Consider the following 56955-nt stretch of genomic DNA (forward strand, 5'->3'; position numbering starts at 1 on the left):
AGGGCTGCTTGCCGCCCTCCCGCGCGTCTCCGCGGTCAGGCTGCCCTCAGCTGCACTAGCCTGCTGCGACAGGCCAGCGGCGGGGTCCTTTCACCCCCGCTCGGGGTAGTGGCGCCTCGTGGCGCACCAGGGCGTACGTCCACGCGATGAAGGCGAGCGCGGTCGGCACCACGCCCAGGTAGATCATGTTGAGCGTCGCGGACAGTGGCGCCTCGGGCAGTTCCGTCGCGAGTTGCCCGGCGAAGGGCAGGCAGGCCACGGCGCCGATCAGGCAGCTGTACGCGGTGATCTGGAGCGGGGTCCCGAAGGAGAGCGCGGGCTTCTGCGCGACCACACCGGTCGCGTAGGCCACGGCGGCCAGCAGGCACAGCGCGACGCCGAGGACCGAGGTGGATCCGTCGCCGCCGGACGACATGGAGAGGCCGACGACCACCGCGCCGACGAAGGAGACGGCCATGCCGGCCAGCAGGCGCGGTGGCAGCGCCTCGCCCAGGAGGCGGGCGGCGAGCAGGGCCATCAGGATGGGGCCGGTGTTCACCAGCAGGGAGGCCGTACCCGCGTCGACGAGCCGTTCGCCCCAGTTCAGCGCGATGGTGTAGCCGCAGAACCACACGAGTCCGGACACCAGGATGCCGCGCCGGGCTCCGCGCGGGGGCAGCCCTTGTCGCCGGATCAGGAGCAGGGTGACGAGCACCAGGGAGGCGGCCAGCAGCCTGCCGAGGGCCAGGGCCCCGGGTGAGTAGGCGGCGCCGGCGCTGCGGATGGACACGAAGGCAGAGGCCCAGGCGAACACCGTGAAGGAGACGGCGCCGACGGTGAGGACTGCGGGCGAGAGCACACTCGGACGGGACTTCATGGCTGCACCCTAGCGAGCAATCATTTCGGCGTCCACCGAAATGTTTTGCTCCATTTCCCGACGGCTCTCCCGCTTCCCGCGCTCGATCGTCAGGCCCAGGCGTCCGGGGTGATCCCCAGCAGCTCCCCGAGCACCCGCTCCCCCTCCTCGGTCACCAGGAGGCCCCGACCGCCGCCGGCGGGCCTCACCACCCAGCCCTCGTCCAGCGCCCGCGCACACAGTCGCGCCCCGGCGAGACCGCCCAGGTGGCGCCGCCGCTCGGTCCAGTCCAGGCAGGAACTCGCCGGCGGTCGGCGCCCTTCCCGGGCGAGGTCCACGCCGGCCCGCCCGCACCACTCGCGCCCCGCCTCGGTCAGCTCGAACGCCCCCTCGGTCCGCAGCAGCCCCCGCTCCCCCATGGCGTCGGTGACCGCCATCCCGAGGCGCCCGGCGAAGTGGTCGTAGCAGGTCCGGGCCCGGGCCAGCGGGTCGGGCGCGGACACGACGGGCACGGCGTGCGCGGCGTCCCGATCGGGGATGGCGTGGGAGGCGAGTTCGTCCACCAGGCGGGCCGTCGCCGCGTCGGCGATCCGCACGTACTGGTGGCGCCCTTGGCGCTCCGTGACGCAGATCCCCGCGTCGAGCAGCCGGGACAGGTGGCCGCTGATCGTGGACGGCGCGACCGAGGTGATCCGGGCCAGTTCGCCGGCGGTCCAGGCGCGCCCTTCGAGGAGGGCCATGCAGATGGCGGCCCGGGTCTCGTCGGCCAGCGCCGCGGCGAGGGAGGCGAGGCGAGCCGCGGGGTCGGGGGCGTCGGCGGGCCTTCCGGCCGGTACGTCGTTCATGGTTCCAGCATGCCGTAAGACTTCGCTGAACACCGAATGGTTGTCGCCCTCACACGTGGGCCGCACGAGGGGGCGGCACGAGGGGCCGGCGTCCGCCGCCTCTACCGCCCCTTCTGCGCCACACACCAGGCTTCGACGGGAGGATTCTTGATCGCGCACTAGACTGGCCGGTTGTTTGGTGCTGGGCCGGAACAACCCGGGCAAACCTGGGCTCCGCCGGCGACCCGGGACACTCCGGGACCGAGACGTGAGGGCCGATGGCAGCCACACCTGAACGCGGTGAACTGACTCTGCTCGACGACGAGGGCGGACAGGTCGACCAAGGCGCCGCCGGCGCGGACCGAGCCGACCACGGAACCGAGGGTTCCGACGGGCCCGCGGAGTCCCCGCGGGCCGGCTCCGAACAGTCCGGCGGCCCCGGACAGTCCGGCGGCTCCGCGCAGTCCGGCGGCCCCGGGCGGTCCGACGAGTCCGGGAAGGGTGCCCTCTTCTCCGCCGGGCCCGCAGCCGCGCCGCGCACCCTCGTCGACGTCTTCGACGCCACCGTGCGCGCGCACCCCGACGAGCTCGCCCTGGACGACGGCTCCGCCCGCCTCACCTACCGGGCGCTGGCCTCGGAGGTCGAGCGTCGCAGGCGGGCCCTCGCGGCCACCGGGGTGGGGCGCGGCGACCGGGTCGGCGTACGTGTGCCGTCCGGGACCAACGAGCTGTACGTGTCCGTTCTCGCCGTGCTCGCCGCCGGCGCCGCCTATGTGCCGGTCGACGCCGAGGACCCGGACGAGCGGGCCGAGCTGGTCTTCGCCGAGGCCGGGGTGCGGGCTGTACTGGGCGCCGGGGAACGCGTCGAGGTCACCGGGTTCCCGGAGTCGCCCGCGGGAGGCTCGCGGGAGCCCGCCGCGCGTCCCGGACCGGAGCACGACGCCTGGATCATCTTCACCTCCGGTTCCACCGGCAAGCCCAAGGGCGTCGCCGTCAGCCACCGCAGCGCCGCCGCGTTCGTCGACGCGGAGGCCGCGCTCTTCCTCGCCGAGGAGCCGATCGGGCCCGGCGACCGGGTCATGGCCGGGCTGTCCGTGGCCTTCGACGCGTCCTGCGAGGAGATGTGGCTGGCCTGGCGCCACGGCGCCTGCCTGGTGCCCGTCCCCCGCTCCCAGGTGCGCAGCGGCGCCGACCTCGGCCCGTGGCTGTTGGAACAGGACATCACCGTGGTGTCCACGGTCCCCACCCTGGCCGCGCTGTGGGAGCCCGACACCCTCGCCGACGTCCGGTTGCTGATCTTCGGCGGGGAGGCGTGCCCGCCCGAGCTGACCCAGCGCCTGGTCACCGAGGGCCGAGAGGTGTGGAACACGTACGGCCCCACCGAGGCCACCGTCGTGGCCTGCGCCTCGCTCCTGACCGGTGAGGAGCCGATCCGGATCGGCCTCCCGCTGAACGGTTGGGAACTGGCCGTGGTCGACGAGTCCGGCGAGCCGGTGCCGATGGGCGGCAGTGGACAGCTCGTCATCGGCGGTGTCGGACTGTCCCGCTACCTGGACCCGGCGAAGGACGCCGAGAAGTATGCCCCGCTGGAGTCCCTCGGCTGGCGGCGCGCCTACCGCAGCGGCGACCTCGTCCGTGCGGAACCGGAGGGGCTGGTCTTCCTCGGGCGCGGCGACGAACAGATCAAGCTGGGCGGCCGCCGGATCGAGCTGGGCGAGGTGGACGCCGCGCTCCAGGCCCTGCCCGGTGTCGCCGGCGCGGCCTGCGCGGTCCGCACGGCGCGCGGTGGCAACCAGCTCCTGGTCGGCTATCTGGTCACCCAGGAGGGCTGGGACCACGCGGCGGCCGTCGAGCGGCTGCGCGCCGAGTTGCCCGCGGCCCTCGTACCGCTGCTCGCGCCCGTCGCGGACCTGCCGACGCGCACCTCCGGCAAGGTGGACCGGGACGCGCTGCCCTGGCCGCTCCCCGACACGGAGACGGGCGGGCCCGTCGAGCAGTTGTACGGCACCGAGGCCTGGCTCGCCGAGCAGTGGGGCGAGACACTGGGGGTGACCGTCGCCGGGGCCGGCGACGACTTCTTCGCGATCGGCGGCAACAGCCTGGCCGCCGCCCGGCTCACCACGCGCCTGCGCACCCGCTATCCGCGCGCGGCCGTCCTCGACATCTACCAGCAGCCCACCCTGCGCAAGCTGGCCCGCCGGTTGGAGAAGTCGGTACGGGACGAGGAGGCCTCCCGGGTCGTCGCCCCGGTTCCGCTGCGCTCCCAGGTGGCGCAGTCGCTCCTGCTGCTCCCGCTGTTCACTCTGGTCGGTCTGCGCTGGACGGTGGCGCTCCTGGCCCTGGGCAACGTGCTGCACCTGTTCGGCTCCTATCCGTGGGCGCCCACCGCCTCGTGGTGGCTGGTCGCCGCCGGCGCGGCGCTGTTGTTCAGCCCGCCGGGCCGGCTGGCGATCGCGGCCGGCGGCGCTCGCCTGCTGTTGCGCGGGGTGAAGGCGGGGCGTCATCCGCGCGGGGGAAGCGTGCACCTGAGGCTGTGGACGGCCGAGCGGCTCGCCGAGTGCGCGGGCGCGACCTCGCTCACCGGTTCCTGGCTGGAGCGTTACGCGCGGGCCCTCGGCGCCAAGATCGGGCCCGAGGTGGACCTGCACTCGCTGCCGCCGGTGACGGGCATGCTCAAGCTCGGCCGCGGCTGCGCCGTGGAGTCCGAGGTGGACCTGAGCGGGCACTGGGTGGACGGGGACCGGCTGGTGATCGGCCCGGTGAAGGTCGGCGCGGGTGCGGTGGTCGGCACCCGCAGCCTGCTCTTCCCCGGTGCGCGGGTCGGCAAGCGGGCCGAGGTGGCCCCGGGTTCCGCCGTGGCCGGGCAGGTGCCGACCGGGCAGCGCTGGGCCGGGGCTCCCGCCGTCAAGCTCGGCAAGGCCAAGCGCAACTGGCCCCGGGAACGCCCGCCGCGCGCGCTGCGGTGGCGGGCCGCCTACGGGGCGGCCGGCTTCGGCCTCACGATCCTGCCGGTGCTCGCCGCCCTGCCCGCCCTGCTCGTGGTGGGCCGGTTCGTGCCGGCCGATGCCGGGCTCGGCGACGCGCTGCGGGGCGCCCTGCTCGCCGTGGTGCCTGGCGCCCTCGCGTTCGGAGCGGCGTACGCGCTGCTGCTGCTGGTGTCCGTACGGCTGCTCAGCCTGGGTCTGCGGACGGGCACGCATCCGACGCACGGCAGGATCGGCTGGCAGGCGTGGACGGTCACCCAGCTGATGGACCTGTCCCGGGAGACCCTGTTCCCGCTGTACGCGGGGCTGATCACTCCGGTGTGGCTGAGGCTGCTGGGCATGCGGATCGGCCGGGGCGCGGAGGTCTCCACGGTGCTCGCGCTGCCGAGTCTCACCACCGTCGGCGAGGGTGCCTTCCTCGCCGACGACACCCTGACCGCCCCGTACGAACTGGGCGGCGGCTGGATGCGGATCGGGCACTCCGAGATCGGCCGGCGGGCGTTCCTCGGCAATTCCGGCATGACCGCGCCGGGCCGCACGGTGCCGGACGGCGGGCTGGTCGGGGTGTTGTCGGCGACTCCGAAGAAGGCCAAGAAGGGCAGCTCGTACCTGGGTCTGCCGCCGGTCAGGCTGCCCCGGTCGACCGCGGCCGCCGACCAGAGCCTGACCTACGATCCGCCCGCGCGGCTGCTGTGGGCGCGGGGCCTGGTGGAGCTGTGCCGGCTCGTCCCGGTGTTCTGCTCGGCGGCCCTGGCCGTGCTGACGGTGGCGGCGCTCTGCGCACTGGGTACCGGGGACGGTCCGGGGATCGCGGGCGCGGCGCTGCTGTCCGGGCTGGTCCTGCTCGCGGCCGGTGCGGCCGCGTGCGCGGTCACCGTGGCGGCGAAGTGGCTGCTGGTGGGGCGGCACCGGGCGGGAGAGCACCCGTTGTGGAGCGGCTTCGTGTGGCGCAACGAGCTGGCCGACACCTTCGTCGAGGTGCTGGCCGTGCCGTGGTTGGCCGGATCCGTGCCCGGTACGCCGGTGCTGGCCCTGTGGTTGCGCGCGCTCGGGGCCCGGATCGGCCGGGGCGTGTGGTGCGAGAGCTACTGGTTGCCCGAGACGGACCTGGTGGTGCTCGGCGACGCGGTCAGTGTGAACCGCGGCTGCGTGTTGCAGACGCACCTCTTCCACGACCGGATCTTGAGGACGGATACTGTGGTCCTCCGTGAGGGCTCCACCCTGGGGCCGGGCGGCATCGTCCTGCCCGGGAGTACGGTCGGTGCCCACAGCACACTGGGTCCCGCCTCTCTCCTGATGGCCGGGGAATCCGTCCCCGCCGACACCCGTTGGCTGGGCAACCCGATCGAGGCGTGGCGGGCCTGAGAGGGCCCGAGCACAGCGCAGGGAGCGGAATGAGCGGCCAGAGAACAGCGGCATCGGACCCGTACTTTCCGGCCAATGGCGACCCTCGTTACCGTGTGCACCGCTACGAACTCGCTCTGGAGTACCGTCCCGGCCCCAACCGGCTGGCGGGGACGGCCCGACTCAGCGCGATCGCCGGGCGGGCACCCCTCGCCGAGTTCCACCTGAACCTGGCGGATTTCCGGATAGGCCGGGTGCTGGTGAACGGCCGGGCGCCGCATTTCGCCCACCGCGGCGGAAAGCTGCGGGTCCGGCCCGCCAAGCCGCTCGCCGCCGGAGCAGCCTTCACGGTGGAGGTGCACTGGGCGGGCAATCCCAAGCCGGTCCGCAGCCCCTGGGGCGGCATCGGCTGGGAGGAGCTGACGGACGGCGCCCTGGTGGCCAGCCAGCCGGTCGGCGCCCCCTCCTGGTACCCGTGCAACGACAGGCCTGCGGACAAGGCCTCGTACCAGATCTCGGTCAACACCCCGTCCGCCTACACGGTGGTGGCCGGCGGCCGGTTGCTCACCCGCACGACGAAGGCCAGCACCACCACCTGGGTGTACGAACAGTCCGCGCCGACCTCCAGCTATCTGGTGGGCCTGGCCATCGGCGCGTACCAGACGGTGCTGCTCGGCGACCCCGGTCTCGGCTGGGTGCCGCAGACCGCCCACGTGCCGGCCCACCTGCTGCCGCGCTTCTCCCGCGACTTCGCCCGGCAGCACGCCATGATGCGGTTGTTCGAGGACCTGTTCGGCCCCTACCCGTTCGGCGAGTACGCGGTCGTGGTGGTCGACGAGGAACTGGACGTGCCGGTGGAGGCGCAGGGGTTGTCGCTCTTCGGCGCCAACCACGTGGACGGTGCTCGCGGTTCGGAGCGGCTCGTCGCCCACGAGCTCGCGCACCAGTGGTTCGGCAACAGCGTGACCATCGCCGACTGGCGCCACATCTGGCTGAACGAGGGCTTCGCGAAGTACGCGGAATGGCTCTGGTCGGAGCACTCCGGCGGCCGCACCGCGCACGCGCTGGCCCTCGGCGCGCACCGACTGCTGTCGTCGCAGCCGCAGGACCTCACGCCGGCGGATCCCGGTCGCAAGCTGATGTTCGACGACCGGCTGTACCAGCGCGGGGGTCTCGCCGTGCACGCGGTCCGCTGCGCCCTGGGCGACGGCGCGTTCTTCCGGATGTTGCGCGACTGGGCCGCGGCGCACCGCCACGGCGTGGTGACCACCGCGGGCTTCATCGGTCATGTGGCCCGCTACGCGGCCGAACCCGTCGACGATCTGTTCGCGACCTGGTTGTACGACCCGGCGCTCCCGCCATTGCCCTCGCCTCCGCTGCGGCCGCCGGTACCGGCGCGACCCGGCTATCCGCCGGCGAACGGCGAGCCCGCCCGCAAGGGTCGCGGCTCCGCCTGACGAGCGCGCCGATCGAACGCTCCCCGCCTGGCGTACGCGGGCGCGGATCGGGGTAGTCCTGCTGCCGAAGCCGGCGGCGCCGCGCTTCGGGGCCGTCCCGACCGGGCCGGTTCCCCGTGTGGACGAAGGATGTTCAGCATGGCCAGTGGCACCGTGAAGTGGTTCAACTCGGAGAAGGGCTTCGGTTTCATCGCCCAGGAGGGTGGCGGTCCGGACGTGTTCGCCCACTACTCCAACATCTCGGGCTCGGGCTACCGGGAGCTCACCGAGGGGCAGGCCGTCACGTTCGACGTGACCCAGGGGCAGAAGGGGCCGCAGGCCGAGAACATCGTGGTCGCCTGACACACGGAACGCACGGAACCCGGGGCGGGGCCTCACCGGTCGTCGTACCCTCCGGCGCTCCGCCCCGGAGCCGCTCGGCACGGGGAGTTCTCCCGGCGCCCGCGCCGGCCGGTCACCCTGCGGTGGGCGGTCGGGGCGGGCGCCGCGTCATGTGCTCAGACGATGTCCTCGGCGATCTCCGCCTGTTCCCGGGCGTTCCCGTACGCGGACGGGGTGCCGTAGGAGCGTCGGGCGACGTACCACCACACGCTGGCGAGCACCAACACCACGGCCAGGGCGATCACCGCGTAGTTCATCGAGTCGATGGTGACCGGGGACTTCTGCGGGAGGCAGAACAGCACGGTGACGACGGCCACCCAGACGACGGCGATCCAGCCGATCGGCTTGCTCCAGCGGCCGAGGTTCCACGGGCCGGGTTCGAACCGGTTGCCGGCGCGGAGCCGCAGGTAGATCGGGATGGCGTAGGCCGGGGTGATGCCGATGACGTTGATGGCGGTCACGGCGCCGTACGCGGTGGCGGAGTAGAGGGACGGCAGGGCGAGCACGCCCGCGACGACGACGGACAGCCACACCGCGGGGACGGGCGTCTGGGTACGGCTGCTGACCTTGCGCCACAGCGCGGAGCCGGGCAGGGCGTTGTCCCGGCTGAACGCGAAGACCATCCGGCTCGCGGCGGCGACCTCGGCGTTGCCGCAGAAGAGCTGCGCGACGATGACGACGAGCAGCAGGGCGGTCGCGCCGCCGGTTCCGAGGGCGTCGAGGAAGATCTGGGCGGGCGGGACGCCGGTGGCGCTGTTCTGGACGGCCGCGTAGTCCTGGATGGCGAAGGTGAGGCCCGCGAGCAGGGCGAATCCGGCGATCCAGGAGACCCAGATGGCCCGGACGATGCCCTTGGCGGCGGAGACCGAGGCGTTCGAGGTCTCCTCGGAGAGGTGCGCGGAGGCGTCGTAGCCGGAGAAGGTGTACTGGGCGAGCAGCAGGCCGACCGCAGCCACGTAGAACGGGTTGGCCCAGCCGGTGTCGTTGACGAACTCGGTGAACACGAACGAGACCGACTGGTGGTGGTCGGGGATGAAGGCCAGGGCGCCGACGATCACGGCGACGCCGGCCAGGTGCCACCAGACGCTGACGGAGTTGAGCACGCTGACGAGGCGGACGCCGAAGAGGTTGAGCGTGGCGTGCAGCAGCAGGATGCACAGGAAGATCAGGAACGTCGAGCCGGCGGTGGGCACGAAGCCGAACTGGAGGTTGAGGAAGGCTCCGGTGAACAGGGCGGCGCCGTAGTCGATCCCGGCGATGGCGCCGAGCAGCCCCAGCAGGTTCAGCCAGCCCGTGTACCAGCCCCAGCGGCGTCCGCCGAGCCGGTCGGCCATGTAGTACAGCGCGCCCGACGTGGGATAGGCGCTGGTCACCTCGGCCAGGGCGAGGCCCACGCAGAGCACGAAGAGGCCGACACCGATCCAGCCCCACAGCATCACGGCCGGGCCGCCGGTGCCCAGGCCGAAGCCGTACAGGGTCATGCAGCCGGAGAGGACGGATATGACGGAGAAGCTGATGGCGAAGTTGCCGAAGCCGCCCATGCGGCGGGCGAGCACGGGCTGGTAGCCCAGTTCCCTGAGTCGTTCCTCCTCGTCCTGTCGGGGTGGGGCTGCCTTGCGGTCCTGGCGGGATTCCCATGCGGTTCGGGACATGGCGGTACCTCCGGGGGTGGTGGAGCAGGGGGACGGTGGGGCGGCGCGGGGGTGGTGTCGCGGGAGCGGTCCGCGGGGTGGTTCAGTCCCGGCCGGCCAGGCTGCGGGCCTTGGCTTGGAGGAACACCTCCTCGGCGGCTTCCGGGTCGGCCGGATCGCGGGTCCGGTCCGCCCACGGCAGGGTGGTCCAGTACCGGCCGATCGCGTCGAAGACCCGGGAGGCCTCGTCGAACCGGAGGGCTCCCCACAGGGCGTGGGCCAGATGGTTCAGATCGAGCGGGGACGCGTACGTCGGATCGGTGTGGCGGAACCAGACGTCCAGGGCGTGTCCGGCGTCGCGGACGGCGTCCTCTGCGACCCAGTGCAGGTCGAGGGCCTTGTCCTGGCCGCCTTCGCGCCGGTAGCGCTCGACCCGCACGTAGAGCGGCAGCACGTGGACGGCGGACCCGGGCGGAGCGGAACCGGCCGCCCAGTGGACGAGGTTGGAGGCGTCGGAGAGGGGTCGCGCCGTGCGCGCGTACACGAACTGGAGCATCCGGTGGTACGCCTCGCGGTTGTACGGGTCCCGCCGGTCCGCCTCCGCGAGGATGCCCCAGGGCCCGGTGGGCAGCATCGGGCCGGGGGGTGGGAGCCGGTGCTCGTCCATCTGGTGGTGCTCGTCGAGGAGGGCGAGCGCGAGCAGGCAGATCCAGGGCACGGGGTCGGCGGGGCTGAGGGCGGCGGTGGCATTGCAGGCCTGCCACGCCTCCTCCCACAGCTCGTGGGTGCGCGGGTGTCCGGCGCGGTGGGCGCGGACGGCACGTTCGACGGCGACCCGGGTGTGCATCACGGTCGCCGCGAGGCTTCGCGGTTGTTCGGTCCGCCAGGCCTGCACGACGTCGGTTCCGGCGGCGACGGCGGCGAGGACCTGGGTGCGTTGGGTCCACAGCCCCCAGCCGTCCGTCCGTTCGAGTAACCGCTCCATCGAAACCCAGCGGCCGGTGCGCAGGTCCTGTACGGCGAGGCGCAGTTCGTTGTCGTGGCCGGCGGGGTGGTAGACGGGCCGGAAGTCGCCGCCCGCCATCACCTCGTCCCGGTCGACGGGAGGCGGGGTCGTGGGGGACGTGCGGTGGTCGTGTTCATCAGTCCTCGGGTCGCGTGGAGGGTGGGTTCAGTCGGCGTTCGACCGCCACACCGCAGCCGTACCGGCGCCGGGGGTGTGCGAACCGCGTGCGAACCGTGCGCCTGATCCCCGCCGTTGACCCACGGTCGGCATCCTTCCCGTTGATCGGCGATCACTATAGAACGAGTGAGCGCATCCGCATCCGAAAACGTGATCGATCGCAAGTATCAAGTCATGGCCGGCATATGACTTTGCGTCAGCCACGTGAGTGACCTCGCCGGCGGATCTTGACGGGGTGACGTCCGCTGGTGAAGTCTTCCGAACGACGATCAAGCGACCGGAGATCAGACGTGTGGACCCCAGGAGCGGAGCGGTGATGACGGGCCCGGTGCTCGCGGTCGACCAAGGCACATCGGGAACCAAGGCACTCGTCGTCTGCCCGGCACGCGGCGTCATCGGCTCGGGTTCCGTACCGGTGCGCCCCCGTTACCTGCCGGGCGGCCGGGTGGAGGTCTCCCCCTCGGAGCTGCTGGACTCGGTGGTCGAGGCCGGGCGCGCCGCGCTGGCCGCGGCCGGTGAGCCCGTGGTGGCGGTGGGGCTGGCCAACCAGGGCGAGACCGTCCTCGCCTGGGATCCGGCGAGCGGCGAACCGCTGACCGACGCGATCGTCTGGCAGGACCGGCGCTCCGCATCCCTCTGCATCGAACTCGCCCCGCACGCTGAGTGGTTGCGAGAGACGACGGGACTGCCGCTCGACCCGTATTTTGCCGCGCCCAAGATGGCCTGGATACGCCGTCATCTGACCCGCGAGGGTGTGGTGACGACGAGCGACGTGTGGCTGGTCCACCGTCTCACCGGTGCGTTCGTCACCGACGCGGCGACCGCGGGCCGCACCCAACTGCTCGACCTGGAGACCGTCCGCTGGTCGGACGCGGCGCTCGGCGCCTTCGACCTCACGGCGGAACGGCTGCCGGAGATCGTCGACGCGAACACCCTCGTCGGCACCACCACCGCCTTCGGGCCCGAGGTCCCGTTGACGGGACTCCTCGTGGACCAGCAGGCGGCGCTGCTGGCCCAGCGCGTCACCGAACCCGGAACCGCCAAGTGCACCTACGGAACGGGAGCGTTCCTCCTCGCGCAGACCGGACCGCGGCCCCGTCTCAGCGCCTCCGGACTGGTCGGCTGCGTCGCCTGGCGGATCTCCGGACGCACCGACTACTGCCTGGACGGACAGGTGTACACGGCCGCGTCCGCCGTGCGCTGGCTGACCGATCTCGGGGTGATATCGGGCGCCGGGGACATCGACACCGTGGGCGCCGGCGTCGCGGACTCCGGTGGTGTCACCTTCGTGCCCGCGCTCGCCGGACTCGCCGCCCCGTGGTGGCGGGGCGACCTGCGGGGATCGGTCACCGGCCTCGGCCTCGACACCACGGCCGGGCACCTGGTGCACGCCCTGTGCGACGGCATCGCCGCCCAGGTGGCGGAACTCGCGGACGCCGTCGCCGCCGATCTGGGCGAGCCCCTCACATCGCTGCGCGTGGACGGCGGGCTGACCCGTTCCGCGCTGCTCATGCAGGCCCAGGCCGATCTGCTCCGGATCCCCGTCGAGGTCTCGGCGCTGCCCGACGTCACGGCGCTCGGCGCCGGCGCGGTCGCCCGGCTCGGTCTCGATCCGTCACTCACCCTCCACGAGGCCGTCCCGGAGTGGAAACCGGCCGCCGTCTACGAGCCGAGGGCCGACGCCGGGCAGGCCGCGGAACGCCGCGCGCGGTTTCGGACGGCGGTGTCGGCGCTGCTCGCAGACGGGTCGGCATGAGCGTCACCACCTGGGGCGCCCTGCCGGGCGGGGCGTACGACGTGACGGTCGTCGGCGCGGGCGTGGTGGGTGCGGCCATCGCCCGAGAACTGTCCCGACTCCCCTTGCGCGTCGCCCTGGTCGAGGCGTCCGACGACGTCGGTGACGGCACGTCCAAAGCCAACACCGCGATCCTGCACACCGGTTTCGACGCGGTGCCCGGCTCCCTCGAAGCCCGGCTGGTCCGGGAGGGACGGCGACTGCTCACCACGTACGCCGCCGAGAGCGGCATCCCGGTCGAACCGCTCGGGGCGCTCCTCGTCGCCTGGGACGAGGAACAGCGGGCCGCGCTGCCTGGCCTCGCCGACAAGGCCGTGCGCAACGGCTACCGCGCGGCCCGGATCATCCCGGCCGAGGAGGTACGGGCCCGCGAACCCCGTCTGGGACGGGGCGTGACGGGGGCGCTCGACGTGCCGGGCGAGTCCGTCATCTGCCCCTGGACGACCACGCTCGCGTACGCGACGCAGGCCGTCCGCGCCGGCGTCGACCTGCACCTCGGCTGCCGTGTCCGGTCCGTGGCTCCGGGGGATCCGCACACCCTGGCCACGACCCGCGGCCCGCTGCGCACCCGTCACCTGGTCAACGCCGCGGGCCTGTACGCGGACGACATCGACCGGCTCCTGGGCCACGCGGACTTCACCGTGACGCCCCGGCGGGGCCAGCTGATCGTGTTCGACGAACTGGCCCGCGACCTGGTCCGGCACATCCTGCTGCCGGTGCCGTCCGCGCTCGGCAAGGGGGTGCTGGTGTCCCCGACGGTGTACGGGAACGTGATGCTCGGGCCGACCGCCGAGGACCTGGACGACAAGACGGCCACCGGATCGACCGCCGAGGGACTCGCGCTGCTGCGCGACAAGGGCCGGCGGATCCTGCCGGCGCTCCTGGAGGAGGAGGTCACCGCCGTGTACGCCGGCCTGCGGACCGCCACCGAACACGACGACTACGCCATCAGGGCCCACCCCGCACAGCGGTACGTCACCGTGGGCGGGATCCGCTCGACGGGCCTGACCGCCTCGATGGCGATCGCCGCCCACGTGGTGGAACTGCTCGCCGACGGCGGCCTGCCCGTGACCGGCGCGCGCGAGCCGCGGCCGGTACGGATGCCGAACCTGGGCGAGGCGTACCCCCGACCGTACCGTGACGCGCGGCTGATCGAGGCGGACCCGGAGTACGGCAGGATCGTCTGCCACTGCGAGCGCGTGACCCGCGGGGAGATCCGCGACGCGTTCGCGTCGACGATCCCGCCCGCCTCACCGGACGGACTGCGCAGGCGCACCCGCGCCCGGGGCGGCCGCTGTCAGGGCTTCCACTGCGGAGCCGCCGTCCGCGCCCTGTTCGAGGAGGCCGGGCGGTGAACCGTACGGTGGAGGTCCTGATCGTCGGGGCCGGTCCCGCCGGGCTGGCCCTGGCCGCCCGCCTCGCCGGCTCCGGCGCCGGGCGGGTCGAGGTGCTGGAGCGCGAGCAGGAGGCCGGCGGGGCGCCCCGCCACTGCCGTCACGGTCTCGGATGGGACGCCGCGCGGCCGCTCCGTTCGCTGCTCCACGGGCCCTCGTACGCACGGGAGTGCACGGACGCGGCCGTGGACGCGGGGGCCGCGGTCCGTACCGGGGTCAGCGCCACCGGCTGGGCGGGACCCCTGACGCTGGAGACCACGAGTCCGGCGGGTCTGGAGCGGATCACGGCCCGGGCCGTGATCCTCGCGACGGGCGCCCGGGAGCGCCCCCGCAGCGCCCGACTGGTCCCGGGGTCCCGTCCGGCGGGTGTCTTCACCACCGGCGAATTGCAGCAGTGGGTCCACCTCCACGGCGGGTCGGTCGGCCGGCGGGCCGTGGTGGTGGGCGCCGAGCCGGTGGCCCGGCACGCGGTCCGGACCCTGCGGCGCGCGGGTGCGGACGTGGTGGCGATGGTCACCGAACGCCCGCGCGCCGGCGCCCTCCCGGGGGTACCGCTGCTCACGGCCACGACCGTGGCCGAACTGCGCGGCAGGGAACGGCTGTCGGGCGTGGCGGTCCGCCACCGGGACGGCAGGTCGGGGGTCCTCGCCTGCGACACGGTGGTGTTCACCGGCGACTGGATCCCCGACCACGAACTGGCCCGCCGCGGCGGCGTCATCCTGGACCCGGGCACCCGCGGCCCCTGCGTGGACGGGTCCTTCCGTACACGGACACCGGGCGTCTTCGCCGTCGGCAACGCGCTGCGCGGCGTCGAGCGCGCCGCCACGGCGGCCTCGGAGGGCGCCGCCGCAGCACCGGCGGTCCTGGCACGTCTGGCGGGGGCGCCCTGGCCGGACCCGGGTCCGGCCCTGGTCGTGCGGGCCCCGCTGGTGTGGGTGACGCCGAACCGCCTCACGGGCACCACCGGGCGTCCGTTGCTGCTGCGCTCCGGGGAGCCCCTGACCTGCCCGGTGGTGACGGTCGAGCAGGACGGGCGCCGGCTGTGGCGCCGCCGGATCCCCCGCGCGGTGTCCCCGTCCCACTCGCTGCGGCTGCCGGCAGGGTGGACGGCCCGGGTGGACCCGTCGGGCGGACCCGTGGTGGTGTCGGTCGCCTGACGCGTCGGGTGCGATGTCGGCCGCGCGCGGGGAACCTGCCCGGACGCGGACCCGGGGCGGCGCGGTCGCGTGGTGGCCGCGGTCGCGTGGTGGCCGCGGTCGCTTGGTGGCCGCGGTCGCTTGGTGGCCGGTTAACGCCGTCGCGGCGAACCCGCCTGGCATGATCGACCCTCACGTTACTTCCCAGTAGCGCAACCTCCCCCCAACCAGAAGGCCTTACGTACGTGCGCATGCTCGCCAGACGCCTCCTCCTCCCCGGCCTCACCACGCTGGCACTCGCCGCGACCGGTTGTGCCTCGACCACGCACACCGGCGCCGGCGCCGACACCGCGACCCCCGCCCCCCTCACGTCCGAAGCCGACGGCTCGCGCCAACTCGACGTCGCCGCGGCCCCGGTGGACTCCCCCACCCCGACGGCCGTCGCCCGGGCGGACACCGGCGGCGGGAAGGGCGCCCCGAAGGCGTCGACGCTGAAGGTCGCCTCCTACGACCGGAGCACCGGACGGGCCGTCATATCCCGGCCTCCGCAGCCCGTCAAGCCGTCACCGGGCAGCTCGCCGGGCAGCTCGCCGGCACCCGACAAGCCCGTCGCCGTGGGCGACGTCATCGCCAGCGCACCCGCGCCGGGGGCCCCCGACGGGCTCCTCGCGAAGGTCACCGAGGTCGGGGCGAAGACCCCTCTGGGCACCGAGGTCAAGACGGCCTCCACGACGTTGTCCTCCGTCCTCGACGACGACAAGGCCGACGGCAAGGTTCCCGTCGACCCGGCGTCGGTCACGGTCGAACCCCTGATGAAGGGCGTCACGTTCTCCTGGGCCAAGAGCCAGGGGGTCCGGTTCGGCCCCGAGGGCGCGAAGCTGCCCCTGGGCAACCTGCGGCTCGATGTGAACGCCCCCGTCGAGACCGCCCCCGGCGCCCCCGTCTCCGCCGGCGCCTCGGTCTCCGGGTTCGTCCAACTCGCCCCCTCGGTGGAGTTCTCGTACGACGGCTCGGGCGGCTCGGGCCCCCGCTCCGCCTTCCTCGGCATGAGCGGCGACTGGTCCTCCCAGTGGAGTCTCAAGGGTCACGCCGCCGCGAGCACGGGAACCCCCAAGCGCATCCCGTTCGCCAAGCTGCACGGCGCCCCAATCATCCAGGTGGGCCCGGTGCCGGTGGTCGTCACCCTGGACCTGACCTGCTACATCCAGGTGGAGGCGGACGGGCGCGTCACCCTCGACGTCCGGCAGGACGTCAAGGGCGACTTCCGTGTCGGTGGCAGCTACGCGCTGGGCAAGGGCTGGAGCCCGGTCAGCGCCTCGCACGTCCGGAGCACACCGGTCAAGGCCGAGGTCACCGCGAACGGGCGCGTCAAGAGCGCGCTCGGCGCCGAGGCCGCCGTCGGCCTGTACGGAGCCGTGGGCGTGTCCGCGGACTTCGCCCCCTACCTGCGCGGTGAGGCCGACGCCAAGGTGACCGCCTCCACCGACGGGAAGGCCTCCGCGAGCGGTGCGTGGGCCCTCTACGGCGGGTTCGACCTCAGCGGTCAACTCCAGCTGAAGTTGTCCCTGTTCGGCACACCCGCCTTCGAACGCCGCATCCCGCTGGGCGCCCTGAACCGCGAGTGGCCCCTCACGAGCGGCAAGACCGGCCACTGACGCGGCCCCCGAGGTCGCGGCGCCCGGGTACCTCGGGTCCCCGGGCGCTCCGTCACGACGCGGCGCGGATGCGGGCCGCTCGCCCCTGGGGGGCGTGCGTTCGGTGGTGCGCGGGAGCGCGTGCGCCGGTTCGCCGAGCCTGATTGCGCGCCGGCTCTTGCACAGCGCGGCATGCCGAGGTCAGTCTGATGTCGAGACCCCACGACAACCCCGGCGAAGCAGGAGTTGCATGTTCTCTCTCACGGTCGGCCCGCAGGCGCAAGGAACACTGGTGGACACCCTCAGTCAACTGGTCGACGCCGCCGGACTCGTCATCACGCTCCGAAGTCCCGAGAACCGCGAAGACACGATCGGCGCCATAGTCGAGGTGGCTCCGCGCCTCTCCGAGGACCACGACATCAAGGGCAACGGCCTGATCGTCAGCCGCGTCGGCATGTACCGCGTCGTCTGGGGGGTGGTCCACTGCCCCGGCGGGAGCCTCGCCGTGCTGACACCGCTGCCGGAGGAGGGCAGGCAGGAGTACGACGGCTGGGCCAGGCACTTCCGCATCGAGACCCTCGACCCCATCGGCACGCTCTCCGAACGCGGTTACGGGGTGAACGGCGGCGGCAACGGCACCGTCCTCGACGGCGAGTTCGCCCGGGCCTTCTCGCACGCGAGCGTCTGACCCCGAGCCCCCTCGATCCGGGCCGCCGTGATCCGCGTCCGCGCGATACGGGCGTTCGCGATCCGGCGGCCCGGCCCGTCGTCCTCGTCCGCACCCTCAGCCCTCAGCCCTCAGCCCTTCGGAGTGACCTTGTCCAGTCCGTGGACGCCCGACGACGCGCCCTACGATGCCGAGACCGGCGCCGACGAAGAAGTGAACCCCGATGGCCACCGCGCCACCGACATGCCGTCCCTCGGCGATCCCGCTCGCATCGCGCTGCCGGACCCCTTCGCCGAGGCGGACGCCGAGCTGCTGCGCGAGCCGGGCCCCGCGGCCGATCCCGAGCCCGCCGCCGACAGCGACTGACCCGAAGGAAGCCGAGGCGAGCACCCGCCGATGCCACCGACGTTCACCGCCCTCGCCGTGCTGCTGGCGGCCGCCGCTCCCGGATACGCGTTCGTCCGTATCGTCGAGGTCAAAGTCCCCCGGCGACGCCGCAGTTCGGCGATGGAGGTCGTCGACCTGGTCTGCGTCGGGGCCGCCGGCAGCGTCGTCGCCGTCCTCGCGGTACTCGTACTGGCCCGCCACTGGACGGCGTTGTTGCCGCTGGACGGCCTCCTGCGCGGGGCCGTCTACCTGCGCCCGCACGCCTGGCAGGCGATCTGGTCGGCGATCCTCGCACTCGCCGTCAGCGTCGGCCTGTCCGCGGCGGCGGGCCTCGCGGAGACCTGGCGCCGCCGCTCGGCGACCCGCAGCACCTCGGCCTCCGCCTTCCACCGGGTCGCCGAGTCGACGCCCGCCGGCCACCATCCCTTCCTGGCGGTGCACTTGACCGACGGTCGGGTGTGGGAGGGCTTCCTGAAGGGCATGGACGACGATCGGGGCTCGCTCGCCGAGGGTGATCTCGTCCTGCAAGGGCCCCTCGCGCTCACGGTCCCGGGGCAGCGCCGTCTGAGGCATCCCGCCGGGTTCGTCGTGCTGCCGGGCTCGCAGATCGTCCTCGCGTACGGAACCTACCTGCGCCCCGAGCCGCGACTGTCACCGCCCGATGCCACGCCTTCGCCCGGCACGGCGGTCGGCGGCGCTCCCCCGACGACGACCGGACCGACGCCCGCACCGCCCCCACCGCGTCCCCCCGTGTCACCCGTGTCACCCGTGTCACCCGAGGCGAGGTCATGAAGTCAGCCGAAGAGCCCCGACCGGATCCCACCCGCGAGACGCCGACCGGACGAGCCCTCGCCGCCCTCGGCGTCACCGAACCGTCCGGCCCGACCCGACTGCACCACCTGCGCGCTCCGGTCCTGCTCGACCGGTCGCCCGAGGCCGTCGAGGAGGTCCGCCGGATCGCCTCCCGGGCCCTCGCGGAGCGGGACGACGACCTGCTCGGCCGCGCCCACCTCATGCTCGCCCAGTACGCCTGGCAGAAGGACGACTACCCCTCGACGGTCGAACACGCCGACCTCGCCCGCGCCGCCTGCGAGCGGGCCGGCGACCGGGTCGGCGTGGCGCGCGCCGCCCAGTCCCGGGCGAACGTCCTGCGGATCACCTCCGACAAGAGGGCGCCGGAGGCCCTCACCGAGGCCCTGGTGCTGGCCAGGTCCGCCCAGGACGGCGCCACCGAGGCCACGCTCTGGCTGGACCTGGCCCTGGTGGCGCAGAAGTCGGGCGACACCGCCACCTACGCGGCCCGGATCGAGGAGGCCGAGCGCTGCCTGCGGCCCTCGCTCGTCGCGGCCGGGCACGCCGCGCGCAACCTCGGGGAGGTCAAGGAGCAACTGCGTGACGTCCCGGCGGCGCGGGACCACTACGGCCGGGCCGTGCGCCTGTACCAGGACGCCGACGCACCGGCATCCGTGACCGCCACCGCCCTGCTGTGGTGGGGTCGCACCGAACGCGTCCAGGGCGACGCCGAGCGCAGCCGGGAGCTGTTGGAAGCCGCCGTGCGGAGGGCGACCTCGGGGGGCGGCGACCTGGTGGCCGAGGCCGAGAGCCGCCGCGAACTGGCACTGGCCGACACCCTCGCGGGGAACCTGCGCGCGGCCATGGACGGCTACCGGCGCGCACGCCTCGCGCTGGAACGGACGGGCGGGGACAACCCGCTGACGCTCGCCAACATCGAGTTCGAACTCGGTGAACTCCTCGGGGTGTTCTCCGACCCCGAACGCTGCCGCACCCGCTTCGAGGAGGCGTACCGCTGGTACGAGTCGGCGGACGAGCCGCGCGGACTCCACAACAATTCACGGGAGTTGGCGGGCCTGGCCATGGACGCCGGCGATCTGGTCGACGCCCGCGCCCTGTTGACGCGCGCCGTCGCCCCGTTGGGGCGGCAGACCGCCGATCCCATGAACCGGCTGCGCATGCTCACCTCGCTCGGCCGGCTGCTGTCCCTGGAGGCTCCGGGCGCCGCGGATCCCGATCACCACCGCCGTCGCGCCGGCCGGGTACTGGCCGCCGCGCTGGAGGGGTTCGAACGGCTCGGGCAGCTGCGCAACCAGGCGCTGGTCCTGCTCACCGCCCTGCGCGGTGGCATCGGGGTGGGCGGTCGCGCGCCGATGGAGGCCGGCGAGGAGGCGATCCGCCGGTACACCGAGGCCAATGACCGGCTGGGCGCGATCGAGGGCCGACTGGCCCTGGCGCTGGCCTGGCTGGTGAGGGGTGACGGGCAGCGCGCGCTGGCCTGCGGGCGCGGTGCGCTGCTCGCGGTCGAGGACGTCCGGGCCACCTCACCGGACGCGGTCACCCGGGCCGGCTTCCTCCACGGCACGCGGTCCGCGGCGCTCCCGTTGCTCGTGCTCGCCGTGGCGGAGGATCCCGCCTTCGCCGAGCGGTGGCTGGAGTCCGCACGCGACTGGGCCATCACCGGCGCCCTGCGTACCGGCGCCGCCGATCTCTCCCCGGCGTTCCGGCGGCTGCACGCCGACCTGCGGCGGCACGAGGAGGAACGGCCGCCGGCGAAGGCCCCGGCCGGGGAGCGGGAGGCATGGCACACGGCCCATCGGAACCTGCACCAGCAGCTCTTCTTCGCCTTCACGCAGTCCCTGCCCACCACCGAACAGCGCTCCGCGTCCCGTACCGGCGCGGACGCTCCCGGAACCGGGGACGGGCAGGACGGCCGGCATCCGCTCCGCGGGGACGCGTACGCCCTGTACGTCGAGCCGTTCACCGGGGCGGACGGGGCCGTCGAGGTCGTCTCGGTCTGCCGGCATCCGGACGGATCCCTCGAAGCGACGCACGGCCCGCTGCCGGCCGACGCCGCCGCGCTGCTCGCCCGGTTCCGGGACGACGAGGGCACCGGCGGGGAGGCCGGCCGGGGCGGTTCCGGCCCCGCTCGGGCGGATGCCGGTTGGTCCGGGTTGGCCGACCGTCTGCTGCCGGACCGGTTGCGTTCCGTCCTGGGCGCGGCCTCGACGACGGATCCGATCCGGCTGTTCGTCCTTCCCGCGAACGAGCTGTGGAACGTCCCCTACGCAGCCCTTCCCCTGAGCGCGGGCGCAGGCGCGGAACAGCTCGTCGACAAGGCCGTGGTCACCCTGACGCCGTCGATGCGCGTGCTCGCGGCCCGGCGGGAGCAGTCCGTCCCCGAGCCCGCGCGGAAGGCCGATCGTTCGATCGTCGGTCTGTTCTCGACGGACGCGCCCCGGGGAGGGGACGAACTGCGGAGGCTCGGTGAGTTCTCGCGCGTGCGGCACGTCGCCACCTATGCCGAGTTGGCGAGCGCGCTGGCCGACGGGTCGGCGGATCTGCTCTACTGCGCCGCGCACGGCGAGGCGGGTCACCGTCCCGGGCAGGACATCCTCACCGAGGCGGGCGCGCTCAACGACTGGTCGGTGCTGGAGCTGGCGGTGCCCGCCACCGTCGTGCTCGGCTGCTGTGGCAGCGGCCGCGTCTGGCACCAGCAGGGCAGCGAGCCGTCCGGCCTGGCCCTCGGTTTCATGCTCGCCGGCGCCCGGCAGGTGGTCGCGCCCCTGAAGCGGGTGCACGGCAGTGCCTGCGCGGCGCTCCTGCCCGAGCTGGCGGAGCGTGTCCTGGACGGCCAGGCGCCCGCGGCCGCGTTGCGCGACCTCCAGCGTCACGCGCGCGACGGCGCCGTCACGCCGCGGTTGCGGGAGGAGTGGCACCTGTTCCACTGCGTCGGCGCCGGCGGGTGACGCCCGCGCGGCCGGGCCGGCGCGACCTCCGTCCGGCCGCCCGTCCCCGCACCGGCCGCCGAGGGACGTGACCCTCCGCAGGTCACGGCACGTCGGCGAGCGGCGGGTGAACGGCGGAACGGAACCGGTCCGGGCAGCGCGGGACGTCGCAACAGGCACATCGGCGGCTTCGGGAAGATAGTGAGATCAGGGGGATCTCCTTCGTCTGGGGACGCACATGGACCGATACCCGCCCATCGCCGAGCACGGCCTCATAGGCGACCTGCAAACCGCAGCGCTGGTCACGTCGCGGGGCGTCGTCGACTGGTTCGCGGCACCGCGCTTCGACTCGCCCAGCATCTTCGCCTCCCTGCTCGATCACGACCGGGGCGGTTACTTCCGACTCGCGTCCCACGATTCCCAGGCCACGTGCAAGCAGCTCTACTACCCGGACACCGCTCTCCTGGTCACCCGGTTCATGTCGCCCGACGGGGTCGGCGAGGTCATCGACTGGATGGCTCCGAACACCGGCAGCACCGCCGCGGACCGGCACACCCTGATCCGGACCGCGCGCACGGTGCGGGGAACCGTCAGCTTCGACCTGGAGTGCCGCCCGCGCTTCGACTACGCCCGCGCCTCCCACGAACTCGACCTGGCGCCGGGGATCTCCACCTTCCGCGCGCCCGGCGTGACCGCGTTCCTGCAAAGCACCTTTCCCCTGGAGCGGGACGGTGACGATCTCCGCGGGTCGGTCACGCTGAACGTCGGGGAGACGGCGGCGGCCGTCCTCACGGTCTGCGGCACGGGCGCCGAGGCACCGCCTCCGCTCAGCGTCGAGGGGATCACCCAGGAGCTCTGGGACTCGGCGGACTTCTGGCAGAAGTGGGTGCGCGGCTCCAACTACCGGGGCCGCTGGCCCGACATGGTGAACCGTTCCGCGATCACCCTGAAGCTGCTCACCTACGCTCCCAGTGGCGCCCCGGTCGCCGCAGCCACCATGGGCCTGCCCGAACAGGTCGGCGGCGAACGGAACTGGGACTACCGCTACACCTGGGTGCGCGACGGTTCGCTGTCCGTCCGGGCGTTGCTCGACCTCGGCTTCGTCGACGAGGCCAACGCCTTCGTGCACTGGCTCGGTGACCGCCTGCGCGAGACGGAGGGCAAGCCCGGCGAACCCCTGCAGATCATGTACCGGGTCGACGGGGAGCCCCTGCTCACCGAGGAGATCCTCGGGCATCTGGAGGGCTACCGCGGCTCGGCTCCGGTGCGGCTCGGCAACGCGGCCTCGGACCAGTTGCAGCTGGACATCTACGGCGAGGCGCTCTACGCCCTGTCGGCGGGGCACGAGGTCGCCGCCCAGGCCGGCTACCGCGGCTGGAAGGTGCTCTCCCGCACGCTGGACTGGCTGGCCGACTCCTGGGACCGCCCCGACGAGGGCATCTGGGAGACGCGCGGTGGCCGCAAGGACTTCACGTACAGCCGGGTCATGTGTTGGGCCGCCTTCGATCGCGGTCTGAAGCTGGCGAGCGAGTTCAGCCGGCCCGGCGACACCGAGCGCTGGCGGACCGCCCGCGACGCCGTCATCGAGCAGGTGATGGAACGCGGCTGGAGCGAAGCCGCCGGGGCCTACGTGCAGCACTACGGCGGCCAGGACGTCCTGGACGCCTCCCTGCTCCTCATGCCGCGGGTGGGGTTCGTGAGCCCCCGGGATCCGTCGTGGCTGTCCACCCTGGACGCCATGGACCGCACGCTGGTGTCCGACAGTCTCGTCTACCGGTACGACCCGGCGGCCTCTCCGGACGGACTGCGGGGCTCCGAGGGCACGTTCAGCCTCTGCACCTTCCTGTACGTGGACGCGCTCGCCCGGGCGGGGCGGCTGCGTCCGGCCCGGTATACGTTCGAGAAGATGCACACCTACGCCAACCACGTCGGTCTCTTCGCCGAGGAGGTGGGTCCCAGCGGCGAGCAACTCGGCAACTTCCCGCAGGCCTTCACCCACCTGTCGCTCATCACGGCGGCCTGCACGCTCGACGAAGCCCTCGACCGGCAACGCGACTGACGTGGCCGGCGAAGCGGTGCCCGCGGGGCCCCGGCCGCGGCCGGGAGCCCCACCACGCCAGAGTCCCGCCGCATTCGAAGCGCTCTACCGCCGCCTGCGGGACCGGGCGACGAGCGATGTCCGGGGCGCGGTGGCCACGATCACGCCCGAGCACGTCAGGGCGGCGGCGAACGAGATCCGGACCGGCCGGACGGTGACGCTCGCGGCGCCGATCGAGACCCGGACCTCCCCCGACAATCCGGAGCCGGCCGCCCACAGGCTGACCGGCCCGGCCCGGAGCGAGGTCCACGCGCACGGACTCCACTTCGCCCTGGACCACTTCGGGATGAACGTGCACGGCAACGCCGACAGCCATCTCGACGCCCTCTGCCACGTCGTCTACGACGGGACCCTGCACGGCGGCGTCGACGCGGCCACGCTCACCCCCGAGGGTGCGGTGGCCCTGTCGGTGGACTCGGTCAGGAACGGCATCGTGGGCCGCGGGGTCCTGCTCGACATCCCGCGGCTGCGCGGGGTGCCGTGGCTGGAACCCGGTGACCACGTCACCGCCGACGACCTGTCGGCCGCCGAGCGCAGCCAACGGGTCGAGGTCGGCGAGGGCGACCTGTTGTTCGTCCGGGTCGGCCACCGACTCAGACGCACCGAGCTGGGCCCCTGGGACGCCGCGAGCTCACGCGCCGGTCTGCACCCGACGGCGATGGAGTTCCTCGCCGACCGCCACGTCGCCCTGCTGGGCGGGGACGGCAACAACGACACGGCGCCGAGCATCACGGAAGGCGTGGACTTCCCGGTGCACGTCCTGGGCGTGCACGCCCTCGGGTTGTACCTCCTGGACTACCTCCGGTTCGAGGACGTGGTGCCGCTCTGCGAGCAGGCGGGCCGCTGGTCGTTCTTCTGCGTGGTCGCGCCACTGCGCCTGCCCCGGGCCACCGGCTCACCGGTCAACCCCATCGCCGTCCTCTGACCGCCGGTCCGAAGGCGGGCAACCCCGCACCATCGACAGCAAGGTGGCCGCCATGGCCGACAACCAGCGATACGACGTCATCGTCATCGGCACCGGAGCCGGCGGCGGCACCATCTCCCACCGCCTCGCCCCGAGCGGGAAGCGCATCCTGATCCTGGAGCGCGGCGGGTACCTTCCCCGGGAACGCGACAACTGGGAGTCCACCGCGGTCTTCGTCAAGGGCAAGTACCGGGCACCGGAGTTCTGGTACGACAAACACGGTGACCGGTTCCCGCCCGAGGTCAACTACTACGTCGGCGGGAACACCAAGTTCTACGGCGCCGCGCTGTTCCGGCTGCGCCCCGAGGACTTCGGCGTGCTGCGCCACCACGGCGGGCTCTCGCCCGCCTGGCCGATCGGCTACGCGGACCTGGAGCCGTACTACACCGAGGCGGAACACCTCTACCTCGTGCACGGCCGGCACGGCGAGGACCCCAGCGAGGGGCCCGTCAGCGCGCAGTACGCCTACCCGCCGGTGGAGCACGAGCCGCGGATCCGGCAGCTCAGCGAGGACCTCACGGACCACGGGCTGCACCCCTTCCACCTGCCGATCGGGGTGAACCTCGTCCAGGACGAGCAGGGCCGCGCCACCCACGACAGCGTGTGCATCCGCTGCGACCGGGTGGACGGCTTCCCCTGCCTGCTCGGCGGCAAGGCGGACGCGCAGGTGATCTGTGTCGACCCCGCCCTGCGGCACGACAACGTGGAGATGATCACCGGTGCCGATGTCCGCAGGCTGGAGACCGACGCCGGCGGCGGCACGGTCACCGAGGTCGTCGCGACGATGGAGGACGGCTCGGAGGCGCGTTTTCGCGCCGACATCGTGGTGGTGGCGTGCGGCGCGGTGAACTCCGCGGTGCTGTTGCTGCGTTCCGCGAACGAGCGGCACCCCGGCGGCCTGGCGAACAGTTCGGACACGGTCGGCCGGCACTACATGCGGCACAACAACCTGGCGCTGATGGCGGTCTCGAAGGAACCGAACAACACCCGCTTTCAGAAGACCCTCGCCCTGAACGACTGGTACCTGGGCGCCGACGACTGGGACTTCCCGCTCGGCGGCATCCAGATGTTGGGCAAGTCCGACTCGGACCAGATCAAGGGCGAGGCGCCCCACTGGGCCGGACTGCTCTCGCCCGACATGCCGTTCGAGGTGATGGCCCACCACGCGGTGGACTTCTGGCTGTGCGGCGAGGACCTGCCCCAGCCGGAGAACCGCGTCACCCTCGACGGGAACGGCGACGTCCACCTGGCCCTCGACGAGAAGAACAACATCGAGGGGCTGAAGCGGCTGCGGCACAAGCTGCGGGGGATGCTCGACTCGCTCGGCATGCATCCGCACCATCTGCTCCCCCACAGCCTCTACCTGCACAAGGGGATGCCGATCGGCGCCACCGCCCATCAGGCCGGCACCGTCCGTTTCGGCACCGACCCGGGCACCTCGGCGCTCGACGTGAACTGCAAGGCCCACGACCTCGACAACCTCTACGTGGTGGACACCAGCTTCTTCCCGAGCATCGGCGCGGTGAACCCGTCCCTGACCGCCATCGCGAACGCGATGCGCGTCGGCGACGTCATCGCCGAGCGCCTGGGTTGAGGCGCGGTGGCCCGGGCAACGGCCCGTGCGGCGCCGACCGTCGTCGTGGCCATGGGCGTCTCGGGCTCCGGCAAGAGCACGCTGGGGCGGCTCCTCGCGGGGCGGCTCCACGTGCCCTTCGCGGAGGGTGACGACTTCCACCCTGCCGCGAACGTCGCCAGGATGGCCGCCGGGCACCCGCTCGACGACGCGGACCGCGAACCGTGGCTGGCGAGCCTCGCCGCGTACATCGGCGCCACCACCCGGGCCGGGCAGGGCGTCGTGATCTCGTGCTCGGCGCTCAAACGCACCTACCGGGACCGCTTCCGGTCCGCCGGTCCGGGCGTCTGGTTCCTGTACCTGGAGCTGGACCGGGACGTGGCCCGCGCTCGCGTGGCGCGTCGGGCGGGGCACTTCATGCCGGTCGCGCTCCTGGATTCGCAGTACGAGGCCCTGGAGCCCTTGGAGGCCGACGAACCCGGGCTCACCGTCCACGCGGACACGGCCGCCGACGCGGTCCTCGCCCGGGCCCAGGCGGCGATCGCGGGCTTCGAGGGCCGGGGCCGGGTGGGGGGCGGATAGCTGACCGAGGGCGGATAGCGTACGGGCCTCGGGCCTCGGGCCAGAAGGTGTCGTCGATCCGTCCCGTGTGTAGCGTCGTATGTGGTCCAACCCTGGGGGCGTCATGGTCCTCGACCTCATGCTCATCGGGCTCGCCATCGCTCTCGATCCGCTGCCCATCATGGCGTTCGTGCTGGTGGTGACATCGGCGAGGGGCGTGTGGAAGGGGCTCGTCTTCATCCTGGCCTGGCTCGCCTGTCTGGTCACGGTGATCGCCCTCGTGCTCCTGGTGACCGGCGGCCAACCCCCCGCGCCCCGTTCCCCGCCCGGTGTGGCGGCGCTGGCGGTCAAGTTGGCCATCGGGGTCGGGCTCGTCGCCTACGGCCTGCGCCGCCGCCGCATGATGCGGCGGGCGCGCGCGGACGCGGCGGGCGACGGGGACGCGAGGACCTCGTCCGCCGGCGCGGGCGGTACGGGCACCCTGCGCGGCCTCGACGCGGCGGACGAGCCCTCCGCGGCGACCGCCTCGGTCATGGATTCGCCGACGCTGTGGGGGTCGGCCGCCCTGGCGGTACTGCTCCAGCCGTGGGGCCTGGTCGCCGCGGGCGCGGTGACCGTGCTCGACGCGAACACCTCGCATCCGGCCACCTTCGTGGCGCTGTTCGGCTTCTGTCTCCTGGCCAGCGCCGGTCTGCTGTCCGCCGAGCTGTACATCGTCCTCGCGCCCGAGGTGGCCCAGGTACGGCTGCACAGGCTGCGCGCGTGGTTGATGGGCCACAAGGAGCAGGCGATCGTGGTCGGCTCCCTGGTGCTCGGCCTGTGGCTCACGGCGAAGAACATCTACCTCTTGACGGGTTGACGACCCGTTCCCGCCCTCGCCTCGGCGGCCCGACGACCCGCCGAACCGGCGACCGGACGGAAGCCGGACATGCGGAGGCACCGGGGCGGTGTTGGAATGGCAGTAGACGACGTCCGCCCCTGCCCCGCGCGTGCCGGACCGCACGGCCCGCGCCCGCCGCCGCCGGAACGTCCTCCCCACACCCAGCCCGACGGGAGCAACCATGAGCAGCGAGGTCGAGGAACGTACCGGAGGCGGATCCATCGAGGACATGGGCCCGGTGGACTATCTCGTGATCGAGTTCCCGGGAAACCGCATGACGGGTGAGGGGTTCCCCCTGCTCGTCGATCTCGTGGATCGCGGCGTGATCCGCATCCTCGACCTCGTCTTCGTCCGCAAGGACGTCGACGGATCGGTGATGGCGGTGGAACTGCGCGACCTCGGCGACGAGGTGGACCTCTCGGTCTTCGAGGGGGCGTCCTCCGGTCTGCTGGACCAGGGCGACATCGACGACGCCGGCGTCGCCCTGGAGCCGGGCAACTCGGCGGGGATCATCGTGTACGAGAACAGCTGGGCGGCGCCCTTCGCCCGCGCCATGCGGCGTGCCGGCGCCCAGCTCGTGGCGGCCGGGCGGATTCCCGTCCAGTCGCTGCTCGCGACGCTGGACGCCATGGAGGACCCGACCGACGGACTCTGAGGTCGGCCGCGGCCGACTCCGCCCAGCTTGGAGATGAGCATCATGGCCCCACTTCTTCGCGGGATCGCCCGTACCGCCGTCGTCGCCGGAACGGCGACCGCGGTGTCCAACCGTGTGTCCCGGCGGCAATCCGGCCGGTGGGCGGATCAGGACGCCCAGGCGCAGGCGGCGCCCGCCCCCCAGGCGGCTCCGGTCGCGGACCCGGCCGACGAGATGAGCAGCAAGATCGACCAGCTGAAGGAACTCGGCACCCTCAAGGAGCAGGGGCTGCTGACCGAGGAGGAGTTCGCCGAGCAGAAGCGCAGGATCCTCGGCTGACCCCGAAGGCGTACGGACGGTGTGGCGCTCAGCGGTGCCACACCGTCCGCAGGCGCAGGCTGTCGTAGATCGGGGTGCTGCCCAGCCGGTCGGCGGCCAGGGTCGCGGCGAAGCAGGCGGTCATCAGGGGAGGCGGCAGCGAGGTCGCGCCGGTCATCTCGACCACGAGCACGATGCCGGTGACGGGGGCGCGGACGACGGATGAACTTGGCCGGCAGCAGCCGCGGCGGCCGGGGGGACCGTTCACCCCGCCACACGGCCTCGACGTCCTGGATGCCACTGCCGGCCGCCAGGGGGACCCGCAGGGCGATGGCGCAGGCCACGGCGGCGCCGGTGGCCGTGAGGACGGCCGGCACGAGCGGGCCGAAGGCGCCCAGCTGCTCCGACGCCTCCACCAGCGACCCGCGCAGTTCCGCCGCCCGCGCGAGGCACCAGCGGAAGCCCCCGCCGACCAGCCCGACGAGGCAGCCCGCGACCGCCGCGACGAGGTGGACGGCCATCCGGCCGCGGGACGCACGGGGCATGCAGTGACCTCCACCAAGCCGTGACCCGCGTCCGTCGGGCCGTCGCGTCCGTCAGAGACTGGCCCGAGGTCCGCATGCCGTTTCGGACCTCGCCACGACCGCGCCGAAACCGTCCCCGACCGGCCAACGGGCGGGCGGCGTTTCCCTGCGGGGCGCGGGGTCCGCGACATCGACGATCGGTGGCCGCCAGGACACCGGTCAACGGGTGAAAGCGTGATAAGCCATCATTTCCACCCGTGTGCCTTCCCGGCCCTTCGCGAAGGGGGAATTCGTTGTCGAACGATCCACCGACCGGCCCTCGTTCTCGCACAGACAAGGTGGTCTTCGGCGTCACGGCCGTTCTGACCCTGGCCTTCGTGCTGTGGGGCGCCCTGGCCACCGATTCGCTGGAGAGCGTGTCGAGCAGCCTGTTGAAGGGGCTCATCCACAACGGCGGCTGGGCCTTCATGCTCGCGGCCACGGGCTTCGTGGTCTTCGCCCTCTGGCTGGCCATCAGCCGCTACGGCCGGATCCGCCTCGGCCGGGAGAACGAGACGCCGGAGTTCCGCACCGTGTCGTGGGTCGCGATGATGTTCAGCGCCGGCATGGGCATCGGCCTCATGTTCTACGGCGTGAGCGAACCGCTGGCGCACTACGGGACGCCCCCGCCCGGCACCCACCCGGTCGATTCCGCCGAACGCATGCAGACGGCGATGGCCACCACGCTCTTCCACTGGACGCTCCACCCGTGGGCGATCTACGCCGTCGTCGGACTCGCCATCGCCTACAGCACCTTCCGGCGCGGCCGGCGCCAGACGATCAGCGCGGTGTTCGAGGCGCTCATCGGCTCCCGGTACGCGCACGGCGGCGCGGGTCGCGTCATCGACATCGTCGCGATCTTCGCGACCCTCTTCGGTTCGGCGGCCTCCCTGGGCCTGGGCGCCCTGCAAATCGGCAGCGGCTTCCGCGAGCTCGGCTGGATGAGCACCGTCAGCACCACGCTCCTGGTCGCCATCATCGCCGTGCTGACCGTGGCGTTCGTGGCGTCCGCGGTCTCCGGGGTGGAACGCGGCATCCAGTGGCTGTCGAACATCAACATGGTGCTCGCCCTCGTCCTCGCGGCCTTCGTGTTCGTCGCCGGGCCCACCATCATCGTGCTCGACCTGCTGCCCACGTCGCTCGGCGCCTACCTCGGCGACCTGCCGCAGCTGATCGGCCGCACGGAGGCGACCGGTGGTGGTGGCGTAGCCGGTTGGCTGGGTAGTTGGACCGTCTTCTACTGGGCGTGGTGGATCTCCTGGACGCCGTTCGTCGGCATGTTCATCGCCCGCATCAGCCGCGGCCGTACGATCCGTCAGTTCATCGGCGGCGTCATCCTGGTTCCGAGCACGGTCAGCCTGCTGTGGTTCGCCGTGTTCGGCGGCACGGCGATGAAGCTCCAGGAGAGCGGCAGGCTCGGCAAGGAGACCACGCCGGAGGGGCAGCTCTTCGGGTTGCTGCAACAGTTCCCCGTTCCCACCCTGATGAGCCTGCTGGTGATGGTCCTCGTCGGCATCTTCTTCGTCTCCGGCGCCGACGCCGCGTCCATCGTGATGGGCACGCTGTCACAGAAGGGCACCTTCGAACCGGCCCGACTGGTGGTCGTCTTCTGGGGCGTGGTCACCGGGGCCGTCGCCGCCATCATGCTGCTCATCGGCAACGGCGAGGGCGACGCGCTCGCCGGGCTGCAGAACCTGACGATCCTCGTGGCGGCGCCGTTCACCGTGGTGATGATCGGCATGTGCGTGGCCCTCATGCGCGATCTGCGCCGGGACCCGCTGATCGTCCGGGGGGAGATGGGCAAGGAGGCCGTGGCCCAGGCCGTGGTCGCCGGCCACGAGGAGTACGACGGCGACTTCGAGATCCGCATCGGGCCGGGCACCGGCCCGACCCCCACCGGGCCCCGCCCGCCGTCCCCGCTCGACGAACAGCCGTAGGCCCTGCCGTCGCGGTCTCGCCCGACCCGCGGCGCCGCTTCGACGACCGGGAGGCGGGCGGGAGGGGGCGGGAGGGCCCGGCGGCGTGCGCGGCCGGGCCCTCCCCCGACTCAGAAGTTGATCATGTGTCCGGCCAGTCCGTGGACGGCCTCCTTGACCGCCTCGCCCAGCGTCGGGTGGGCGTGCACGTTGCGGGCGACCTCGTGCACGGTCAGGTCCCACTGCTGGGCCAGGGTCAGCTCCGGCAGCAGTTCGGTGACGTCGGGCCCGATCAGGTGGGCGCCGATGATCTCCCCGTGGGTGGCGTCGCTGATCAGCTTGACGAAGCCGACCGGGTCGCCCAGGCCGTGCGCCTTGCCGTTGGCGGTGAAGGGGAACTTGGCGACCTTGACGTCGAAGCCCTTCTCCTTCGCCTGGGCCTCGGTCCAGCCGAAGCTGGCGATCTGCGGCTGGCAGTAGGTGGCGCGCGGGATCATCGGGTAGTCGAGTTCCATCGTCTCGGCGTCGGCGATGGTCTCGGCGGCGATGACGCCCATGGCCTCGGCGGTGTGGGCCAGCATGAGCTTGGCCGTGACGTCCCCGATGGCGTAGATGTTCGGGACGGAGGTGCGGCAGCGGCCGTCGACGTCGATCGCCCCGCGCTCGGTGACGCGTACGCCGGTGGCTTCGAGGCCGTAGCCGGTGACGTTCGGCGCGAAGCCGATCGCCTGGAGCACCTTGTCGGCCTCCAGCACCTTCGGTGCGCCGTCCTTGCCGGTGACGTGCACGCGGACCCGCGGGCCGGACTCGTCGACGGACTCGACCCGGGTCGAGGTCAGCACGTCGATCCCGAGCTTGCGGTACTGCTTGGCGAGTTCGGCGGAGACGTCCGCGTCCTCCAGCGGTGCGATCCGGTCGAGGAACTCGACGATGGTGACCTTCACACCGTAGTTGTGCAGGACGTAGGCGAACTCGATCCCGATGGCGCCCGCGCCCGCGATCACGACGGACTCCGGGACGTCCTGGGCCAGGATCTGCTCCTCGTACGTCACGACGCGCTCGCTGCGTCGGGTTCCGGGCAGCAGCCTCGGGGTGGCGCCGGTCGCGATGACGCACTGGTCGAACGCCACCTCACGGGTGCCGCCGTCCGGTTGGGCGACCCGGAGGGTGTTCGCGTCGAGGAAGGTGCCCCGCCCGTCGATCTCGGTGATGCCGTTCTTCTTCATCAGGTAGTGGACGCCCTTGACCCGGCCGTCCGCGACCCGGCGGCTGCGGTTGAACGCCTCTCCGTAGTCGAAGCTGACCTTGCCCTCCACCTTGATGCCGAAGGTCTTGGCCTCGTGGGTGAAGAGGTGGGCGAGTTCGGCGTTGCGCAACAGCGCCTTGGTCGGGATGCATCCGACGTTCAGGCAGACACCGCCCCAGTACTTCTCCTCCACGACCGCGACCCGCCGTCCCAGTTGGGCGGCGCGGATCGCGGCCACGTATCCGCCGGGTCCCGCGCCGAGTACCACGACGTCGAAGCGCTCGTCCATGTGCGTTCCTCTTCTGTCGGACCACGTGTCAGGGCCTGTGCCGGGACACATCCGTCGACCCTAGGCCGTGCCGGTCGACGGCGGGGGCCGGGGGCCGGTACTGCAACGGGGGGAGGAGCGCGAGGCGTGCACCGGCGGGCACTCGTTCGGGCCGCATCCTGACCTCTCGTACGGTCGGCACGGCGTCACCCGGTCGGCCCTTCCCACCCCGCTGCGCGGTCCCCCGCACCGCCCCGAACCCACGGAGAACCATGGCCGAGCCCGCCGCCCCTCAGGCCACTGCCGCGACGCTGGTGCGCCGCCCCCGGTTGTGGCTGGTGCCCACGGTCCTCACGGGGCTGCTCGCCCTGCTGCTGTCCCTGCTGTACATGGGCGGGATCGTCAACCCCAACCGGGACTTGCACGACCTGCCGATCGCCTTGGTCAACGACGACACGGGCAAGCCGCCGGCCGGGCAGAGGGAGAACCTGGGCGCGCAGGTCACGACCGCCATCGCCGCCGACACCGGCGGGGACAAGGCCGATTGGCGCACGCTCACCCGCGCCCAGGCCCAGGACCAGCTCGACTCCGGCAAGGTCTACGGCGCGTTGGTCGTGCCGGCCGGGTTCACGAACACCGTGACCGCCCTCACCACGGCACGGGCCACCGAACAGCCGACGATCACCGTGCTCACCAACCCGGGCAAGGGCAGCCTCGGTTCCTCGCTCGCCAGTCAGATCACGACGAAGGCCGCGCACCAGGCGTCCCGGAGCCTCGGCCGGCAGCTCACGGCCGCGGCCGGCACGCAGTCGAGCCCCACCGTGAGGCTGCTGCTCGCCGACCCGGTGAACGTCGTCACCGGCGTCGGCCACCCGATCGGCATCCACAGCGGTCTGGGCCTCACCGCGTTCTACTACACCCTGCTGCTCGTGCTGGCCGGATTCATGGGAGGCAACGTCATCAGCAACGGCGTCGACACCGCCCTCGGCTACGCGGACAACGAGATCGGCCCCTGGCACACCCGCCGCCCCACCGTGCCGATCAACCGGACCCAGACGCTCCTGCTGAAGATGGCGATGACCGCGGGCATCACGCTCCTCAGTGCCTCGCTGGTCCTCTTCGCCTGCGTCGTCGTCCTCGGCATGGACGCGTCCCACGTACCCCTGCTGTGGATCTTCTCGTTCTGCGCGGCCCTCGCCGTCGGCCTCGGCGTGCAGGCGATCAACGCCGCGTTCGGCGGGATCGGCCAGTTGGTGTCGATGTTCGTGTTCATCGTGCTGGGGCTGCCCTCGTCGGGCGCCACGGTGCCGCTCCAGGCGGTGCCCGGCTTCTACCGCTTCCTGTCGCACTTCGAGCCCATGCGGCAGCTCAGTGACGGGGTGCGGGCGATCCTCTACTTCGACGCCCGGGGCGACGCCGGGCTGACCCGCTCCTGGATCATGATCGCGGTCGGTGCGGTCCTCGCCCTGCTCTTCGGATTCGCCATGACCACGTACTACGACCGCAAGGGGCTCAAGCGCCTCACCCCGCAGCCCGCCTGATCCCGGGGGTCGCCTACTTCCCGACGGTGTTCATCAGGATGATCGCCAGGAGGTCGCAGAAGATCACGGCGAGGATGCCGAAGATCATGAGCCACGCCCTGCGTGATTCGTCCCTGCGCGATTCGTCCATGTCCGTGTCCATGGCGTCACCTCCGGTCGGCGCGCTGCCGGGCCGCACGACCGTGGGGCCCGGCTCGCCCTCCCATGATGGGCCGGTCTTCAGCGTGTGCCACATCCGTGCCCCGGTCCTACGGTGGGAGCAGCAGCTGGAGCAGCCATGCTCGTCACACCCGCCCCGAAGCCCGCGTTCTCCCCGCCCCGCCCGCGGAGGAGGCGCCCGACGTCCCCGTGCCGCGATGAACGGCTCCGAGAGGGGGCCGGGCGGCTGTCCGCCGTCGGGCGTCTGCGCAGCGCGGCCCGGCGCGCGCGGGCCGGGCGCCGGTGGGGGCGGGTGCGGGAACGGGACCTGTGGCAGCGCTCGCTCGGGTTCGCCGCCCTCTGATCGGCGTCCTGTACCTGTCCGCGTTCTCCCCGCCGTGGCGCGACTCCCCGGCCCGCGGCTTCGTCACGGTCCTCATCGGCGTCCTGTTCTTCTGGTGGTCCCAGCGCCTGCTGCTCGCCGGCCGGGTCCCCTGGCGGGCGCTCCTGCCCGGCGCGGTGGCGACCATGACCGGGCTGTTCGGGCTCCGGATCTTCTCCCGGCTCGTCTTCTCGCCGCTGATCGCGTCCGACGCCGTCACGTACGGCCCCTTCGGAACCGTCCTCGTCGTCCAGTCCTGGCTCGTCGGGGTGGGAGTCGTCGTGTTCGGCGGCGCGCTCCTCGGCCGGGTCCTGCACGACAAGCTGCCGCGCCGCCCGCTCGACACGCCGCGGGAGCCCTGAGTCGACGGTTCGCCCGCCAGGGTGGCGGACGGGCTCGGGCACTGTTTGGCTGGGGGGGGGGAAGCGGTACTCCCCCGACGCACTTTCCCGACCCGAGGACGGATCATGGGCAACGAGAGCCGGCCGAGCGCGCGAGCGCGGCAGATGCGTGACAAGGCCCAGGAACTGGAGCAGGCGGCCCAGCGGGCGACGGATCCCGCCGAACGGCAGCGGCTGACGGAGAAGGCCCTGCACATTCGCGAGAAGAGCGAGCAGGAGAACGGCCCCGGCGCCGGAACCATGGACCCCATGTGACCCCGCGGCGCCCCTGCGGGCGCCTCACTCCCCGGGCGGGGGCCCGCACGACGCGCGTCGACCCCGGTCCGCGGGCGGGCACGGCCCGCCGGGCGTGATCCGGGCAGGGCCGCACCACGCCGGGCGGAGCCGACCGGGCAGGCGGGCAGGGCCGGGGCGGCGGCTCACGGGCGGGGGTCGGTGCCGCCCGCGGCCTCGTCCGGCGTCTGCCAGGAGTCCTCGCGCCCTCGCGCTGCGGGGGGCTGCTCGGTCGGCTGGGCCGGAGCGGCTCGCCGTGCGTTGCGTCGGCTGCCGTACCAGAACGCGCCGATCAGCAGGACGACCAGGACCACGCCGGCGATGACGAGGTACAGGGAGCCCTGGCCGTCGGCCGCGAGGGTGCCGGTGGCGAGGATGTCGGAAGGGGTGGCGGTGGCGTGTGCGATGGCAGTCATGAATCCCGCCTACCCGCGATCGGCGGACTTACGACGGTGCGGTGACACGGCGCCCACCAGCGACGACGCCCTCCCGGCCGGTCGCCCCCGATGTCGGGGACGACCCCAGTGGAACACGGGGCGTTCTCGCCGGCGGACCTCGCGTCACGTTTCGAACAAGTCTTTGCGGTCAGACGGCCTTTGAGGAATGTGTTCGATGGACGCGGCTGTGGGAGAACAATGGGGATGGCGAAGGTGTCACATCTGCCCGGGCGGGCGGAGCACCACTGGATCTGGCAGATGGAGGCCGCGTGCCGCGGCCTGGGGTCGGAGGCGTTCTTCCACCCGGACGGCGAACGAGGGCCGGACCGGGCGATGCGCGAGGAAGCGGCCAAGGCCGTGTGCGCGGCCTGCCCCGTGCGGGCCCGCTGCCTGGAACACGCCCTGAGCGTCGCGGAACCGTACGGGGTATGGGGCGGATTGACGGCGAAGGAACGTCAACCGGCCCTCGACTCGCGCTCCGCGGCGGCCTAGCCGTGACCCGCCCCCGACGTTCGAGACCTGGGCACGCGCGCGGTCCTCGGGCGGGCTCGCCGCCGAGGGAGTTGTCTTGGGAGACGACATCATGAGCGGATCGACCGGAGCGGACGCGTCGCACGGCCCCCTGGGGTACCAACACGCCTCGGGGGCGGCCTGGGTGGTCGAGGCACGCGGGGAGTTGGACCTCGAAACGCTCCCTCCCCTGGAAGCGGCCCTCAGTCAGGCCGCGGCCTCCCACCACATCGTGATCCTGGACGCGCGGGGCGTTTCCTTCGCGGATTCCACGTGCCTGAGCGTGCTGCTGCGCGTGCGGCAACTCACCGACCTGCGGATCGCCGCGCCCTCCCGGCAACTCGGCCGGCTGCTGGAGGTCACCGGTGCGGACCAGGTGGTCACCGTCCACCCCGACCTCGCCGCCGCGATGCGCCAGACCTGAGCCGCCGCCCCCGGGGCGGCGGCTCACATGGCGCGCGCCTCGTCCACGCCGTCGGTGATGGTGAACAACGCGCGCGCCTCGGTGAGTTCCAGGAGCCGGTCCAGCCGGGGCGGTATGGGTCCGGCGAGGACCAGGCGGCCGCTGCGCAGCAGGATCACCATGTGGTTGAGCAGCGAGGAATCCGCGAACGTGACCTTGCGGACGTCCAACACGATCCGCCGCAGGGACGGATCGGCGACGGCTGCCGCACTGGCCGCGGTCAGCGGTCCCAGGGTGTCCTGATCGAACTCCCCCACGCACGCGATCACACGGACCCCGCCGTCGTCCGGCAGCACCACCACGCCTTGCTCCACCTGCGACCCCTTAACGCGCCGGATCCCGGTCGCTCCACACGACAAGCCGTCCGCTGCCCGCTTCCGGGCAGCGCGTCCGGTGCGAGGCTACCCCGGCCGACGGAATCGTGAACCGGCCGGCCGGGCCGCGTGTCGCCGGTGCCCGGGATGGCGGCGTCAGCCCTGGTCGCGACCGTAGTAGTCGGCGACCCGGCTCCGGTAGGCGGCGTCCCCGCGGTGCTTGTCCTTGTCGTACTCGGGTGCGTTCTTGATCTGTTCCCTGGTACGGCTCACCCGGATCTTCTCCCCCTCCATGTCCACGCGCTCGATCGTCCCCGCGGGCAGGAGGACCTCCTTGCCGAAGATCCACGGCCCGGTGTCCACGACGATGTACGAGGACCCGACGTCCTCGGTGTGCGAGTCGACCTTGCCGATGTGACCGTCGGCGGCCTCCACCTTGAAGCCGATCAGCACGGCGCCGACCGGGTAGCGGGAATCGGGGCCGTAGCTCCACAGTTCGGACATGGATCCTCTTTCCTGGTCGCCCCTCACGCCGAGGGGACGCGGCCATGTTTCCCGGCCGGGGCTCCCGCCAGAGGGCCGCGTACGGCACCTGCGGCGTGAGTCACCCGGACGGCCCCGCGAGGTCCGCGGGATCAGCTTTCGCGGCTCGGGAGGATCTCCTTGACCTTGGCGATGGCGTAGCCCCACCCCTGGCTCACGGTCGGTTTGCCCGGCACGGCCACTTCCTCGGGGTTGGTCAACACGTCCAGCAGGACGGGGCCCGGGGTCTCGAACGCCCGGCGCACGCTGTCGTGGAGATCGTCCGGGTCGGTGACACGGATGCCGGTGATGCCGAGCGCGGTGGCCACGGCCGCGAAGTCGGGGTTGTCGAGTTCCGTGCCGAACTCGGGAAGGCCCGCCTGCTCCTGTTCGAGTTTGACCATGCCGAGGCGTCGGTTGTCGAAGACGACGAGCTTCACCGGCAACCGGTACGTCTTGATCGTCATGAGGTCGCCCAGCAGCATGCTCAGTCCGCCGTCACCGCAGAAGGCGACGATCTGGCGGTCGGGCGCCCAGAGCTGGGCCCCGAGCGCCTGGGGCATGGCGTTGGCCATCGAGCCGAGGTTGTAGGAGCCGATCAGGCGCCTGTCGCCGCGCATCGTCACGAACCGGGAGAGCCAGACCGTGGCCATGCCGGTGTCGGAGGTGAAGACGGCGTCCTCGTCGGCGTACCGGTCCACCGCGGCGGCCAGGGCCTCGGGCCGGATCTCGTGGTCGCGGTTGTCCAGCGCCGCCCGCAATTTACCCGTCCAGCGGTGCTCGTGGGCGGGGTCGGCCAGGCGCTGCTGGCCTTCCTCCCAGCGGGTGAAGCGGTCCCGGGCGTCGTCGAGGTGCGTACGGTCGGGGACGTGGTTCAGCAGCGGGAGCAGGGCGCGCAGCGTGGCGCCCACGTCGCCGGCGAGGCCCACGTCCACGGGCACCCGGCGTCCCAGGTGTTCCTCGCGGGTGTCGATCTGGACGACCTTGCAGTCCTTCGGGTACCAGTCGCGGTAGGGGAAGTCGGTGCCCAGCATGAGGAGGGCGTCGCCGCTGTCGAGGGCGTGGGAGGCGGCGGGGTTGCCGATCAGTCCGGTCTGGCCGACCTGGAAGGCGTTGTCGTCCTCGAAGCCCTCCTTCGCCTTCAGCGTGAGGACCATGGGGGCGGAGAGCAGCTCGGCGGTCCCGAGCACCTCGGTACGGGCGTCGCGGGCCCCTCGTCCCACCAGCAGGGTGACGCGGGAGGCGGCGTTGAGGAGTGCGGCGGCCTCGGCGAGCGCCGGGTCGTCGGGGCGGGTGACGGCGCGGTCGAGGGCGAAGCGCGTGGGACGGTCCTCGGTCAGTTCCCGGTCCCCCAGGTCGCCGGGGACGGTCAGCACGGCCACCCCGCCCTGGCTGACGGCGGCGCGTACGGCGGACTCCAGCATCCGGGGCATCTGGTCCGGGGAGGTGACGGTCGCCCGGTAGACGGCCACGTCACGGAAGAGCAGGTCGTTGTCGACTTCCTGGAAGTAGTCGCTGCCGATCTCCGCGAGGGGCACCTGGCCGCATATCGCGAGGACGGGAGCGTGGCTCTTGGCGGCGTCGTAGAGCCCGTTGAGGAGGTGCACGGAGCCGGGGCCCACCGTGCCCATGCACACGCCGAGGGTGCCGGAGAGCTGGGATTGCGCCCCGGCGGCGAAGGCGGCGGCCTCCTCGTGGCGGCAGCCGACCCAGCTCAGGTCGTCGGTGGTGCGGATGGCGTCGGTCAGCGGGTTGAGGGCGTCCCCGACGACCCCGAAGACGTGCCGGACGCCCAGGTCCTTGAGTGCGTCGACGATCACGTGGGCGACGGTGCGTGCCACAGGAGTGCCCCTTCGGTCGGGTACGGCCCTCGGTGCGAGTGCCGGGTCGGTGGGTGGTGCCGGGTCAGTGGGTGAAGCGGTCCGCGTCGGCCGCCCGCCAGTCGGATGCCCAGCCCTCGGGCGCTGATGCGAGAAGTTGTCCGGGGGTGAGCCATTCGTGGAGTTCCGCGTAGGAACGCACGGTGTGCGGGTCCACCCGTTGCAGCAGTTGGTGCGGGCGCAGCCCGGACGGCTCGTCCACACCCATCGCCGCCATGATCTGGAGGGCGCTCTTGACGGTGGCCTCCTGGTAGCGCTCGACGCGCTGCGACTTGTCCCCGACGTCGACCGCGCGGGCCCGCCGCTCGTCCTGGGTGGCGACTCCGACGGGGCAGGTGTTCGTGTGGCAGCGCTGCGCCTGGATGCAACCGATGGCGAACATCATGGCGCGGGCGGCATTGGTGTAGTCGGCGCCCTGGAGGAGTCGTTTGACGAGGTCGCTCCCGGTGGCGACCTTGCCCGCGGCGCCGATCCGGATCCGGTCGCGGAGCCCGACGCCCACGAGGGCGTTGTGGACGGCCATCAGTCCTTCCCCGAGCGGCAGGCCCACGTTGTCGGCGAACTCCAGTGGCGCCGCGCCCGTACCGCCCTCCGCGCCGTCCACGACGATGAAGTCGGGTGTGGTGTCCTCCTCCAGCATGGCCTTGCACACGGCGAGGAACTCGCGGCGCGACCCGACGCACAGTTTGAACCCGACGGGCTTGCCGCCGGCCAGCTCACGCATCCGGGCGAGGAAGCGCACCAGCTCGCGGGGGGTGGAGTAGACGCGGTGGAAGGGCGGCGAGATCACCGTCTCGCCCTGGGGGACACCGCGCACCTCGGCTATCTCCGCGTTCACCTTGGCGCCCGGCAGCACCCCGCCGATGCCGGGCTTGGCGCCCTGACTGATCTTCAGCGACACGCATTTGACGTTGTCGTGCGCGGCCTTCTCCGCGAACTGCCGTTCGTCGAAGTCCCCGTCGTCCGTCCGGCAGCCGAAGTAGCCGGTGCCGATCTCCCAGACGAGGTCCCCGCCGGGGCGCAGGTGGTACTCGGACAGACCGCCCTCGCCGGTGTCGTGGGCGAAGCCGCCGCGCCGGGCACCCGTGTTGAGGGCGAGTACGGCGTTGGCGGACAGCGAACCGAAGCTCATGGCCGAGACGTTGAGCAGGGCCATGTCGTAGGGCCGGGTGCAGTCGGGGCCGCCGATCCGGACCCGGGGCGCGTCGGTGCGCACCGGCCGGGGGGCCATGGACGGGGTGAGGTACTCGCTGCCGGACAGGTAGAGGTCGCGTTCGGTGCCGAACGGCTCCTCCGCGTCGGTGCCCTTGGCGCGCTCGTAGACGATGCTGCGCGTGTCGCGGTCGAAGGGGCGGCCGTCGAAGTTCCGCTCGATGAAGTACTGCTGGAGTTCCGGCCGCAGCGACTCCAGCGCGTAGCGCAGGTGCCCGAGCAGCGGGTAGTTCCGCAGCAGGGAATGCCGGCGCTGCACCAGGTCGTGGACGGCCACCGCGGCGAACGGGAGCAGCGGGACGGCCACCGCCCACCACCACGGCGAGACCAGGACGGCGGCGACGCAGGCACCCGCCGCGAACGTGGCGAGCAGGGCCACCAGAAGTATCTTCAGCACGTCGGCCGTGTGTCCCGAAGCCCGACCGTCAACCCCCTTTCGCACCGCGATGACCGTCACGTTTGCCGCGACCCGGCAGGGCATACGGCACGTCGGAGGTGACGGATGCCCGAGTGGAACAAGCTGCCCGGAGCCGTGAGGACGACGTGCACGGAGGTCGCCGGACGTGTCCGGCGGGGGGTGCTTCATCAGGGGAGCGAGCGCGACGTCCTGGTGCTGGGAGCGAAGACCGTGGTGGCGGCCATGGCGGCGTGGATGTTGGCCCGGCACTTCCTGCCGGCCGCGGTGGCCACGTTCGCCCCGTTCACCGCGCTGGTGGCACTCCAGACGACGGTGTACCGCTCCGTGCGGCACTGCGCGCAGTACCTGATCGCGATGACGGTCGGCGCGGCCCTCGCCGCTTCGCTGGCGGCCACCGCCGGCATCCACGGCTGGACCTTCGGCCTGCTCACCCTCGCCGCCCTCACGCTCGGCCGCGTCCGGCGCCTGGGCGAACAGGGCACCCAGGTGGCGATCGTGGGCTTCTTCGCCTTCTCCTCCGGACAGGGCCGGATCGACTACATCGGCCATCTCGTCGCTTCCGTCGTGATCGGCGCGCTCTGCGGGCTCACGGCCCACCTCGTCCTCGCACCCGCCCGGCACACCCGCCACCGGCAGGAGGCCGTGGCCGACCTGTACGAGGGCGTCCGCAGGCGCGTCGACGTCCTGGCCGACACGATCGAGTCCGAGAACCCGGACGCGGCCCGCGTGGAGCAGTTGCGCCACGACTGGCGGCGGCTGGCGGCGGACGCCGATCGGATCCGGCACGCCATCGACGCCGAGACGGAGAACGGCCGGCTCAACCCGCGCCGGAGCATCGCCGGCGCGGCGCAGGCACTCCCCCGGGCCCAGGAGGCGGTCGACGTGGCCCAGCGCGGCCTCGACCACGTCCGGTCCATCAGTCGCGGCCTCCACTACGCCCTCGACAACGGCGAACTGGACGCCGTCCCGGCTTCGTTCCGCACGGCCTACGCGTCCTTGTTGCGCACGGTGGCCGGCGCCCTGGAGCACATCGGCCGGACCGTCCGGACCGAGCCCCGGCTGCTCGGTGAGATCCTCGACCGGACGACCGCCGAGTTCGACCACGCCCAGAAGCAGGCCCTGAACACCCCCGACACCGATCCGGCGGTCTTCACCCTTCAGGGCACGCTGCTCACCGACGCTGGCCGGCTGGTCGCCGAACTCCGCCGGGGACACCGGGTACTCGACCGGACGGCCTGAGACGGGCGACACGGGTCGGGCGTCGGGGGCGCGGGCGTCGGTCGGACCGGCTACTCGCCCTTCCGGGCGGGCTTCGCGGGTCCCGGCTTGGGGCGCGGCGTGTCGCCGTTCGACGGGTCGGTCTCGCCGGACGTGTCCTTCCCGGTGCCGGGAAGGACCGCCTCCTCCGCCTCCTCCCGGGCCTGCGGGTCGCCGCTCTCCCCGGGTGCCTGCGACGGAGGGGTGGGCCTGGTGGGTTCGTTCGCGGTCATGGCGTGTGCTCCTGGTCTCTCGTGGGGGTTCTCTGCCGGCGGGAGTCGGGTGCCGCAGGGCTACCGCGGCTCCTCCTCCGGGTCCTCGATGACGTGCACGGCGGCTTCCTCGGCCGAGGCCGCGCCGGCGTCGATGCCCACGTCGTGGGCGAGGACGTTGTTCTCCCGCGGGGAGTCCGTGGCGGGGGCCAGGCGGCCTGCGCGGGCGTCGCCCGCCTGCGGGTCGACGGGCTCGCCCTCCCCGCCGTCGAGGTCTCCGATGCCGTCCCCGGCCGGGGGCTGCACGTCGGGGACCTCCCGGGCGAGGCGCTCGTCGAGGCTCTCGCCCTGCTGCTGTTCCTCGCCTGTGGTGGCGTGGTGATCGCTGGCGTACGGCCGCTCCGGCGGCGAGTACCCCTGGTCGAGCCGGGCGTCGGTGTCGGGCTCCCCGACGCTCTGGTCCATGTCCGGCTCCTCGGAACGCTCGTCCTCGGGCTGGGGCTGGTAGACGTCGTCGCCGCGGGCGTCGGATTCGCTCATGAGCACGTCCTCTCCTCGATGTGCCGCCCGCTCGGGGCGGCGCTGCCGTTCCCTGGGGCGCCTCCCCAATAATCGGGCGATCACGCAGGCCGACCTGCCCCGGTTGTACCGCGGGCCCGGGAGTGTGGTCGTATCGGCTGTCATGAACCACGACCTCCGCACAGACGACTTTCCCGACGCCGACGGCGACGGTCGGCGCGAGCGGGCCCGCAGGACGGTCGCCTCCCACGCCACCGACCCGGACGACTACATCGCCCTGCTGAGCGCCCTGGATCTCCACACCGACGGGGACGCGCGACGGACCGCGCGCACCTGCGCCCGCTCCGGTCGGCGCCCGGACCGGGCCACCCGTTCGGAGTAGACGGGTCGCCGGGGGTGATGCCCCGGTCACACAGCGGCTCCGGCCGTCCGAGGGCCCCGGCGGACGTCCCCGTACCGCTCCGACCGGTTGCGGCGGCACGGCTCAGGGTGCGCTCTGGAGGGGGGCACGGGGTGAGCGCGGAACAACGAGGTTGCCGCGCGCCGCGTGCCGAACCGCACTGGAGGATTCACCGATGAGCGCTGGAAACGGTTTCCTGAGCACCGAGCAGCTGTTGACCCTGACGGCCTACGACGCCGACGGGGAGAAGATCGGCAGCATCGGTCAGGTCTACCGCGACGACGCGACGGGCCGGCCGGAATGGGTCACCGTCAAGACCGGCTGGTTCGGCATGAAGGAGTCGTTCGTTCCCCTCGCGGGCGCCCGCAGCGACGGCGAGGGCCTGCACGTCCCGCACGCCAAGGACGTCGTCAAGGACGCCCCGAGGGTCGACGCCGACCAACACCTCGACTCCGACGAGGAGCACAGGCTCTACCGGCACTACGGCCTGTCCCCCGCGGCCTCCCACGGCAACGGGAACGGCAACGGGAAGGCCAAGGGCAACGGGAAGGCCCACCGCACCTCCGTGGACGCCCCCGGCATCGCCACGGGGACGTACGTCGACGACCGGGGTGAGGGCCGCGGCAAGGACGAGCTGGTCCGCTCCGAGGAGCGGCTGCGCGTGGGGACCACGAACGAGGAGGTCGGGCGCGCCCGACTGAAGAAGGTCGTCGTCACCGAGAACGTCACCACCACCGTCCCCGTCAGCCACGAGGAGGTCCGTGTCGTACGCGAACCCGTCCGCGAGGGGGAGCGGGTGCGCGGCGGCGCCATCGGCGAGGCCGAGACGGAGGTGACCCTGCACGCCGAGCGCGCGGTGACCCGCAAGGAGGCCGTGCCCGTCGAGCGCGTGCGCCTGGAGACGGAGCGGGTCACGGAGCAGCAGGAGGTCTCCGACACCGTCCGCAGGGAGCAGGTCCGCTACGAGCAGGGCGGGGACGCCCGTCGGGGTGGGGGCGGGAAGGGCTCGCGCCGCTGACGCGAGACGCCCGGCGCCCGAACGGCGCGGAAAGGCTGGTACCGCTTCGTCGAAGCGGTACCAGCCTTTCCTTGTCCCGAAGGGCGCAGAGCGGAGCCGGGCGTCAGAACTTCGGGTCGGGTGACTGGGCCGCGCACAGTTCCGCGGCCTCCTCCGGCGTCTCGACGGAGGGCGGGGAACCGTCCAGCGGCTTCTGCGCGGTCTCCTTCATGCAGGCGACGGCGATGATGCCGACCAGGCCCGCGGCCATCGCGTAGTAGGCCGGCATGAGGTTCGTGCCGCTCCAGCTGATCAGGGCCGTGATCAGCAGCGGGGTCGTGCCTCCGAAGATCGACGCCGACAGGTTGTAGGCCACGGACAGCGAGCCGTAGCGGACGTGCGTCGGGAAGAGGGCCGGGAGGGCGGAGGACATCGTGCCGAGCAGGCAGACGAGCGAGAGCCCCAGCATCAGCATGCCGAGGGTGATCGCCGGGATGCCGTCCTGGCGGATCAGGAGGAAGGAGGGGAGCGACAGCACGAAGAAGCCCACCATGCCCGCCATCAGCAGCGGCTTGCGGCCGAACCGGTCGGAGAGCTTGCCGACCTGGCTGATGAGGAGCATCAGCAGGACCATCACGCCGAGCAGGATGAGCAGGCCGTGCGTCTCGCTGTAGCCGAGTTCGTCCGACAGGTAGGTCGGCATGTACGACAGGAGCATGTAGTCGGTGATGCTGTACGCGCCGACCAGGCAGACGCAGAGGATCAGCGTCTGCCAGTACTGGCGGAAGATCTTCGCGAGATCGCCCTTGGCGACCGTCTCCACGCGGTCGGCGGCCTCGGTGACGTGTACCTTGTCGCCCTCCAGCTTCCGGAAGGCCGGGGTCTCGTCGAGGCGCAGGCGCAGGTACAGGCCGACCAGGCCGAGGGGCCCGGCGACGAGGAACGGGATGCGCCAGCCCCAGGCATCCATCTGCGGGTCGTCGAGCACGGCGTACAGCGCGGTGACCAGGCCGGCCGCGCCGACGTAGCCGGCCAGGGTGCCGACTTCGAGGAAACTGCCGTAGAAACCGCGGCGCTTGTCGGGGGCGTACTCGGCGATGAAGGTGGCGGCGCCGCCGTACTCACCGCCGGTCGAGAAGCCCTGGAGCATCCGGAAGACGATCAGCAGGACCGGGGCCCACACGCCGATCGTGTCGTGCGAAGGGATGAGACCGATGGCGAACGTGCCGACCGCCATCATGATCATGGTGAGCGCAAGGATCTTCTTGCGGCCGAGCCGGTCGCCCATCGGGCCGAAGAACATCCCGCCGAGTGGCCTGACCAGGAAGGCCACGGCGAAGGTGGCGAACGAGGACAGGAGTTGGGTGGTCTCGCTCCCGGACGGGAAGAAGACGTGGCCCAGGGTGACGGCGAGATACGAGTAGATGCCGAAGTCGAACCATTCCATGGCGTTGCCGAGCGACGCGGCCTTCACGGCGCGCTTGACCGCCTGCTCGTCGGTGACGGTGATGTCCGTCCGACGGAGTCTGGGGTTCCGGCGCTGCCTGACGGCACGGAACAGGATGGGATGGCGCTTCACCGCTTCCGGATCGGCCACCTGCTGGGATTCGGGGGCCGTCATGGCCGGTCCTTTCCTCGGTGGGTGCTCCAGGAACCGCTTGTGCGCGATCATGGCCACCGCAAAACGGATCGACGGCCAGATGCGACGTGTGTCACATCGAGCCGCCGACCGACCGACCGGGCGGGCGGCGCCGGCCCGCGTACGGGGCCGGCGCCGCGGCGGGCTCAGCCCGGCCAGGTGCCCGTCAGACGCCGTGCCGCGACCGCTCCGGACCGGTCCACGGCGGCCTTGGTCACGGCGAAGATCGCCCCCTGGAGGCCGGCGGCGATGAGGATCTCCGTCCAGGAGCGGTCCTCGTCGGTGGCGTCGGGGGCGTCACCCTCCCCTTCGATCAGCTTCCAGGCCTGCTTGAACGCCATCCCGGCGAGCATGCCGCTCAGGGCGCCCAGGGCGAACCCGACGGGCTTGTACGCGATCTTGACCCCGTTCACTTGCGGCCCCGGCTCCGACGCACCACCGCGTACACGGCCAGCAGGGCGCCGAGTGCGAGGAGCGGGGTGCGGTTCGCCCGGACCCTGCCCGCGACCTGGCCCGCCGTATCGAGGACCGAGTCGGGCGTCTTGTCCGCCGCGATCCGGCCGGCGTGGGTGGTGGCCTGGACGACCTGTCGGGATGCCTGCGCGGCCCTGTCCAGGATCGGGTCGGGGGTCTTGTCCTTCATCAACTGCGCGGCCTGCTCGGCCGTCTCGCGGATCTGGTCGGTCATCCGGGCTGCCTTCTCCACGACCTGCTCCTTCATCTGATCGGACGTCTCCTTGCCGCGCCGGCCCCGCGCTCGGGCCGCGTATCGCGTTCACTGCCCGGCTACCCCGCATCGGCGGGAACACCCACCCGACCGGGTCGTCCTTGGCGGGGCGGCCTCCGATCGGACACCGGACAGGGGCCCGAACTCGCGGAGCTCGGGCCCCTGTTCACGCGGGTGCTCACACGCGGGTGTTCACGCGCGGGTGTTCACGCGCGGGTGTTCACGCGCGGGTGTTCACGCGCGGGTGTTCACGCGCGGGTGTTCACGCGCGGTCGCGTCCGTCCCTTCCGTTCGTCGGCGCGCCGTTGCTCGTGTGCGCCGTTCGTCGTGCGCGGCGGACAGTGCGGCCGGGCCGGAAGTGGCCTCGCGCCGGGCCGCATGTCGCTTGCGTCGGCGGACGGGTGCCTGGCAGCGTTCGGATTCCGTGACCGCGACGAGGTTCCCCCGGGCGGGGTCCGCGTGAGTGTCACGGGCGCGCGGGGTAGTGTGGCAGGAGCAATTGAACGTGTTCAGTCCCGGATCGGATCGGCGCCGTACGACCCGCCGTCGAGCGGCCGAACCGTCCACCGCACGTCACAACGGCCCAAGGAGTCAGAAGTGAAGCAACACGCGGAGAGCGTCAGCCGGACCGCGCTCGTCGAGGACCTCATGGGCCGCTTCCCACAGGTACCCCGGGAGGCCGTGTTCAAGGAGGACCTCCTGCGGGGCGGCATGGCCTTCGACGAGTCCGCGCTCAGCGGCACCACCGACGGGTCCTCGGGTGACGTCAAGCCGAAGTCCTACTTCATCTTCTCCTTCGACCACCGCACGCTGCCGGAGCTCGGCGCCGCCGCGCTGAACCGGCCTCCCGAGGAGATCGTCCTCACCGGCGGTCCGTACGACCTGCGCCGTACCGTCGTGTCGGTACGGGTCAATCCGGACTCCCCGTACGTCGTGCGCGGCGGCGAGGACGGCGCGCTCGGCCTCTACCTGGACGGGGCACGGATCGCGGACGTCGGCCTGCCGCCGATGCCGGAGTACTACCGGCACAAGCTGTCGAACGGCAAGTCCGTGATGGAGGTCGCGCCGACCATCCAGTGGGGCTACCTCGTCTACCTGACGGTCTTCCGGGTCTGCCAGTACTTCGGGGCCAAGGAGGAGTGCCAGTTCTGCGACATCAACCACAACTGGCGCCAGCACAAGGCGGCGGGCCGGCCCTACACCGGCGTGAAGCCGGTCGAGGAGGTGCTGGAGGCCCTGGAGATCATCGACCGGTACGACACCGCGGGCACCTCCCGGGCCTACACGCTCACCGGCGGCTCGATCACCTCGCAGGTCGCCGGCCGGGACGAGGCCGACTTCTACGGCCACTACGCGAAGGCCATCGAGGAGCGCTTCCCGGGCCGCTGGATCGGCAAGGTCGTCGCCCAGGCGCTGCCCCGCGCGGACGTCCAGCGCTTCCACGACCACGGCATCCGGATCTACCACCCGAACTTCGAGGTGTGGGACCGCCGGCTGTTCCAGCTCCACTGCCCGGGCAAGGAACGTTACGTGGGCCGCGACGAGTGGCACCGCCGGATCCTGGACTCCACCGAGGTCTTCGGCCCGCGCAACGTGATCCCCAACTTCGTGGCGGGCATCGAGATGGCCGAGCCCTTCGGCTTCACGAAGGTCGACGAGGCGATCGAATCGACCACCGAGGGCCTGCGGTTCTTCATGTCGAACGGCGTGGTGCCGCGCTTCACCACCTGGTGCCCGGAGCCGACGACACCGCTGGGCAAGGCCAACCCCCTCGGGGCGCCGCTGGAGTACCACATCCGGCTGCTGGAGGCCTACCGGGGGACCCTGGAGGAGTTCGGCCTGAAGTCCCCGCCCGGCTACGGCCCGGCCGGCCCCGGCCGGGCGGTGTTCTCCGTCAGCTCGTTCATGGACAGCCTCGAAGGCCTGGAGGAGGACGAGACGCCCTGACGGGGCGGGCACGCGAGGGAACGGGAACGACACGGCACCGGTACGACCGTCCTCGCGGGCGGTCGTACCGGCCCGCGGACGGCAGCGGTGCGGAGGGACGAGACGGCTCAGTGCGGGTTCCAGGTGAACTTGCCGCCACCGACCCAGTGGACCGCCTCCAGGTCGTCCAGGTCGTGAATGGGGACGCCGGCCTCCGCGGCGATCAGGAGCACGTCCGTCATCGATGTCGCCCTGCCGATGAATTCCCCGTCCACCTCCACGATGCGAAAGGGCGGAGCGCCGGGCTGGACCCCCCGGACGGTGACCCGGGCCGCTGAGATGTAAGGGATCGAACTTTCGGTCATGTGACGACGGTTCCACGTCTCGGCCGGCGGCGCGCGCCGACAGGGATGGATTGCCGCTCGCTTGCGCCCGATCGTGTCCGCTGTTCCACGGCGACGCGTGCTTCGCGGCGCGCGCCCGCAGGGGGGCGCGGGCCGTGGCGACCGGCGCCGCAGGCCCCACCCCTCGCGACGGTCCGGGTCAGCGGCCCCAGCGCAGCGCCGCCGTCTCCACGGGCGCGTCCCACAGCCGCAGCAGTTCGTCGTCGGCCCGGCACAGCGTCACCGAGCATCCCGCCATGTCGAGCGAGGTGACGTAGTTCCCCACGAGCGTCCGCGCCACCGGGACGCCCCGATCGGCCAGCACCCGTGCCACCTCGGCGTGGAAGCCGTACAGCTCCAACAGCGGTGTCGCGCCCATCCCGTTCACCAGGGCCAGCACCGGGCCGTCGGCCGGACCCACCGCCGCCAGGTCTTCCAGCACGGCGCCCACCGCGAAGTCGGCGATGTCCCGCGAGGGCATCATCGCGCGACGCTCCCGGCCCGGCTCGCCGTGGATGCCGACGCCCAACTCCAGCTCCCCGTCGGGGAGGTCGAAGGTCGGGCTGCCCTTCGCGGGGGTGGAGCAGGCGCTGAGCGCGACCCCGAAGCTCCGGGAGGCCTCGTTCACCCGGCGGGCGAGCGCAGCGACCTGCTCCAGCGGCGCACCTTCCTCGGCGGCGGCCCCGGCGATCTTCTCGACGAAGAGGGTGGCTCCCGTACCGCGTCGCCCGGCGGTGTACAGGCTGTCGGTGACGGCGACGTCGTCGTTGACCAGGACCCGCTCGACGCGGATGCCGTCCTCCTCGGCCAGCTCGGCCGCCATGTCGAAGTTCAACACGTCGCCGGTGTAGTTCTTGACGACGAACAGCACGCCCTGCCCGGAGTCCACGGCCTTGGCCGCCCGCAGCATCTGGTCGGGTACCGGCGAGGTGAACACCTCTCCGGGACACGCGCCGGACAGCATCCCGTACCCGACGAAGCCGGCGTGCAGGGGTTCGTGTCCGGAGCCGCCTCCGGAGACCAGACCGACCCGCCCGCCCTCGCGGACGCCCCGCCGTACGACCACCCGGCCCTCCACGTCCACGTCGAGATCCGGGTGGGCGGCGGCCATCCCCCGCAGGGCGTCTGCGACCACGGTCTCCGCGCTGTTGATGAGCATGTTCATCGGGTACCTCCGGGGTCGGACCTGGCGGGCGAGTCTCGTACCGGTGCGCTCCGCGGCTCGGGAGCGCGGGGTGCGGACGGCCGCGACCGCGGTCGCGCGCCGTACGTCAAGTGTGCCGCGAAGGCGTCGGGATCCGCAGCGGCCCGCGGATCCCGGGGGTGTCCGCGGGGCCGGGAATGGCCCGCGGATCCGGGGCGGATCTCCGCCACTGGCCCGGAGATATGTCCGGGATTACAGTGATTCATTGAGGCTCGGGGCAGTCGACGGCCGGTCCCCGGCCGACGGGAAGGGGCACCCATGGCTGAGCGGCTCAAGAGATCAGGCCTGGTCGGCGAACTGTCCGCCGAGTTCGCCGGCACCCTGATCCTCATCCTCTTCGGTTGCGGCGTGGTGGCCCAGGTGGTCGCCGGCGGCGCCCTCACGGACCCGGCGGGCGGCCTGGGCAACCACGACAGCATCGCCTGGGCCTGGGGCCTCGGCGTCACACTGGGCGTCTACGTCGCCGCGAGGCTGAGCGGTGCTCACCTCAACCCGGCGGTGACCGTCGCGCTGGCGACGTTCAAGGGGTTCCCCTGGAGCAAGGTCGCCCCCTACGCGCTGGCCCAGACGGCTGGCGCCTTCGTGGCGGCCCTGATCGTCCGGTGGAACTACACCGAGGCCCTCGGGAAGGCCGACCCCGGCCACACCATCAAGACGCAGGGCGTCTTCTCCACGCTGCCGGCCAACGGCAACCCGAACCTGCCGGTCACCGAGTGGGGCGCGTTGCGCGACCAGATCATCGGCACCGGATCCTCCGGGCGCCAACCTGGCGCCGTTCATCGTCGGCCTGATCGTGGTGGCCATCGGCATGGCCTGGGGCACCAACGCCGGTTACGCGATCAACCCGGCACGTGACTTCGGCCCCCGACTGGCCAGCTTCCTCACCGGCTACGGCGGAGCATGGCGAGATCAGTACGGGAACTTCTACTTCTGGGTCCCGATCATCGGTCCGTTCATCGGCGGTGTGCTGGGAGCGGGTCTGTACAAGGTCTTCATCGGCCGGTTCCTGCCGACCGCCGAGCCGGAACCCCCGGGACGGATCCCGGCTCCGGACGAGAACTGATCGACCGCACGCCCGGGCGGGCTGAAGGAACCTGCCGCCCGGGCGGGCGGCTGACCGACCCCCCACGGCACGGACTCCACGACACAGACCCCAGCGCACCAAGGGCCCCAAGAGAGGCGGCATCCCCATGGCTGACTTCGTCGGCGCGGTGGACCAGGGGACCACCAGCACCCGTTTCATGATCTTCGACCACGCGGGCAACGAGGTGGCGAAGCACCAGCTGGAACACTCGCAGATCCTCCCGCGCTCGGGGTGGGTCGAACACGACCCGGTCGAGATCTGGGAGCGCACCAACTCGGTGATGCAGAACGCCCTGCGGCACGGGAACCTCTCGGCCTCGGACCTGGCGGCCATCGGCGTCACCAACCAGCGGGAGACCACCGTCGTCTGGGATCCCCGCACCGGCCGCCCCTACTACAACGCCATCGTCTGGCAGGACACCCGCACGGACTCCATAGCGGCGGCTCTGGAGCGCTCCGGCAAGGGGGACGTGATCCGCCGCAAGGCCGGCCTGCCGCCGGCCACCTACTTCTCCGGCGGCAAGATCCAATGGATCCTGGAGAACGTCGACGGGGTCCGCGAGGCGGCCGAGCAGGGCCACGCCCTCTTCGGCAACACCGACTGCTGGGTGCTGTGGAACCTCACCGGTGGCCCCGACGGCGGCATCCACGCCACCGACGTGACCAACGCCAGCCGCACCATGCTGATGGACCTGGAGACGCTCGACTGGGACGACGAACTCCTGGGCTTCTTCAACATCCCGAGGGCGATGCTGCCGAGCATCAATCCCTCCTCCCACCCGCAGGCCTACGGGCAGACCCGCACCTCCCGGCCGCTGCGCGCCGCCATCCCCATCACGGGTGTCCTCGGCGACCAGCAGGCGGCCACCGTCGGACAGGTCTGCTACGCGCCCGGCGAAGCGAAGAACACGTACGGAACGGGCAACTTCCTCGTCCTGAACACCGGCACGGAGCTGGTCCGCTCCTCGCACGGCCTGCTCACCACCGTGGCCTACCAGTTCGGAGACGAGCCCGCCGTGTACGCGCTGGAGGGCTCTATCGCCGTCACCGGCTCGGCGATCCAGTGGCTGCGCGACCAGCTGAAGATCATCGGTGACGCCGCCGAGAGCGAACGCCTGGCCCGCACCGTCGACGACAGCGGCGGGATCTACTTCGTACCGGCGTTCTCGGGCCTGTTCGCCCCGTACTGGCGTTCCGACGCGCGCGGGGCCATCGTCGGCCTCGCCCGCTACCACGACAGCGGACACCTGGCCCGGGCCGCCCTGGAAGCCATCTGCTACCAGAGCCGCGACGTGGTCGAGGCCATGGAGCAGGACTCCGGCGTCCACCTCGACGTGCTGAAGGTCGACGGCGGCGTGACCGCCAACGACCTTTGCATGCAGATCCAGGCCGATGTCCTGGGCGTGCCGGTCAGCCGGCCGGTGGTCGCCGAGACGACCGCGCTGGGCGCCGCCTACGCCGCGGGCCTCGCCACCGGCTTCTGGCGCGACCAGGACGAACTGCGCACCCACTGGCAGGAGTCCAAGCGCTGGGAACCCCAGTGGTCCGAGGATCAGCGTGCGGAGGGATACGAGGGCTGGAAGAAGGCGGTGGAGCGCACCCTCGACTGGGCCAAGGTCGAGTAGGGCGGTCCGGCGCCCGTTCGGACGGGCGGTACCGGCACGCTGAGAGGTGCCGGTACCGCCTCGTCATGTCGCCTTCGCTCCGGTGGCCCGGGAGCGGGCGCTCAGAGCGTGACGACGACCTTGCCGGTCGCCCGGCCCGATGCCATCCGCTCCAGCCCGCCCTCGACCACGTCGGCGAGGGGGATGACCGCGTCGATCGAGGTGGACGCGATGTGGGGGTGCTCCTTCAGGAGGGCCATCGCCTCGGGAAGGTCCTGGTCGCAGATGTGCACCTTCGAGGTCGAGATCCGGATCTCGTCGAGCACCAGCCGGGTCAGGTTCAGGGGCGACGGGTCGCGGTGCAGGCCCACCAGGCGGATGTGACCGCCGCGGCTCACCGCGTTCATCGCGGTCTCCAGGCCCTGGGGCGCCCCCGAGGTCTCCAGGACGATGTCGGCGCCGTTGCCGCCGGTGACGCGCCGGATCTCGGCGGCGGCGTCCTGGCGGGAGGCGTCGATGAGCACGCTCGCCCCGCTGCGCTCGGCGGCCTCCAGGCGGGCCGTCGAGACGTCGACGGCGATGGTCTCGATGCCCCGTGCCGTGAACGCGGCCAGGGCCGGCAGGCCGATCCCGCCCAGGCCGATGACCACGACGGTCGCCCCGGCCTCGGCCTCGGAGCCGCGCACCGCGTGCAGGGCGACGGCGAGGGGCTGGGCCATGATCGCGACGTCGGGCGAGGCGTCGCCGATGGACCGGCTGATGCGTGCGGGGACGTTCACCCGTTCGGCGAGCCCGCCGTCCACGTGGAGGCCCACCGTGTAGTAGGTCGCGCACAGGTTGGTCCGCCCGGCGTGGCACCAACGACACGTCCCGCAGGACACCCCGGAGCCGGGCACCACGACGTCCCCGACGCCGAACCCGGCGACGTCCGCCCCCACGCCGACGACGCGTCCGACCATCTCGTGACCGAGGACGAGCGGGCCGACGTGGCCGCTCGCGGGGTGCGGGGCGTCGATGGGGATCAGGTGGGGCCCCGAGACGAACTCGTCGACGTCGGTTCCGCAGATGCTCGCCCGCAGGATCTCCAGCTGAAGCTCGTGCGGGGCCGGTGACGGCGGGTCGGGCCACTCCTGGACCCGGACGTCACGTCTTCCGTGGTAAACGGCAGCAAGCATCGGTGCATCCCCCTGAATTGGATTGGATTTGCACCCTAGTTGATCGAAGTCGGCGGGAGGGAGAGTTCCGGTTACCGCCTCGGGCGGACCCCGCAGGGGCGGAACGGGGGTGCCCCGAGGTCCCCTCGGGAAGGATCACGGGCACCCCGGCCGGCGCCTGCCCGGCCCGGGTGGGCCCACACTCCGCCGCCCGGGTGAACCCCGGACGCCATACCGAACCCTCGACCCGAAGGGGTCGGTCGTGCTCAGGCGCGGGGCAGCCGGGTGGCGGTGTCGAGGTAGAACGCGTCGATGCTCTGCACCGCCTTCTCGAACTCGTCGAGGTTGACCGGCTTGGTGACGTAGGCGTTGGCGTGGCTGCTGTAGGCGCCCGCGACGTCCTCCGGCGCGGAGGAGGTGGTGAGGACGACGACGGGGATGGTCTGGAGGCTCTCGTCGTTCTTCAGGATCTGGAGGAGGTCGCGGCCGTTCATGCGGGGCATGTTCAGGTCGAGGACGATGAGGTCGGGGCGCACGCTGCCGGGGGTGCGCAGGTGCTCCAGCGCGGCGACCCCGTCGGTGACCTGGACCAGGTTGCGGGTCCCGCGCTCGGAGAGGGCCTCCTCGATGAGCATGGCGTCGGCCATGTCGTCCTCGACGAGCAGGACGTCGTAGGGGCGGGAGGGGGCGCTCATCATCGGATGCTCCGTGGGTTTGTCGTGGGAGTGGTTGAACAGTCCGGGCCAGCGTCGTCGGGCACCTTGTCGGGTGATTCCGCAGGCGTCGCCGAGCTGCGGGTAGCCGGCGCCCGCGCGGGCGGCGTCCGCGGCGACGTCGCGTTGGAGTCTCTCGGCGGCCTGCCGCACGTGATCCAGCACGTTCAGCAGGGCCAGGGCGCGGGTCGGATCGTCGACTGCGGCCGCCCGCGGTGTGGCCGGGGCGTCCGGGAGCAGGCGTGCGAGACGCTGCGCGAGCTCGGCGACCGCGGTGTCCGCGACGGCGGCCGTCTCCTGGAACGTGGTCCGCGGTACGAAGTTCTGGCCCGGCATACCCGGCACTCTAGCCCCCAACCGGACCTCGACAACAATGGTTGTCCGTGACGGCTCTAGAGTATGCACGCCGCACCACATCGGGGAGCGGTTGCGACAGCGGAGGGGCATACGAGATGACCGGCGAAGAGGGGCTGCCGCGTCCGCGGGGTCTGTCCACGTGGACGACCCGGCAGTGGCTTCGCGCGGGGGTGGCCGCGTCCCTGGCGGTCCTGGCCCTGCTCGGGGTGACCGGAGCCTGGGTCCTCGAACGGACGGCCTCGCTCAGCAGGGAGCTGGTGGACGTGAAGACCCCCGCCCTGACCACCTCGATCCGCCTGGAGTCGACACTGCTCAACCAGGAGACGGGCATCCGCGGCTACGGGCTCACCGGCACCGCGGAGTTCCTGGTCCCCTACCAGCGGGGGCTCACCGAACAGGAGACGTCCACCACCCGGCTCGCGGAGCTGCTCCGCGACGACGCCACCGGTCTGAAGGACTTGAAGGCCGTCGAGGACGCGGTGGAGGTGTGGCAGGAGCGGATCGCCCGCCCGATCGCCGCCTCGCCACCCGGGACGCCCTCTCCCCTGGCCACCGAGCGGGCCGCGGAGGCGAAGGCCGCCTTCGACACCCTGCGGACGGCGATGACCGAACAGCAGGAGAAGCTCCAGATCGACCGCGCGAACGCGCGGGAGGACCTGTTCGCGGTCATGCGCCTGCGGAACTGGGTCTTCTCCGCCATCGCGCTGGTCATCGTCGCCCTCGCCGGGCTGGTCTTCGAGGCACTGCGCCGCGGCATCACCACACCCCTGGAGCGGCTCGGGGCGGACGCCCGCGCCATCACCGGCGGCGACTTCGAGCATCCGATCACCCCGACCGGCCCGGCGGACCTGCGCCGGCTCGGCGCCGAGGTCGATTCCATGCGCCGACGGCTCGTACGGGAGCTGGCCTTCACCGAGGAGGCGCGGGTGCGCCTCGACGCGCAGGCCGCCGATCTCAGGCGGTCCAACGCCGAGCTGGAGCAGTTCGCCTACGTGGCCTCGCACGACCTCCAGGAGCCCCTGCGGAAGGTCTCCAGCTTCACCCAGTTGCTCCAGCGCCGCTACGGAGGGCAGCTCGACGCGAAGGCGGACCAGTACATCGACTTCGCGGTCGACGGGGCGAACCGCATGCAGACCCTGATCAACGACCTCCTCGACTTCTCGCGGGTGGGTCGCGTCCACCACACGCACCAGAGCGTGGATCTCGACTCGGTGGTGAGCCGGGCCCTGTCCGCACTCAGCGTCAGCGTGGAGGAATCCGGGGCGGTCGTCACCCATGACGCGCTGCCGACCCTGGTCGCGGACCCCACGCAGATGGGGATGCTGTGGCAGAACCTGCTCGGCAACGCGGTGAAGTTCCGCCGTCCCGGCGAGACCCCGAAGATCCACGTGTCGGCCGAACGGGAGGGTGAGCTGTGGCGGTTCGCCGTCACCGACAACGGCATCGGCATCGCCCCGGAGTACGCCGAGAAGGTGTTCGTGATCTTCCAGCGCCTGCACACCAAGGACGCCTACAACGGCAGCGGCATCGGCCTGGCGATGTGCAAGAAGATCGTCGAGTTCCACGGCGGCACCATCGGGATCGACCCCGCGTACGCAGACGGCACCCGCGTCGTCTTCACCCTCGCCTCCGCACCGGTCGAGAACGCCGAGCAGGAAGCGGCGGGGCCGGCGGCGCACCGTGACGGGGAGGAGCGGGAGTCGTGAGCGTGGTCGAGTCGGCGTCGCGGCCGGTCGAGCCGATGTACCGCATCCTGCTCGTCGAGGACGACGAGGCGGACGCCCTCCTGGTGGAGGAGCTGCTCCACGACACCGGGCTGCGCTTCGAGCTGACGGCGGCCAGGAGCCTGGCCGATGCCCGTGTCGCGCTCGCCGAT

General features: G+C 72.3%; 51 protein-coding genes and 2 pseudogenes (1 of these 53 only partly in view). 32 read left to right on the plus strand and 21 right to left on the minus strand.

The genetic code is table 11. The annotated features are described in order from the left end of the window. Positions 1–55: 55 nt before the first annotated feature. Together OTB19_RS17240 and OTB19_RS17245 are read right to left on the minus strand one after the other, a co-directional pair. Entirely contained in the window at positions 56–856 is an 801-nt protein-coding gene (locus tag OTB19_RS17240) for a DMT family transporter (protein WP_267799135.1), read from the minus strand. 89 nt (positions 857–945) lie between these two features. Then, positions 946–1680 carry an ArsR/SmtB family transcription factor gene (locus OTB19_RS17245; RefSeq protein ID WP_267799136.1) on the minus strand — a complete coding sequence of 245 codons (735 nt, stop codon included), beginning with the start codon at positions 1678–1680 and terminating at the stop codon, positions 946–948. Positions 1681–1937: 257 nt separating this feature from the next. On the opposite strand from OTB19_RS17245, the gene OTB19_RS17250 reads away from it, so the two are divergent. From OTB19_RS17250 to OTB19_RS17260, 3 genes are all read left to right on the plus strand, one after another. Then, the gene (locus OTB19_RS17250; RefSeq protein ID WP_267799137.1) at positions 1938–6008 is read left to right on the plus strand and encodes a Pls/PosA family non-ribosomal peptide synthetase; all 4071 of its coding nucleotides are present in this window, start codon (positions 1938–1940) and stop codon (positions 6006–6008) included. A 29-nt stretch (positions 6009–6037) separates the two neighbouring features. Beyond that, positions 6038–7444, plus strand: coding sequence for a M1 family metallopeptidase (locus tag OTB19_RS17255; protein WP_267799139.1), 1407 nt, complete (start codon positions 6038–6040; stop codon positions 7442–7444). A gap of 138 nt (positions 7445–7582) precedes the next feature. Then, on the plus strand, positions 7583–7786 hold the full coding sequence (locus OTB19_RS17260; protein WP_267799141.1) for a cold-shock protein: 204 nt from the start codon (positions 7583–7585) through the stop codon (positions 7784–7786). 155 nt (positions 7787–7941) lie between these two features. Here OTB19_RS17260 and OTB19_RS17265 read toward each other — a convergent pair whose 3' ends face one another. Next, on the minus strand, positions 7942–9477 hold the full coding sequence (locus OTB19_RS17265) for an amino acid permease (protein WP_267799143.1): 1536 nt from the start codon (positions 9475–9477) through the stop codon (positions 7942–7944). Positions 9478–9559: 82 nt separating this feature from the next. After that, positions 9560–10540 (minus strand): hypothetical protein, encoded by a 981-nt coding sequence (locus OTB19_RS17270; RefSeq protein ID WP_267799144.1) that lies wholly within the window; start codon positions 10538–10540, stop codon positions 9560–9562. A gap of 415 nt (positions 10541–10955) precedes the next feature. Here OTB19_RS17270 and OTB19_RS17275 point away from each other — a divergent pair, with 415 nt between their 5' ends. From OTB19_RS17275 to OTB19_RS17345, 15 genes are all read left to right on the plus strand, one after another. Next, complete coding sequence (locus tag OTB19_RS17275; RefSeq protein ID WP_267799145.1) at positions 10956–12395, plus strand: FGGY family carbohydrate kinase; 1440 nt, start codon at positions 10956–10958, stop codon at positions 12393–12395. After that, a complete protein-coding gene (locus OTB19_RS17280) occupies positions 12392–13789 on the plus strand; it encodes an FAD-dependent oxidoreductase (RefSeq protein ID WP_267799146.1) in 1398 nt (465 codons plus the stop codon). Before OTB19_RS17275 ends, OTB19_RS17280 begins: the two co-directional genes overlap by 4 nt. Beyond that, the gene (locus tag OTB19_RS17285) at positions 13786–14985 is read left to right on the plus strand and encodes an NAD(P)/FAD-dependent oxidoreductase (RefSeq protein ID WP_267799147.1); all 1200 of its coding nucleotides are present in this window, start codon (positions 13786–13788) and stop codon (positions 14983–14985) included. Before OTB19_RS17280 ends, OTB19_RS17285 begins: the two co-directional genes overlap by 4 nt. Before the next feature lie 224 nt (positions 14986–15209). Further along, entirely contained in the window at positions 15210–16619 is a 1410-nt protein-coding gene (locus OTB19_RS17290; protein ID WP_267799149.1) for a hypothetical protein, read from the plus strand. A gap of 229 nt (positions 16620–16848) precedes the next feature. Continuing rightward, the gene (locus OTB19_RS17295; RefSeq protein ID WP_267799150.1) at positions 16849–17286 is read left to right on the plus strand and encodes a hypothetical protein; all 438 of its coding nucleotides are present in this window, start codon (positions 16849–16851) and stop codon (positions 17284–17286) included. 129 nt (positions 17287–17415) lie between these two features. Then, the gene (locus tag OTB19_RS17300) at positions 17416–17631 is read left to right on the plus strand and encodes a hypothetical protein (RefSeq protein WP_267799151.1); all 216 of its coding nucleotides are present in this window, start codon (positions 17416–17418) and stop codon (positions 17629–17631) included. Between the two features lie 30 nt (positions 17632–17661). After that, positions 17662–18444, plus strand: a complete 783-nt coding sequence (locus OTB19_RS17305) for a DUF6338 family protein (protein ID WP_267799152.1) — start codon at positions 17662–17664, stop codon at positions 18442–18444. Beyond that, positions 18441–21413 (plus strand): CHAT domain-containing protein, encoded by a 2973-nt coding sequence (locus OTB19_RS17310; protein WP_267799153.1) that lies wholly within the window; start codon positions 18441–18443, stop codon positions 21411–21413. Before OTB19_RS17305 ends, OTB19_RS17310 begins: the two co-directional genes overlap by 4 nt. 217 nt (positions 21414–21630) lie before the next feature. After that, positions 21631–23451 carry a glycoside hydrolase family 15 protein gene (locus OTB19_RS17315; protein WP_267799154.1) on the plus strand — a complete coding sequence of 607 codons (1821 nt, stop codon included), beginning with the start codon at positions 21631–21633 and terminating at the stop codon, positions 23449–23451. 16 nt (positions 23452–23467) lie between these two features. Continuing rightward, positions 23468–24415: a cyclase family protein gene (locus OTB19_RS17320; RefSeq protein WP_420716852.1), complete on the plus strand. Its 948-nt coding sequence runs from the start codon at positions 23468–23470 to the stop codon at positions 24413–24415. Between the two features lie 52 nt (positions 24416–24467). Next, on the plus strand, positions 24468–26048 hold the full coding sequence (locus OTB19_RS17325) for a GMC oxidoreductase (RefSeq protein WP_267799157.1): 1581 nt from the start codon (positions 24468–24470) through the stop codon (positions 26046–26048). A 51-nt stretch (positions 26049–26099) separates the two neighbouring features. Then, complete coding sequence (locus OTB19_RS17330) at positions 26100–26609, plus strand: gluconokinase (RefSeq protein WP_267799217.1); 510 nt, start codon at positions 26100–26102, stop codon at positions 26607–26609. Positions 26610–26712: 103 nt separating this feature from the next. Then, the gene (locus OTB19_RS17335; RefSeq protein WP_267799158.1) at positions 26713–27447 is read left to right on the plus strand and encodes a GAP family protein; all 735 of its coding nucleotides are present in this window, start codon (positions 26713–26715) and stop codon (positions 27445–27447) included. A gap of 202 nt (positions 27448–27649) precedes the next feature. Beyond that, positions 27650–28123, plus strand: a complete 474-nt coding sequence (locus tag OTB19_RS17340; protein WP_267799159.1) for a DUF6325 family protein — start codon at positions 27650–27652, stop codon at positions 28121–28123. Positions 28124–28165: 42 nt separating this feature from the next. Continuing rightward, positions 28166–28441 (plus strand): SHOCT domain-containing protein, encoded by a 276-nt coding sequence (locus tag OTB19_RS17345; RefSeq protein WP_267799160.1) that lies wholly within the window; start codon positions 28166–28168, stop codon positions 28439–28441. 28 nt (positions 28442–28469) lie between these two features. On the opposite strand, the gene OTB19_RS17350 is transcribed toward OTB19_RS17345, so the two are convergent. Beyond that, positions 28470–28688, minus strand: coding sequence for a chloride channel protein (locus OTB19_RS17350; protein WP_267799161.1), 219 nt, complete (start codon positions 28686–28688; stop codon positions 28470–28472). A gap of 594 nt (positions 28689–29282) precedes the next feature. On the opposite strand from OTB19_RS17350, the gene OTB19_RS17355 reads away from it, so the two are divergent. After that, positions 29283–30920 (plus strand): BCCT family transporter, encoded by a 1638-nt coding sequence (locus OTB19_RS17355; RefSeq protein WP_420716851.1) that lies wholly within the window; start codon positions 29283–29285, stop codon positions 30918–30920. Positions 30921–31030: 110 nt separating this feature from the next. Here the strand turns inward: OTB19_RS17355 and lpdA are convergent, their stop codons facing one another. Continuing rightward, entirely contained in the window at positions 31031–32434 is a 1404-nt protein-coding gene (gene lpdA / locus OTB19_RS17360) for a dihydrolipoyl dehydrogenase (RefSeq protein ID WP_267799163.1), read from the minus strand. A gap of 251 nt (positions 32435–32685) precedes the next feature. Here lpdA and OTB19_RS17365 point away from each other — a divergent pair, with 251 nt between their 5' ends. Then, positions 32686–33954: a YhgE/Pip domain-containing protein gene (locus OTB19_RS17365; protein WP_267799164.1), complete on the plus strand. Its 1269-nt coding sequence runs from the start codon at positions 32686–32688 to the stop codon at positions 33952–33954. 13 nt (positions 33955–33967) lie between these two features. On the opposite strand, the gene OTB19_RS17370 is transcribed toward OTB19_RS17365, so the two are convergent. Further along, complete coding sequence (locus tag OTB19_RS17370) at positions 33968–34096, minus strand: hypothetical protein (RefSeq protein ID WP_267799165.1); 129 nt, start codon at positions 34094–34096, stop codon at positions 33968–33970. Positions 34097–34452: 356 nt separating this feature from the next. Here OTB19_RS17370 and OTB19_RS17375 point away from each other — a divergent pair. Next, positions 34453–34836: pseudogene (locus OTB19_RS17375) on the plus strand (YhjD/YihY/BrkB family envelope integrity protein); the annotation flags it as partial. Positions 34837–34941: 105 nt separating this feature from the next. Beyond that, on the plus strand, positions 34942–35130 hold the full coding sequence (locus OTB19_RS17380; RefSeq protein ID WP_267799166.1) for a DUF6381 family protein: 189 nt from the start codon (positions 34942–34944) through the stop codon (positions 35128–35130). A 164-nt stretch (positions 35131–35294) separates the two neighbouring features. Here OTB19_RS17380 and OTB19_RS17385 read toward each other — a convergent pair whose 3' ends face one another. After that, positions 35295–35564, minus strand: a complete 270-nt coding sequence (locus tag OTB19_RS17385; protein ID WP_267799167.1) for a DUF6479 family protein — start codon at positions 35562–35564, stop codon at positions 35295–35297. 225 nt (positions 35565–35789) lie between these two features. On the opposite strand from OTB19_RS17385, the gene OTB19_RS17390 reads away from it, so the two are divergent. Together OTB19_RS17390 and OTB19_RS17395 are read left to right on the plus strand one after the other, a co-directional pair. Next, the gene (locus tag OTB19_RS17390) at positions 35790–36077 is read left to right on the plus strand and encodes a WhiB family transcriptional regulator (protein ID WP_267799168.1); all 288 of its coding nucleotides are present in this window, start codon (positions 35790–35792) and stop codon (positions 36075–36077) included. Positions 36078–36168: 91 nt separating this feature from the next. Beyond that, positions 36169–36519 carry an STAS domain-containing protein gene (locus tag OTB19_RS17395; RefSeq protein WP_267799169.1) on the plus strand — a complete coding sequence of 117 codons (351 nt, stop codon included), beginning with the start codon at positions 36169–36171 and terminating at the stop codon, positions 36517–36519. Between the two features lie 23 nt (positions 36520–36542). On the opposite strand, the gene OTB19_RS17400 is transcribed toward OTB19_RS17395, so the two are convergent. The 4 genes from OTB19_RS17400 to OTB19_RS17415 all read right to left on the minus strand — a co-directional run bounded on the left by OTB19_RS17400 (position 36543) and on the right by OTB19_RS17415 (position 40883). Then, on the minus strand, positions 36543–36872 hold the full coding sequence (locus OTB19_RS17400; protein WP_267799170.1) for an STAS domain-containing protein: 330 nt from the start codon (positions 36870–36872) through the stop codon (positions 36543–36545). A 156-nt stretch (positions 36873–37028) separates the two neighbouring features. Beyond that, a complete protein-coding gene (locus OTB19_RS17405; RefSeq protein ID WP_267799171.1) occupies positions 37029–37376 on the minus strand; it encodes a PRC-barrel domain-containing protein in 348 nt (115 codons plus the stop codon). A gap of 131 nt (positions 37377–37507) precedes the next feature. Next, on the minus strand, positions 37508–39235 hold the full coding sequence (locus OTB19_RS17410) for a thiamine pyrophosphate-dependent enzyme (RefSeq protein ID WP_267799172.1): 1728 nt from the start codon (positions 39233–39235) through the stop codon (positions 37508–37510). 64 nt (positions 39236–39299) lie between these two features. Next, entirely contained in the window at positions 39300–40883 is a 1584-nt protein-coding gene (locus tag OTB19_RS17415) for an FMN-binding glutamate synthase family protein (RefSeq protein WP_267799173.1), read from the minus strand. A gap of 180 nt (positions 40884–41063) precedes the next feature. On the opposite strand from OTB19_RS17415, the gene OTB19_RS17420 reads away from it, so the two are divergent. Then, positions 41064–42143 carry an FUSC family protein gene (locus OTB19_RS17420; protein WP_267799174.1) on the plus strand — a complete coding sequence of 360 codons (1080 nt, stop codon included), beginning with the start codon at positions 41064–41066 and terminating at the stop codon, positions 42141–42143. A gap of 50 nt (positions 42144–42193) precedes the next feature. Here OTB19_RS17420 and OTB19_RS17425 read toward each other — a convergent pair whose 3' ends face one another. Beyond that, positions 42194–42394, minus strand: coding sequence for a hypothetical protein (locus OTB19_RS17425; protein WP_267799175.1), 201 nt, complete (start codon positions 42392–42394; stop codon positions 42194–42196). A gap of 60 nt (positions 42395–42454) precedes the next feature. Continuing rightward, the gene (locus OTB19_RS17430) at positions 42455–42913 is read right to left on the minus strand and encodes a DUF5709 domain-containing protein (RefSeq protein WP_267799176.1); all 459 of its coding nucleotides are present in this window, start codon (positions 42911–42913) and stop codon (positions 42455–42457) included. 142 nt (positions 42914–43055) lie between these two features. Here OTB19_RS17430 and OTB19_RS17435 point away from each other — a divergent pair, with 142 nt between their 5' ends. Both OTB19_RS17435 and OTB19_RS17440 read left to right on the plus strand, forming a co-directional pair. Continuing rightward, on the plus strand, positions 43056–43274 hold the full coding sequence (locus tag OTB19_RS17435; RefSeq protein WP_267799177.1) for a hypothetical protein: 219 nt from the start codon (positions 43056–43058) through the stop codon (positions 43272–43274). A gap of 193 nt (positions 43275–43467) precedes the next feature. Then, entirely contained in the window at positions 43468–44310 is an 843-nt protein-coding gene (locus OTB19_RS17440; protein WP_267799178.1) for a PRC and DUF2382 domain-containing protein, read from the plus strand. 103 nt (positions 44311–44413) lie between these two features. Here OTB19_RS17440 and proP read toward each other — a convergent pair whose 3' ends face one another. The 3 genes from proP to OTB19_RS17455 form a co-directional block, all read right to left on the minus strand. After that, the gene (gene proP, locus OTB19_RS17445; protein ID WP_267799179.1) at positions 44414–45910 is read right to left on the minus strand and encodes a glycine betaine/L-proline transporter ProP; all 1497 of its coding nucleotides are present in this window, start codon (positions 45908–45910) and stop codon (positions 44414–44416) included. A gap of 164 nt (positions 45911–46074) precedes the next feature. Then, positions 46075–46341 (minus strand): DUF4235 domain-containing protein, encoded by a 267-nt coding sequence (locus OTB19_RS17450; RefSeq protein ID WP_267799180.1) that lies wholly within the window; start codon positions 46339–46341, stop codon positions 46075–46077. Continuing rightward, complete coding sequence (locus OTB19_RS17455; protein WP_267799181.1) at positions 46338–46649, minus strand: hypothetical protein; 312 nt, start codon at positions 46647–46649, stop codon at positions 46338–46340. The genes OTB19_RS17450 and OTB19_RS17455 overlap by 4 nt, the downstream gene beginning before the upstream one ends. A gap of 654 nt (positions 46650–47303) precedes the next feature. Here OTB19_RS17455 and OTB19_RS17460 point away from each other — a divergent pair. Then, positions 47304–48602 carry a radical SAM protein gene (locus OTB19_RS17460; protein ID WP_267799218.1) on the plus strand — a complete coding sequence of 433 codons (1299 nt, stop codon included), beginning with the start codon at positions 47304–47306 and terminating at the stop codon, positions 48600–48602. Positions 48603–48709: 107 nt separating this feature from the next. On the opposite strand, the gene OTB19_RS17465 is transcribed toward OTB19_RS17460, so the two are convergent. Then, positions 48710–48946, minus strand: coding sequence for a hypothetical protein (locus OTB19_RS17465; RefSeq protein WP_267799182.1), 237 nt, complete (start codon positions 48944–48946; stop codon positions 48710–48712). A 178-nt stretch (positions 48947–49124) separates the two neighbouring features. Continuing rightward, positions 49125–50129, minus strand: a complete 1005-nt coding sequence (dhaK, locus tag OTB19_RS17470; RefSeq protein WP_267799183.1) for a dihydroxyacetone kinase subunit DhaK — start codon at positions 50127–50129, stop codon at positions 49125–49127. A 297-nt stretch (positions 50130–50426) separates the two neighbouring features. On the opposite strand from dhaK, the pseudogene OTB19_RS17475 reads away from it, so the two are divergent. Next, positions 50427–51231 (plus strand): annotated as a pseudogene (locus OTB19_RS17475) (MIP/aquaporin family protein). A 127-nt stretch (positions 51232–51358) separates the two neighbouring features. Beyond that, positions 51359–52876, plus strand: coding sequence for a glycerol kinase GlpK (glpK, locus tag OTB19_RS17480; protein WP_267799184.1), 1518 nt, complete (start codon positions 51359–51361; stop codon positions 52874–52876). Between the two features lie 101 nt (positions 52877–52977). On the opposite strand, the gene OTB19_RS17485 is transcribed toward glpK, so the two are convergent. Together OTB19_RS17485 and OTB19_RS17490 are read right to left on the minus strand one after the other, a co-directional pair. Continuing rightward, positions 52978–54030, minus strand: coding sequence for a zinc-binding dehydrogenase (locus tag OTB19_RS17485; RefSeq protein ID WP_267799185.1), 1053 nt, complete (start codon positions 54028–54030; stop codon positions 52978–52980). Between the two features lie 245 nt (positions 54031–54275). Beyond that, positions 54276–55058: a response regulator gene (locus OTB19_RS17490; protein WP_267799186.1), complete on the minus strand. Its 783-nt coding sequence runs from the start codon at positions 55056–55058 to the stop codon at positions 54276–54278. A gap of 116 nt (positions 55059–55174) precedes the next feature. On the opposite strand from OTB19_RS17490, the gene OTB19_RS17495 reads away from it, so the two are divergent. Together OTB19_RS17495 and OTB19_RS17500 are read left to right on the plus strand one after the other, a co-directional pair. Continuing rightward, complete coding sequence (locus OTB19_RS17495) at positions 55175–56785, plus strand: sensor histidine kinase (RefSeq protein WP_267799189.1); 1611 nt, start codon at positions 55175–55177, stop codon at positions 56783–56785. Between the two features lie 35 nt (positions 56786–56820). Then, positions 56821–56955, plus strand: the beginning of a protein-coding gene (locus OTB19_RS17500; RefSeq protein ID WP_267799219.1) for a PP2C family protein-serine/threonine phosphatase. Its footprint extends 1029 nt past the window's final position; 135 of the gene's 1164 nt are visible here — the first part of the coding sequence; the start codon lies at positions 56821–56823; its stop codon lies off the right edge, out of view.

It is taken from the genome of Streptomyces sp. H27-H5 (assembly GCF_026627505.1).
Lineage (GTDB): Bacteria > Actinomycetota > Actinomycetes > Streptomycetales > Streptomycetaceae > Streptomyces.

Coding starts and splice junctions, on each gene's coding strand:
- OTB19_RS17240 (WP_267799135.1), bottom strand. CDS start 856: ATGAAGTCCCGTCCGAGTGTGCTCTCGCCCGCAGTCCTCACCGTCGGC.
- OTB19_RS17245 (WP_267799136.1), bottom strand. CDS start 1,680: ATGAACGACGTACCGGCCGGAAGGCCCGCCGACGCCCCCGACCCCGCG.
- OTB19_RS17250 (WP_267799137.1), top strand. CDS start 1,938: ATGGCAGCCACACCTGAACGCGGTGAACTGACTCTGCTCGACGACGAG.
- OTB19_RS17255 (WP_267799139.1), top strand. CDS start 6,038: ATGAGCGGCCAGAGAACAGCGGCATCGGACCCGTACTTTCCGGCCAAT.
- OTB19_RS17260 (WP_267799141.1), top strand. CDS start 7,583: ATGGCCAGTGGCACCGTGAAGTGGTTCAACTCGGAGAAGGGCTTCGGT.
- OTB19_RS17265 (WP_267799143.1), bottom strand. CDS start 9,477: ATGTCCCGAACCGCATGGGAATCCCGCCAGGACCGCAAGGCAGCCCCA.
- OTB19_RS17270 (WP_267799144.1), bottom strand. CDS start 10,540: ATGGCGGGCGGCGACTTCCGGCCCGTCTACCACCCCGCCGGCCACGAC.
- OTB19_RS17275 (WP_267799145.1), top strand. CDS start 10,956: ATGACGGGCCCGGTGCTCGCGGTCGACCAAGGCACATCGGGAACCAAG.
- OTB19_RS17280 (WP_267799146.1), top strand. CDS start 12,392: ATGAGCGTCACCACCTGGGGCGCCCTGCCGGGCGGGGCGTACGACGTG.
- OTB19_RS17295 (WP_267799150.1), top strand. CDS start 16,849: ATGTTCTCTCTCACGGTCGGCCCGCAGGCGCAAGGAACACTGGTGGAC.
- OTB19_RS17305 (WP_267799152.1), top strand. CDS start 17,662: ATGCCACCGACGTTCACCGCCCTCGCCGTGCTGCTGGCGGCCGCCGCT.
- OTB19_RS17310 (WP_267799153.1), top strand. CDS start 18,441: ATGAAGTCAGCCGAAGAGCCCCGACCGGATCCCACCCGCGAGACGCCG.
- OTB19_RS17315 (WP_267799154.1), top strand. CDS start 21,631: ATGGACCGATACCCGCCCATCGCCGAGCACGGCCTCATAGGCGACCTG.
- OTB19_RS17325 (WP_267799157.1), top strand. CDS start 24,468: ATGGCCGACAACCAGCGATACGACGTCATCGTCATCGGCACCGGAGCC.
- OTB19_RS17330 (WP_267799217.1), top strand. CDS start 26,100: ATGGGCGTCTCGGGCTCCGGCAAGAGCACGCTGGGGCGGCTCCTCGCG.
- OTB19_RS17335 (WP_267799158.1), top strand. CDS start 26,713: ATGGTCCTCGACCTCATGCTCATCGGGCTCGCCATCGCTCTCGATCCG.
- OTB19_RS17340 (WP_267799159.1), top strand. CDS start 27,650: ATGAGCAGCGAGGTCGAGGAACGTACCGGAGGCGGATCCATCGAGGAC.
- OTB19_RS17345 (WP_267799160.1), top strand. CDS start 28,166: ATGGCCCCACTTCTTCGCGGGATCGCCCGTACCGCCGTCGTCGCCGGA.
- lpdA (WP_267799163.1), bottom strand. CDS start 32,434: ATGGACGAGCGCTTCGACGTCGTGGTACTCGGCGCGGGACCCGGCGGA.
- OTB19_RS17365 (WP_267799164.1), top strand. CDS start 32,686: ATGGCCGAGCCCGCCGCCCCTCAGGCCACTGCCGCGACGCTGGTGCGC.
- OTB19_RS17370 (WP_267799165.1), bottom strand. CDS start 34,096: ATGGACACGGACATGGACGAATCGCGCAGGGACGAATCACGCAGGGCG.
- OTB19_RS17380 (WP_267799166.1), top strand. CDS start 34,942: ATGGGCAACGAGAGCCGGCCGAGCGCGCGAGCGCGGCAGATGCGTGAC.
- OTB19_RS17385 (WP_267799167.1), bottom strand. CDS start 35,564: ATGACTGCCATCGCACACGCCACCGCCACCCCTTCCGACATCCTCGCC.
- OTB19_RS17390 (WP_267799168.1), top strand. CDS start 35,790: ATGGCGAAGGTGTCACATCTGCCCGGGCGGGCGGAGCACCACTGGATC.
- OTB19_RS17395 (WP_267799169.1), top strand. CDS start 36,169: ATGAGCGGATCGACCGGAGCGGACGCGTCGCACGGCCCCCTGGGGTAC.
- OTB19_RS17405 (WP_267799171.1), bottom strand. CDS start 37,376: ATGTCCGAACTGTGGAGCTACGGCCCCGATTCCCGCTACCCGGTCGGC.
- OTB19_RS17425 (WP_267799175.1), bottom strand. CDS start 42,394: ATGACCGCGAACGAACCCACCAGGCCCACCCCTCCGTCGCAGGCACCC.
- OTB19_RS17430 (WP_267799176.1), bottom strand. CDS start 42,913: ATGAGCGAATCCGACGCCCGCGGCGACGACGTCTACCAGCCCCAGCCC.
- OTB19_RS17435 (WP_267799177.1), top strand. CDS start 43,056: ATGAACCACGACCTCCGCACAGACGACTTTCCCGACGCCGACGGCGAC.
- OTB19_RS17440 (WP_267799178.1), top strand. CDS start 43,468: ATGAGCGCTGGAAACGGTTTCCTGAGCACCGAGCAGCTGTTGACCCTG.
- proP (WP_267799179.1), bottom strand. CDS start 45,910: ATGACGGCCCCCGAATCCCAGCAGGTGGCCGATCCGGAAGCGGTGAAG.
- OTB19_RS17455 (WP_267799181.1), bottom strand. CDS start 46,649: ATGAAGGAGCAGGTCGTGGAGAAGGCAGCCCGGATGACCGACCAGATC.
- OTB19_RS17460 (WP_267799218.1), top strand. CDS start 47,304: ATGGGCCGCTTCCCACAGGTACCCCGGGAGGCCGTGTTCAAGGAGGAC.
- OTB19_RS17465 (WP_267799182.1), bottom strand. CDS start 48,946: ATGACCGAAAGTTCGATCCCTTACATCTCAGCGGCCCGGGTCACCGTC.
- dhaK (WP_267799183.1), bottom strand. CDS start 50,129: ATGAACATGCTCATCAACAGCGCGGAGACCGTGGTCGCAGACGCCCTG.
- glpK (WP_267799184.1), top strand. CDS start 51,359: ATGGCTGACTTCGTCGGCGCGGTGGACCAGGGGACCACCAGCACCCGT.
- OTB19_RS17485 (WP_267799185.1), bottom strand. CDS start 54,030: ATGCTTGCTGCCGTTTACCACGGAAGACGTGACGTCCGGGTCCAGGAG.
- OTB19_RS17490 (WP_267799186.1), bottom strand. CDS start 55,058: ATGCCGGGCCAGAACTTCGTACCGCGGACCACGTTCCAGGAGACGGCC.
- OTB19_RS17495 (WP_267799189.1), top strand. CDS start 55,175: ATGACCGGCGAAGAGGGGCTGCCGCGTCCGCGGGGTCTGTCCACGTGG.